Annotated in this window: 54 protein-coding genes (1 of these 54 cut by a window edge); 51 read left to right on the top strand and 3 right to left on the bottom strand. The window is 53.4% G+C overall.

Annotated features, from left to right (window positions below; all coding sequences use genetic code 11):
• Nucleotides 1-127: 127 nt before the first annotated feature.
• The 7 genes from KI215_RS09005 to KI215_RS08975 all read left to right on the top strand — a co-directional run bounded on the left by KI215_RS09005 (nucleotide 128) and on the right by KI215_RS08975 (nucleotide 8,472).
• Nucleotides 128-802: a ClpP family protease gene (locus tag KI215_RS09005; RefSeq protein ID WP_246512298.1), complete on the top strand. Its 675-nt coding sequence runs from the start codon at nucleotides 128-130 to the stop codon at nucleotides 800-802.
• A complete protein-coding gene (locus tag KI215_RS09000; RefSeq protein WP_212772427.1) occupies nucleotides 799-1,017 on the top strand; it encodes a YlzJ-like family protein in 219 nt (72 codons plus the stop codon). The genes KI215_RS09005 and KI215_RS09000 overlap by 4 nt, the downstream gene beginning before the upstream one ends.
• A 175-nt stretch (nucleotides 1,018-1,192) precedes the next feature.
• On the top strand, nucleotides 1,193-3,493 hold the full coding sequence (locus KI215_RS08995; RefSeq protein WP_212772426.1) for an FtsK/SpoIIIE family DNA translocase: 2,301 nt from the start codon (nucleotides 1,193-1,195) through the stop codon (nucleotides 3,491-3,493).
• 354 nt (nucleotides 3,494-3,847) lie between these two features.
• Nucleotides 3,848-4,852, top strand: a complete 1,005-nt coding sequence (locus tag KI215_RS08990; RefSeq protein WP_212772425.1) for a BMP family lipoprotein — start codon at nucleotides 3,848-3,850, stop codon at nucleotides 4,850-4,852.
• A 92-nt stretch (nucleotides 4,853-4,944) separates the two neighbouring features.
• On the top strand, nucleotides 4,945-6,468 hold the full coding sequence (locus KI215_RS08985; protein WP_212772424.1) for an ABC transporter ATP-binding protein: 1,524 nt from the start codon (nucleotides 4,945-4,947) through the stop codon (nucleotides 6,466-6,468).
• The gene (locus tag KI215_RS08980) at nucleotides 6,468-7,535 is read left to right on the top strand and encodes an ABC transporter permease (protein ID WP_212772423.1); all 1,068 of its coding nucleotides are present in this window, start codon (nucleotides 6,468-6,470) and stop codon (nucleotides 7,533-7,535) included. Before KI215_RS08985 ends, KI215_RS08980 begins: the two co-directional genes overlap by 1 nt.
• A gap of 1 nt (nucleotide 7,536) precedes the next feature.
• Nucleotides 7,537-8,472 carry an ABC transporter permease gene (locus KI215_RS08975; protein WP_212772422.1) on the top strand — a complete coding sequence of 312 codons (936 nt, stop codon included), beginning with the start codon at nucleotides 7,537-7,539 and terminating at the stop codon, nucleotides 8,470-8,472.
• 195 nt (nucleotides 8,473-8,667) lie between these two features.
• Here KI215_RS08975 and KI215_RS08970 read toward each other — a convergent pair whose 3' ends face one another.
• On the bottom strand, nucleotides 8,668-10,218 hold the full coding sequence (locus KI215_RS08970) for an alkaline phosphatase family protein (RefSeq protein ID WP_212772421.1): 1,551 nt from the start codon (nucleotides 10,216-10,218) through the stop codon (nucleotides 8,668-8,670).
• A gap of 193 nt (nucleotides 10,219-10,411) precedes the next feature.
• On the opposite strand from KI215_RS08970, the gene yfmF reads away from it, so the two are divergent.
• The 3 genes from yfmF to ymfI are packed head-to-tail and all read left to right on the top strand — an operon-like array spanning nucleotide 10,412 to nucleotide 13,790.
• A complete protein-coding gene (yfmF, locus tag KI215_RS08965; RefSeq protein WP_212772420.1) occupies nucleotides 10,412-11,710 on the top strand; it encodes an EF-P 5-aminopentanol modification-associated protein YfmF in 1,299 nt (432 codons plus the stop codon).
• The gene (gene yfmH / locus KI215_RS08960) at nucleotides 11,697-12,974 is read left to right on the top strand and encodes an EF-P 5-aminopentanol modification-associated protein YfmH (protein ID WP_212772419.1); all 1,278 of its coding nucleotides are present in this window, start codon (nucleotides 11,697-11,699) and stop codon (nucleotides 12,972-12,974) included. Before yfmF ends, yfmH begins: the two co-directional genes overlap by 14 nt.
• Nucleotides 12,975-13,034: 60 nt before the next feature.
• The gene (gene ymfI / locus KI215_RS08955; RefSeq protein ID WP_246512067.1) at nucleotides 13,035-13,790 is read left to right on the top strand and encodes an elongation factor P 5-aminopentanone reductase; all 756 of its coding nucleotides are present in this window, start codon (nucleotides 13,035-13,037) and stop codon (nucleotides 13,788-13,790) included.
• A gap of 6 nt (nucleotides 13,791-13,796) precedes the next feature.
• Here ymfI and KI215_RS08950 read toward each other — a convergent pair whose 3' ends face one another.
• Entirely contained in the window at nucleotides 13,797-14,129 is a 333-nt protein-coding gene (locus tag KI215_RS08950) for a hypothetical protein (RefSeq protein ID WP_212772417.1), read from the bottom strand.
• Between the two features lie 145 nt (nucleotides 14,130-14,274).
• Here KI215_RS08950 and KI215_RS08945 point away from each other — a divergent pair, with 145 nt between their 5' ends.
• The 10 genes from KI215_RS08945 (at nucleotide 14,275) to KI215_RS08905 (ending at nucleotide 23,656) form a co-directional block, all read left to right on the top strand.
• A complete protein-coding gene (locus KI215_RS08945; protein ID WP_212772416.1) occupies nucleotides 14,275-14,529 on the top strand; it encodes a DUF3243 domain-containing protein in 255 nt (84 codons plus the stop codon).
• 183 nt (nucleotides 14,530-14,712) lie between these two features.
• Nucleotides 14,713-15,477 carry a DUF3388 domain-containing protein gene (locus KI215_RS08940; protein WP_212772415.1) on the top strand — a complete coding sequence of 255 codons (765 nt, stop codon included), beginning with the start codon at nucleotides 14,713-14,715 and terminating at the stop codon, nucleotides 15,475-15,477.
• 35 nt (nucleotides 15,478-15,512) lie between these two features.
• On the top strand, nucleotides 15,513-16,655 hold the full coding sequence (locus KI215_RS08935; protein WP_212772414.1) for a helix-turn-helix domain-containing protein: 1,143 nt from the start codon (nucleotides 15,513-15,515) through the stop codon (nucleotides 16,653-16,655).
• Nucleotides 16,656-16,686: 31 nt separating this feature from the next.
• Nucleotides 16,687-17,883, top strand: coding sequence for a helix-turn-helix domain-containing protein (locus tag KI215_RS08930; protein WP_212772413.1), 1,197 nt, complete (start codon nucleotides 16,687-16,689; stop codon nucleotides 17,881-17,883).
• A gap of 98 nt (nucleotides 17,884-17,981) precedes the next feature.
• Entirely contained in the window at nucleotides 17,982-19,046 is a 1,065-nt protein-coding gene (locus KI215_RS08925) for a helix-turn-helix domain-containing protein (protein ID WP_212772412.1), read from the top strand.
• Between the two features lie 201 nt (nucleotides 19,047-19,247).
• Nucleotides 19,248-19,880, top strand: a complete 633-nt coding sequence (locus KI215_RS08920) for a hypothetical protein (RefSeq protein ID WP_212772411.1) — start codon at nucleotides 19,248-19,250, stop codon at nucleotides 19,878-19,880.
• A 160-nt stretch (nucleotides 19,881-20,040) separates the two neighbouring features.
• Nucleotides 20,041-20,172: a hypothetical protein gene (locus KI215_RS16115; RefSeq protein WP_275956693.1), complete on the top strand. Its 132-nt coding sequence runs from the start codon at nucleotides 20,041-20,043 to the stop codon at nucleotides 20,170-20,172.
• 42 nt (nucleotides 20,173-20,214) lie between these two features.
• Nucleotides 20,215-20,799, top strand: coding sequence for a CDP-diacylglycerol--glycerol-3-phosphate 3-phosphatidyltransferase (gene pgsA, locus KI215_RS08915; RefSeq protein ID WP_212772410.1), 585 nt, complete (start codon nucleotides 20,215-20,217; stop codon nucleotides 20,797-20,799).
• A gap of 23 nt (nucleotides 20,800-20,822) precedes the next feature.
• Nucleotides 20,823-22,076, top strand: coding sequence for a competence/damage-inducible protein A (locus KI215_RS08910; protein ID WP_212772409.1), 1,254 nt, complete (start codon nucleotides 20,823-20,825; stop codon nucleotides 22,074-22,076).
• On the top strand, nucleotides 22,073-23,656 hold the full coding sequence (locus tag KI215_RS08905; protein ID WP_212772408.1) for a DEAD/DEAH box helicase: 1,584 nt from the start codon (nucleotides 22,073-22,075) through the stop codon (nucleotides 23,654-23,656). Before KI215_RS08910 ends, KI215_RS08905 begins: the two co-directional genes overlap by 4 nt.
• A gap of 42 nt (nucleotides 23,657-23,698) precedes the next feature.
• Here KI215_RS08905 and KI215_RS08900 read toward each other — a convergent pair whose 3' ends face one another.
• On the bottom strand, nucleotides 23,699-23,995 hold the full coding sequence (locus KI215_RS08900) for a metal-sulfur cluster assembly factor (RefSeq protein WP_420830191.1): 297 nt from the start codon (nucleotides 23,993-23,995) through the stop codon (nucleotides 23,699-23,701).
• A gap of 189 nt (nucleotides 23,996-24,184) precedes the next feature.
• On the opposite strand from KI215_RS08900, the gene recA reads away from it, so the two are divergent.
• The 31 genes from recA to KI215_RS08745 form a co-directional block, all read left to right on the top strand.
• Entirely contained in the window at nucleotides 24,185-25,237 is a 1,053-nt protein-coding gene (gene recA / locus KI215_RS08895) for a recombinase RecA (protein ID WP_212772406.1), read from the top strand.
• Between the two features lie 40 nt (nucleotides 25,238-25,277).
• Nucleotides 25,278-25,928 carry a RecX family transcriptional regulator gene (locus tag KI215_RS08890; RefSeq protein WP_212772405.1) on the top strand — a complete coding sequence of 217 codons (651 nt, stop codon included), beginning with the start codon at nucleotides 25,278-25,280 and terminating at the stop codon, nucleotides 25,926-25,928.
• A gap of 16 nt (nucleotides 25,929-25,944) precedes the next feature.
• Nucleotides 25,945-26,937, top strand: a complete 993-nt coding sequence (locus KI215_RS08885; RefSeq protein ID WP_212772404.1) for a metallophosphoesterase family protein — start codon at nucleotides 25,945-25,947, stop codon at nucleotides 26,935-26,937.
• Nucleotides 26,934-28,421 carry an AAA family ATPase gene (locus KI215_RS08880; RefSeq protein ID WP_212772403.1) on the top strand — a complete coding sequence of 496 codons (1,488 nt, stop codon included), beginning with the start codon at nucleotides 26,934-26,936 and terminating at the stop codon, nucleotides 28,419-28,421. Before KI215_RS08885 ends, KI215_RS08880 begins: the two co-directional genes overlap by 4 nt.
• Nucleotides 28,387-28,638 carry a hypothetical protein gene (locus tag KI215_RS08875; RefSeq protein ID WP_212772402.1) on the top strand — a complete coding sequence of 84 codons (252 nt, stop codon included), beginning with the start codon at nucleotides 28,387-28,389 and terminating at the stop codon, nucleotides 28,636-28,638. Before KI215_RS08880 ends, KI215_RS08875 begins: the two co-directional genes overlap by 35 nt.
• Nucleotides 28,635-29,312 (top strand): ATP-binding protein, encoded by a 678-nt coding sequence (locus KI215_RS08870; RefSeq protein WP_212772401.1) that lies wholly within the window; start codon nucleotides 28,635-28,637, stop codon nucleotides 29,310-29,312. Before KI215_RS08875 ends, KI215_RS08870 begins: the two co-directional genes overlap by 4 nt.
• Before the next feature lie 300 nt (nucleotides 29,313-29,612).
• Nucleotides 29,613-31,163 (top strand): ribonuclease Y, encoded by a 1,551-nt coding sequence (gene rny / locus KI215_RS08865; protein ID WP_212772400.1) that lies wholly within the window; start codon nucleotides 29,613-29,615, stop codon nucleotides 31,161-31,163.
• Between the two features lie 48 nt (nucleotides 31,164-31,211).
• Entirely contained in the window at nucleotides 31,212-32,009 is a 798-nt protein-coding gene (locus KI215_RS08860; RefSeq protein ID WP_212772399.1) for a TIGR00282 family metallophosphoesterase, read from the top strand.
• Nucleotides 32,010-32,127: 118 nt separating this feature from the next.
• A complete protein-coding gene (gene spoVS / locus KI215_RS08855) occupies nucleotides 32,128-32,388 on the top strand; it encodes a stage V sporulation protein S (protein ID WP_205494502.1) in 261 nt (86 codons plus the stop codon).
• A 75-nt stretch (nucleotides 32,389-32,463) separates the two neighbouring features.
• The gene (locus tag KI215_RS08850; RefSeq protein ID WP_212772398.1) at nucleotides 32,464-33,411 is read left to right on the top strand and encodes a dipeptidase; all 948 of its coding nucleotides are present in this window, start codon (nucleotides 32,464-32,466) and stop codon (nucleotides 33,409-33,411) included.
• Nucleotides 33,412-33,655: 244 nt separating this feature from the next.
• Nucleotides 33,656-35,416 carry a 2-oxoacid:acceptor oxidoreductase subunit alpha gene (locus KI215_RS08845; protein WP_212772397.1) on the top strand — a complete coding sequence of 587 codons (1,761 nt, stop codon included), beginning with the start codon at nucleotides 33,656-33,658 and terminating at the stop codon, nucleotides 35,414-35,416.
• Complete coding sequence (locus tag KI215_RS08840) at nucleotides 35,403-36,269, top strand: 2-oxoacid:ferredoxin oxidoreductase subunit beta (RefSeq protein WP_212772396.1); 867 nt, start codon at nucleotides 35,403-35,405, stop codon at nucleotides 36,267-36,269. The genes KI215_RS08845 and KI215_RS08840 overlap by 14 nt, the downstream gene beginning before the upstream one ends.
• A gap of 165 nt (nucleotides 36,270-36,434) precedes the next feature.
• A complete protein-coding gene (locus KI215_RS08835; protein ID WP_212772395.1) occupies nucleotides 36,435-37,175 on the top strand; it encodes an MBL fold metallo-hydrolase in 741 nt (246 codons plus the stop codon).
• Between the two features lie 110 nt (nucleotides 37,176-37,285).
• Entirely contained in the window at nucleotides 37,286-38,326 is a 1,041-nt protein-coding gene (gene tdh / locus KI215_RS08830) for an L-threonine 3-dehydrogenase (RefSeq protein WP_212772394.1), read from the top strand.
• 42 nt (nucleotides 38,327-38,368) lie between these two features.
• The gene (locus KI215_RS08825; RefSeq protein ID WP_212772393.1) at nucleotides 38,369-39,544 is read left to right on the top strand and encodes a glycine C-acetyltransferase; all 1,176 of its coding nucleotides are present in this window, start codon (nucleotides 38,369-38,371) and stop codon (nucleotides 39,542-39,544) included.
• A gap of 154 nt (nucleotides 39,545-39,698) precedes the next feature.
• Nucleotides 39,699-40,787 (top strand): class II aldolase/adducin family protein, encoded by a 1,089-nt coding sequence (locus tag KI215_RS08820; RefSeq protein ID WP_212772392.1) that lies wholly within the window; start codon nucleotides 39,699-39,701, stop codon nucleotides 40,785-40,787.
• Between the two features lie 13 nt (nucleotides 40,788-40,800).
• Nucleotides 40,801-41,610, top strand: coding sequence for an SDR family NAD(P)-dependent oxidoreductase (locus KI215_RS08815; RefSeq protein WP_212772391.1), 810 nt, complete (start codon nucleotides 40,801-40,803; stop codon nucleotides 41,608-41,610).
• Nucleotides 41,611-41,627: 17 nt separating this feature from the next.
• Complete coding sequence (locus KI215_RS08810) at nucleotides 41,628-42,488, top strand: diacylglycerol/lipid kinase family protein (RefSeq protein WP_246512296.1); 861 nt, start codon at nucleotides 41,628-41,630, stop codon at nucleotides 42,486-42,488.
• Between the two features lie 282 nt (nucleotides 42,489-42,770).
• The gene (gene miaB, locus KI215_RS08805) at nucleotides 42,771-44,249 is read left to right on the top strand and encodes a tRNA (N6-isopentenyl adenosine(37)-C2)-methylthiotransferase MiaB (protein ID WP_212772389.1); all 1,479 of its coding nucleotides are present in this window, start codon (nucleotides 42,771-42,773) and stop codon (nucleotides 44,247-44,249) included.
• 1 nt (nucleotide 44,250) lies between these two features.
• Nucleotides 44,251-44,682 (top strand): YlbF/YmcA family competence regulator, encoded by a 432-nt coding sequence (locus tag KI215_RS08800; protein WP_212772388.1) that lies wholly within the window; start codon nucleotides 44,251-44,253, stop codon nucleotides 44,680-44,682.
• Between the two features lie 102 nt (nucleotides 44,683-44,784).
• Nucleotides 44,785-45,360, top strand: coding sequence for an outer spore coat protein CotE (gene cotE, locus KI215_RS08795; RefSeq protein ID WP_212772387.1), 576 nt, complete (start codon nucleotides 44,785-44,787; stop codon nucleotides 45,358-45,360).
• Between the two features lie 143 nt (nucleotides 45,361-45,503).
• Nucleotides 45,504-46,907: a putative amidoligase domain-containing protein gene (locus tag KI215_RS08790; RefSeq protein WP_212772386.1), complete on the top strand. Its 1,404-nt coding sequence runs from the start codon at nucleotides 45,504-45,506 to the stop codon at nucleotides 46,905-46,907.
• A gap of 127 nt (nucleotides 46,908-47,034) precedes the next feature.
• Nucleotides 47,035-49,659, top strand: a complete 2,625-nt coding sequence (gene mutS, locus KI215_RS08785; RefSeq protein WP_212772385.1) for a DNA mismatch repair protein MutS — start codon at nucleotides 47,035-47,037, stop codon at nucleotides 49,657-49,659.
• 12 nt (nucleotides 49,660-49,671) lie between these two features.
• On the top strand, nucleotides 49,672-51,537 hold the full coding sequence (mutL, locus tag KI215_RS08780) for a DNA mismatch repair endonuclease MutL (RefSeq protein WP_212772384.1): 1,866 nt from the start codon (nucleotides 49,672-49,674) through the stop codon (nucleotides 51,535-51,537).
• A 1-nt stretch (nucleotide 51,538) separates the two neighbouring features.
• A complete protein-coding gene (locus KI215_RS08775) occupies nucleotides 51,539-52,318 on the top strand; it encodes a class I SAM-dependent methyltransferase (protein WP_212772383.1) in 780 nt (259 codons plus the stop codon).
• The gene (miaA, locus tag KI215_RS08770; RefSeq protein WP_212772382.1) at nucleotides 52,315-53,250 is read left to right on the top strand and encodes a tRNA (adenosine(37)-N6)-dimethylallyltransferase MiaA; all 936 of its coding nucleotides are present in this window, start codon (nucleotides 52,315-52,317) and stop codon (nucleotides 53,248-53,250) included. The genes KI215_RS08775 and miaA overlap by 4 nt, the downstream gene beginning before the upstream one ends.
• A 39-nt stretch (nucleotides 53,251-53,289) precedes the next feature.
• Nucleotides 53,290-53,541 (top strand): RNA chaperone Hfq, encoded by a 252-nt coding sequence (gene hfq, locus KI215_RS08765; protein WP_212772381.1) that lies wholly within the window; start codon nucleotides 53,290-53,292, stop codon nucleotides 53,539-53,541.
• 122 nt (nucleotides 53,542-53,663) lie between these two features.
• Nucleotides 53,664-54,638, top strand: a complete 975-nt coding sequence (gene spoVK / locus KI215_RS08760) for a stage V sporulation protein K (RefSeq protein WP_212772380.1) — start codon at nucleotides 53,664-53,666, stop codon at nucleotides 54,636-54,638.
• An 81-nt stretch (nucleotides 54,639-54,719) separates the two neighbouring features.
• Nucleotides 54,720-55,955: a GTPase HflX gene (gene hflX / locus KI215_RS08755; protein ID WP_246512066.1), complete on the top strand. Its 1,236-nt coding sequence runs from the start codon at nucleotides 54,720-54,722 to the stop codon at nucleotides 55,953-55,955.
• A gap of 15 nt (nucleotides 55,956-55,970) precedes the next feature.
• Nucleotides 55,971-57,236, top strand: coding sequence for a methionine gamma-lyase family protein (locus KI215_RS08750; protein ID WP_212772379.1), 1,266 nt, complete (start codon nucleotides 55,971-55,973; stop codon nucleotides 57,234-57,236).
• Between the two features lies 1 nt (nucleotide 57,237).
• Nucleotides 57,238-57,671, top strand: partial view of a DUF456 domain-containing protein gene (locus KI215_RS08745; RefSeq protein WP_212772378.1) — the 5' portion only. The gene runs 67 nt beyond the window's last position; the window shows 434 of its 501 coding nt (coding positions 1-434); the start codon lies at nucleotides 57,238-57,240; the stop codon falls past the right edge of the window.

Raw genomic sequence — 57,671 nt, 5'->3', positions numbered from 1 at the left:
TCCTTTTTTTCTTTCCGACCCGATAACCCATGTGGCCATTGCGCATACTAACGAAAACTGTCGAGGAGGATGCGTGATGGAACAGGACCGGGAACAAACGACACCGGAAGCGGAACGGGCGGAGGAAATGAAACGGCGAAATGTGATGAATGCGATTCAACAATTGGGGCAATCCAATGTGCCGCAAATGGAGTCCAACATTTATTGTTTGTCCGTGATCGGCCAAATCGAGGGGCATTTGGTACTGCCCTCGCAAAACAAGACGACCAAGTACGAACATATCATCCCACAACTCGTGGCAGCCGAGCAAAATCCGCAAATTGAAGGTATCATCATCGTATTGAATACGGTGGGGGGCGATGTGGAAGCAGGATTGGCGATCGCCGAGATGATTTCCACCATGAGCAAACCGACCGTGTCGTTGGTGCTGGGGGGCGGTCACAGTATCGGTGTCCCGATCGCGGTGTCGGCCGATGTCAGCTTCATCGCGGAGACGGCCACGATGACGATTCATCCCGTGAGGTTGACGGGTTTAGTCATCGGAGTGCCCCAGACGTTTGAGTACCTGGAAAAAATGCAGGAGCGGGTAATCCGGTTCGTTGCGCGTCATTCCAATATATCCGAGGAACTGTTCCGGGATTTGATGTTCCGAACCGGTGAGTTGGCCAGGGATATCGGTACCAATGTAGTCGGTACCGACGCAGTGAAATTCGGTTTGATCGACCGGCTGGGCGGGTTGGGTGATGCCATGGCCGAGTTGAACCGGATGATCCGTGCGCGAAAGGAGCAACCCCTCCAATGATCCACTACTCTGTCATGCCATTGGAACTGGTTTTTGAGGACCCTGCAAATCAACCAAAATACCAAGAAACGAAGGTCAACGGGGTTCATATGCTAATCGAGTGGACCGGACCGTCCAAGGCACGTATCGTACGCCTGCTTTCCCCCAATCCCCAAGATTATTTGAATCCCAAGTTTCAACCGGGAAATCAGATTCCCCTGAAATGGGGTGACTGATTCCGAAGGAGTGTCCGTTCATTTGTCGAAGCAAGAGAAGGGTGACCTTTTCCGGGGAAAAGGATCACCCGACTCAGGATGCCCGGAAAAGGCGTAATTTTGCGCCCTTTCCGACTTGAATTTCAGTTCCATCGGAACGAATAAGCCTAAGCGTACAGATGAAAAGGGGATCTGCATGGCCAAAGGCAAAACCAAACGCAATGAACAGATTCAGCGGGCGATTCAGTTTGAACTCTATGGGATTCTCATTCTGACACTGTCGGTGGTGACGATCGCCGGACTTGGAGCGGTGGGACGTTCGCTCACGTACATTTGCCGGATGTTGATCGGTAACTGGAACTTCTTGATTCCGACCGCTACAGCCGTGTTGGGCGTCTATGTGATGATCAAGCGCCGCTGGCCGTCGGAATGGACACCGCGGTGGACGGGAACCGTTTTGTTTTTGGTCGCGTTCCTGGTATTTAACCATATGAGCATGTTTGATCAACTGCGCGAACATGGAAAAGAGGGGCCAATTTTGCTCACCACCTGGCAAGCGATTTTGAATGAGCGGAATTCCCGCTTGCCGACGGATATCGGGGGTGGCATGGTGGGCGCCCTGTTCTACGCATTATTTCATTATTTATTTGATGATTCGGGAACACCATTAGCTACTGTGGCGATGGCGGCGGCCGGTTTGATTTTGATGACAGGATTTTCCTTTATCCAATTGCTGCGACTGGGCAAATCACGATGGATGCAAAAATGGGCGATGTGGAAACAGTGGTTGAACAGCGTTTGGAGGTTGGGGAAAACGGAGAGAGTGAACAAAAAAGTCAAAGGGACCGAGCCTGAAGCAGTCATAAAGGAGAGCGAAGAGATTCCGGTGATTCATGATTTTACCGAGAAAGCCCAGGAAACCACAATGGCCGACTCGGACGGACCGGAAGCAGAAGCGGAAATCCCTCCTGTACCCAAGAAACAAGGAACAACTTCCACACGCAAGACAACCGACAAAAACGAGTCCATCGTTGTCCAGTTGAAAACAGAACCGGTGATTTCGCCTGAATCGTACCAATTGCCCGCCTATTCGTTGTTGGACAAGCCAAAAAAGACGGGGAAAGCGCGGGAACGACAGGATATGACCGCCAACGCCAAAAAGCTGGAAGCGACATTGGAAAGTTTCGGAGTCAAGGCCAAAGTGATGCAAATCCATCGAGGACCGTCAGTGACACGGTATGAGGTCCAGCCGGACATCGGTGTCAAAGTGAGCCGTATCGTCAATTTGGCGGACGATTTGGCATTGGCACTTGCGGCCAAGGATATTCGGATCGAGGCGCCCATCCCGGGAAAATCGGCAGTCGGGATCGAGGTTCCCAACCAGAAAGTGGCGATCGTCAGCCTGCGTGAAGTATTGGAAAGCGCGCAATATCACGAATCGACCTCCAAACTGAGCATTGCCCTGGGAAGGGACATTTCCGGTGAGCCGATTGTCGGTGATTTGGCCAAGATGCCGCATTTGTTGGTGGCTGGTGCGACCGGGTCGGGTAAAAGTGTATGCATCAACGGGATGATCACCAGTCTGTTGTACAAAGCCAAACCGAGCGAAGTCAAACTGATGATGATTGATCCCAAAATGGTGGAACTGAATGTATACAACGGGATCCCTCATCTGTTGGCTCCTGTGGTGACCGATCCCCGTAAGGCGGCGATTGCACTGAAAAAAGTGGTCGCGGAGATGGAAAAGCGTTACGAGCTATTCGCCAAATCGGGGGCACGGGATATCGTGCGGTTCAATCAGATGGTAATGGACGAAAAGTTGGGAGATGCCGCTCCATTGCCCTACATCGTCGTCATCGTGGACGAATTGGCTGATTTGATGATGGTGGCGCCCGCCGATGTGGAGGATGCGATCTGCCGTCTGGCGCAGATGGCGAGAGCCGCAGGCATTCATCTGATTTTGGCCACGCAGCGTCCGTCCGTCGATGTCATTACCGGTGTCATCAAAGCCAATATTCCCTCCCGGATCGCCTTCGGTGTTTCCTCCCAAGCCGATTCCCGCACGATCCTGGACATGGGGGGAGCGGAAAAGTTGTTGGGTCGTGGGGACATGCTTTATCTTCCGATGGGCGCCAACAAACCGATCCGCGTGCAAGGTGCATTGGTGACAGATCGGGAAGTGGAAGCGGTGGTTCAGTTCGTCAAAGGACAACAGCAGGCACGGTACCATGAGGCGATGATTCCGAAAGATCATGAGGTGACGGAACAGGAAGAAGTGGACGACGAGCTGTATCCGCAAGCGGTTCAAGTGGTGGTGGAAGCCAAGACCGCTTCAGTTTCTCTTCTTCAGCGCCGCTTGCGCATCGGCTATACACGGGCTGCCCGTTTGATCGACATGATGGAAAGTCACGGTATCGTCGGGCCGTATGAAGGGAGCAAACCGCGAGAGGTAAAGATGACTCCGGAACAGTGGAAAGCGCAAAATCGTTCAGGTTGATACCGGGATTGTCTAAAAGTGGCAGAAAACAAAAGAGTAGAAAATTGGATACACACATGGTATAACAATGAAGGAACCACCCGGCGGCAATACGGGTGGTTTTCAAGGGAAGGTCGTATCGCCTGACGGAAGTTCTCGTTTCGGATACATAAGCCGACTTCTTCTTTTTTTTCGGCGATATGCCCTTCCCCGCTCATCCAGGATGGCTTGTAAACGGTTTCAACCATCCGGGTGGTTTAGCTCAAGGGGGCGCATGTTTGAAGTGGTGATGGGTCAGTACTAATAGGGACGAAATCGCACTGCTTGGTTGGTTGTAAGTTACAAGCCCGATCATGGAAATAAGGAGGAGCAAGAATGAAAAAGAAAGTGTGGATCTCTCTTTTGCTCTGTGCAGCATTGGTGTTGACATCCGTAGGCTGCGCACCGGGTAAAGCTCCGGGCGGCAAAGGTGGCTTGTCTGCCGGACTGGTAACAGACACCGGCGGTATCAACGACGAATCCTTCAACCAGACCGCTTGGGCTGGGATGGAAAAAGCCAAAAAGGAATTGGGCGCTGATATCCGTTACGTGGAATCCAAGCGGGATGATGATTATGTTCCCAACCTGACCAAGTTCGCCCGGGAGGGACGCAGCATCACGTGGGGAATCGGGTTCAAGTTTGACAAGGCGATTCCGCAAGTGGCCAACCAATTTCCCAATCAAAAGTTTGGCATTGTCGACCACAACCTGAACGGAAAAATCCCAAAAAATGTAGTGGCCGTCACCTTCAAAGAAAATGAGGGATCGTTCCTGATGGGCGTGATCGCCGGATTGATGACCAAAACCAATAAGGTCGGATTCATCGGCGGCATCTCTTCGCCGTTGATCAAGAAATTTGAAGCCGGTTATCGTGCAGGCGTCAAAGCCGTCAATCCAAAAGCAACCGTGCAGGTGGCTTACGCGGAAACCTTCGCGGATGCGGCAAAAGGACGCTCCTTGGCAGCTAACATGTTTGACGGCGGGGTGGATGTTATCTACCATGCGGCCGGTGCGACAGGAAAAGGCTTGTTCGATGAGGTAAAAACCCGTCCGAAAGGGAAATTCTGGGCGATCGGCGTCGATATGGATCAATCCCGACTCGCACCAGATCATACGCTGAGTTCGATGGTAAAACGCGTCGATGTAGCAGTGTTCAACGAGATTAAAAACATCAAAGAAAACAAGTTTGACGGTGGTAAGGAAGTGCAGCTAGGCCTAAAGGAAAACGGTGTGGGTATCGCGCCGACCACCAGCAAGAACGTTCCAAAACAAGTGCTGGACAAGGTTGAGGAGTTCAAACAAAAAATCATCAAAGGCGAAATTAAGGTTCCCACCCAGTAATACAACCAATCGGGTACGAAGGGATATCAACAATCCGGGGCTAGCGACCGCTAGCCCTTTTTACCCTTATGCCGAAGGAAGGGGGAAGCGTCATGAATGTCGTGGAAATGCGCGGAATCACGAAGCGCTTTCCGGGAATTGTGGCCAACGATCACGTCGATTTGACCATCAAGCAGGGAGAGATTCATGCTCTGTTGGGAGAAAACGGGGCAGGCAAGTCGACGCTGATGAATATTTTATTCGGGCTGTATCAGCCCGACGAAGGCGAGATTCTTATCAAAGGAAAGCCCGTTCGCATTACCAGTCCGACAGTAGCCAACGAACTTGGGATCGGCATGGTGCACCAACATTTCATGCTGGTGGAACCGTTCACTGTAACGGATAACATTATTCTCGGAGCTGAGCCGACCAAGGGCGGCGTGGTTCAACGACGTCAGGCGGAACAAAAAGTAAAGGAGCTATCCGATCGATATGGACTTCGCGTCGATCCCAAAGCGAAGATCCGCGATATCTCGGTAGGGATGCAACAACGCGTGGAGATTTTGAAAACATTGTACCGTGGTGCAGACATCCTGATTTTTGACGAACCGACAGCTGTGTTGGCACCCCAGGAAATCGACGAGCTGATCGAGATCATGCATCATCTGGTGCGTGAAGGAAAAACAATCATTTTCATCACGCACAAACTCAAAGAAATCATGCGCATTTGCGATACAGTCACGGTAATTCGCCGCGGCAAAGTAATCCGGACCCTTCCGGTGAAAGAAACGAACGAAAAGGAATTGGCCGCACTCATGGTGGGGCGCGAAGTTTCGTTTGACATTGACAAAAAACCTGCCCAAGCAAAAGAACCGGTGCTGGAAATCGAAAACCTAACAGTGAAGGACGCGCGAGGTGTGGAAGTGGTTCACGGGTTGGACCTGACGGTGCACGCGGGCGAAATCATCGGGATTGCCGGTGTGGATGGGAATGGTCAAACCGAACTGATCGAAGCGATTACTGGATTGCGTCGGGCTCAATCAGGCACGATCAAGCTAAAGGGGCAAAACATCACCAACGAGCGGCCGCGAAAAATTACGGAATCGGGTGTGGGTCACATTCCCGAAGACCGTCACAAACGCGGTTTGGTGCTGGACTTCGATATGGGAGAAAACATCGTGTTGCAGACTTATTACCAATCTCCGTTTTCCAAAGGATTGGCTTTGCAATATCCGGAGATTTACCAATACGCCAACCGACTGATCGAGGAATTCGATGTGCGGACTCCTGACGTGTACACACCAGCTCGGGCATTGTCCGGTGGGAACCAACAAAAGGCGATCATCGCCAGGGAAGTGGATCGCGACCCGGATCTGTTGATCGCCGCGCAACCCACACGGGGGCTGGATGTCGGAGCGATTGAATTCATTCACCGCAAATTGGTGGAACAGCGGGACAAGGGGAAAGCTGTTTTATTGATTTCGTTGGAGTTGGATGAAGTGTTGAAGTTAAGCGATCGCATCGCGGTGATCTATGAAGGAAAAATCGTAGGATGGGTGGACCCGAAAACGGCCACCGAGGAACAGTTGGGACTTCTGATGGCGGGAAGTACCACGGAAGCGGAGGTGTTGGCCTGATGCAAGTGATGTCCAAAATCAATCGACGATCGTCCTTCTGGGTATCGCTGATCTCCGTGGTGCTGGGCTTGTTGGTCGGTGCCATCGCCATGATCGCCGCCGGATACAGTCCGATCCTGGCCTACGGTGCGTTGTTTCAAAACGCGTTGTTCCAACCGTATGATTTGGGAGAGACAATCCGAACCATCTCTCCGCTGATTTTGACCGGATTAGCCGTAGCGCTGGCGTTCCGTACCGGCTTGTTCAACATCGGAGTGGAAGGTCAATTCATTATGGGTCAATTGGCGGCGGTGATTGTGGGATTGAAACTGCATCTCCCGCCGATCGTGCACGCGTTGGTTGCTGTGATCGCTGGTGGATTGGCGGGTGCGATCTGGGCATACTTGCCTGGGCTGTTGAAGGCCAAGCGCGGCGTGCATGAAGTAATCACCACAATCATGCTGAACTTTATCGCGTTGTATTTGTCCAATGTGCTGGTGCGAACGTGGCTGACGTCTGGTGCCGACTCCACGGACCGGATTGCCGATACGGCCTCCCTGCAATGGAGTGTGTTGTCCGCTATGTTCGGGGGAGCGCGCATTCATTTTGGCATCATCATCGCTCTTTTGATGGCCTTTGTAATGTACTACCTGCTTTGGCGGACCAAGCTGGGCTTCGAACTCCGCGCTGTCGGTTACAACCCGCACGCATCCGAATATGCAGGCATGCGTGTGGATCGTAACATCATCCTCTCTATGATGATCAGTGGATTTTTCGCTGGTTTGGCGGGGGCAAGCGAGCTGTTGGGCACGCAAGGATATTTGGCCATTCAAGGGGGATTCACCGGCATCGGTTTTGACGGCATCGCCGTGGCACTCTTGGGAGGCAACACGCCGATCGGTGTCGTTTTGTCGGCAGTATTGTTCGGGGTATTGACGTACGGAGGAACCAACATGCAGTTTGCCGCGCAGGTTCCATTTGAAGTGATTCGGATCGTGTTTGCGGCGATCATCCTCTTCGTGGCGGCCAATGTGTCCGGGTGGATACTGGGTTGGTTTCGGTCGCTGAAAAAAGGGAGGGGAGCATAGCATGCTTAACACATTGACCAACGTCTTGCAAACAACTGTATTGTATTCGACCCCACTTATCTTGGCTGCTATGGGTGGGCTGTATTCGGAGCGCTCCGGTGTGGTCAACATCGCGTTGGAAGGCTTAATGACGATCGGAGCGTTCGCCGCCGCGGTGACGACGATCTTTACCGGCAATCCGTGGCTGGGGTTATTGGCAGCGATGGTGGCCGGCATATTATTTGCTCTGCCGCATGCTGTGGCCTCAATCACGTTTAAAGCGGATCAGGTGGTCAGCGGTGTGGCAATCAACTTTCTGGCATTCGGTTTGTCTGTTTACCTGGTGAAACACCTGTACAACGGGGAGGCACAAACGCCCGTGGTGCAGGAAACGTTGTCCCGTATGCCGATTCCGGGGCTGAACAGCATTCCGGTGATTGGTCCCGCGTTGTTTAACGCGTTTCCCACGACGTATCTGGCTTTTGTCATCGTGGCTGCTTCCTACTTTATCCTGTATTACACGCCATTCGGGATGCGCCTGCGTGCGGTGGGGGAACATCCCAAAGCGGCGGAAACGGCTGGTGTTTCCGTGATCCGGATGCGTTATGTGGCGGTAATGATCAGTGGTGCGCTCGCCGGTCTGGGCGGTGCGGGGTTGTCTATCGCTATCGGCAGTGAGTTCAACCAATCCACTGTGGCTGGACAAGGGTTCATCGCATTAGCCGCGTTGATCTTCGGCAAATGGCATCCGCTTGGCGCCTTTTTCGCCGCACTTTTCTTCGGATTCGCAGTCTCATTGGCTTTGATAGGTCAATTGTTCGGATGGACACAGTATGTACCGAGCGAAGTGCTCAATATGCTGCCTTACGTGCTGACGATTCTCGCATTGGCCGGTTTCGTCGGAAGAGCGGAAGCCCCGGCTGCGATCGGGAAACCATATGAAAAAGACAGCCGGTAACACAACAAACCCCGTCCTCAATGGACGGGGTTTGTTGACTTGCTCGGCTGTACAACCTCCTCTAAGCGAATGCCTGCGTCCTTTGCTCCGGGTAGGAGCCATGAACTGCTTCCTTGCAGGGCGCAGGTGGACCGAGCGGGGAAAGTCACCACCAGACACGCCTCCAAAGAGATGGATAAAGGACGGGTTTGTTCGTCAGCGTGAGCCGTCAGGACGGTGTTGCACTTCCACTAACCGGATCAGCCACTGTTTCAAATCCACCACCCTTAGCGTACGCGGCAGGGGCAAAGAAGTGTCGCTCACCAGAATAGGGGCAAGCAATTCCTGGCTGCTGGCACCGCCGTGGCTGCCGCGGTTGGGCAGGGATGAAGTGCCCCATTCAAATTCGTATCCCGGAAGGGAGGTCAACATGACACATGGTCCACGTTGGGCACCAATGCCCCCTTTCACTAGCCGCAGGGCATCGGGATATCGACCGAATTGAACCAGATGGCGCCGAGGGTCCAATCGAAGATCCAGCACGCGGGGATCCCCTTCCAAGTGCCAAGTTTGCCCGTAGGAATCCCTCCATGGCCCCTTCGAACGGAAACGCAGTTGGTGAGCCCCGTGCCACACCAGGATATCCCGTCCTTTTCGCCTGATCACCCAATCAATTCCAGGCATGTGCCGGTATTTCTCGATCAAACGGTCCAACGAAACACCCGCCCGCAAGGGGTGAACAACGGCCATCCGCTCGTTGGAGGCGATGGCCACATCGGCGTTCCGCTCACGTGTCGAGACACCATACGGCAGTAACCGGTAGGGTGATGCCAGTTTGTTTAAGGTTATTAGGTACTTGGCATTCTGTTTTCCGGCAATGACTCCGCTATCCCCCATCAGGACGAAAACATGATCACGCAGAACCGAATCCCAAGAACCCAAGGACGTGATGAACGCCTGTAGTTCCCTGTCCAATGTCGCCACCTGTTTCCATCCGTTTGGACCCATTTTATGTGCCGTTTTGTCCGTGTCCGGCAGATACACCATAATCAGGTCGGGATGGTTGGGATCCCGCAGCCAGCGGGACAGCAATCGCAGTCCATCTTTGTTTCGATATAGTGTCGGTGACAAGGTCGTCATTTCATCCCCGTCAGGACGCGTACGGGAAACATAAGGTCCCAGTGCCAACCAAGCGGGTCCCTGGGTGGTTTGTCCGGTGAACGGGATGGGGTGAACAAATGGTCCACGATACGCGGTCATGTTGATGGTACCGGAAAGGTATCCTTTACGTAGAAGCGCTTCATGAACAGTCTCTGTCTGGGGATTGAGGTGGCGTCGATTGTAGTCCAGAAACCAACGTGCGGTACGCAAGATCCCTTGCTGACGCATGTGGGAAAACGTATCGCCGTAGTTGATGACCCGTCCTTCCTGAGGATCGTACCATTGCAAAGCCGGAACGCGGTGCTGGTCGGGATAGGTACCGGTGATCAGGGATTGGTCAATTACCACGCTCATCGTGGGAAACACGCTGACCATATCTTTTTTGTATTGCCCTTGACGGATCAAACGCGACAGGGTCGGAAGGCGTTTGAGACGAATCCCTTCATCAATCGCGTGTGCTGTGAGCGAATCCGCCAACAAAACCACGACGGTTCGTTTCGGATGTGATGACCGTTCGGGCGAGGGTGCCGGTTTCGGGATCACCGCCGGAACCACAATGGCGACGATCATTAGCATGACGAGTAGCAAAAGCGCTCGTTTGCTCATTTCCCCCATCCTCTCTTCAACATGTTGGTCCGTCATAGTATGGCCCCAATCGAGTGGATTCGTTCATCTGTGTAAAGGATGGAATTTCTTGACCACGGTCATAATAAAGATAGCAACACCTAGAGGAACGAATGTTTGTTACGCTATAATGAAAAAAGTGATTGTTTGAATCAACAGAAGGAGAGGTGTACGTGTGAGCTACGCTCAATTTCAATCAATTCCGGTCGGCAATTTGCGCGTTCATGTATGTGCGACGGATAAATTTAAAACCAACACCCTATCCGCGATGATCCAACAGGAACTGTCACCGCAAAACGTCACAAAAACGGCGCTGTTGCCCCAAGTGTTGCAACGAGGAACGGAAACCTACCCCACGACGTTGCAGTTGAAACAACGATTGGAAGAACTGTACGGTGCCAATCTGTTCGCCGATGTATACAAACGCGGGGAGCGTCATGTGCTGCAAGTGGGATTGGAGATCGCCAACGAACAATATTTACGTGCTTCAGCTTCTCTGTTGGAAGAGGGCGTCGCGTTTCTGAGCGAGGTACTGTTGCGTCCCGTTACGGAAAACGGCGGATTTAAGGAATCTTACGTGGCAGCGGAGAAAAAGAACCTCAAACAAAAAATCGAGAGTCTGAAGGACGACAAAATTCGCTATGCCGCCCAACGATGCATCGAAGAAATGTGCGCGGGCGAGCCGTACAGTTTGTTTACCTACGGCAGGTCGGAGGATCTGGATCACATCGATGCCCAATCGTTGTATACATATTATCGTGATCTGATCCGCCATCGTCCCATTGATCTATTCTTTGTCGGCAATGTGTCGGTCGATGAGGTGGTTCGGCTGGTCGAGCGACATTTTCCGACCGATCAGACGGAGCGTGTACCCGTGGAAACGGGTGAAGTGCGGCATACTGTGCGTGAGGTCAAAGAAGTGGTGGACCGTTTGGATGTCAAGCAGGGCAAGCTGAACTTGGGTTGCCGCACGCAGGTTTCCATCCACGACGAAGATTACGTCGCGCTGATGATGTACAACGGAATTCTGGGAGGATTTCCGCATTCCAAGCTGTTTGTAAATGTGCGTGAAAAAGCGAGCTTGGCTTATTACGCATCCTCACGGCTGGAGAGTCACAAGGGTATTATGACGATTCAGTCGGGGATCGAAATCGCCAACTACCAACAGGCGGTCGACATCATCCGCAAGCAATTGGACGCGATGCGGCAAGGCGACATCAATGATGTGGAATTGGAGCAAACCAGAGCCACGTTGATCAACCAATTGCGGGAGCGGCAGGATCGCTCTTATGACTTGATCGACGCGGAATACCATTCGATCTTGAGCGGCAAGCCACGCCCGTTGGAACAATTGGTGGAAGACCTGAAACAAGTCACCAAGGCGGATGTGCAACGCGTGGCGGAAAAAGTACAGTTGGACACCATCTATTTCCTGCGCGATAAAGGGGAGGTAACGGCAGATGCAGCAAATTGAACATCCCCAATTGAAAGAGACGCTCTATTATGAACAGCTGCCCAACGGCTTGGAAGTGTATCTCCTGCCGAAGCAGGGCTTTTTCAAAACGTATGCCACTTTTACCACCCGCTATGGGTCGATCGACAATCATTTTCAACCTCCGGGTGAAGAGGAGATCCAGGTTCCGGACGGGATCGCTCACTTTTTGGAGCACAAGATGTTTGAGGAAGAGGACGGGGACGTCTTTACCCGGTTTTCCAAGCAGGGGGCTTCGGCCAACGCATTTACCAGCTTCGACCGAACAGCTTATCTGTTTTCGGCGACCGATCAGATCAAGGAAAATTTGATGACCCTGATCGATTTTGTACAACGGCCGTATTTCACTGATGAGAATGTGGAGAAGGAAAAAGGGATCATCGGACAGGAAATCCGTATGTATGATGATAATCCCGAATGGCGGTCGTACTTTGGTCTGATCGAGGCGATGTACCATCGTCATCCGGTACGGATCGACATCGCGGGAACGGTCGAGTCGATCGCCAAAATCGACAAAGAGACGTTGTACAAGTGTTACGAGACGTTTTACCATCCCAGCAACATGGTGTTGTTTGTGGTCGGTTCGATTGACCCCGAGACCACCATGCAGTGGATTCGGGAAAATCAAGCCGCCAAACCGTTCGGCAAGCAAGCTGAAATCAAGCGTTTCTATCCCGAGGAGCCGGAGACGGTGGCTGAAAAGCGGAAGGAGATCCGGTTGACGGTTGGGATTCCCAAATGCTTGTTCGGTTTCAAGGAACACCGGCTCGGTTTGACGGGGGATGATTTCCTCAAACAGGAGTTGGCGACGCAATTGGTTCTCGAAGCGCTGTTCGGCCCTGGTTCCGATCTGTATCAATCGCTGTATGACGATGGCTTAATTGACGACAATTTCGGATTCGACTATACGTTGGAACAGGGTTACGGCTTTTCCATTGTCGGCGGCGATACGCCGGATCCGGACAAACTGACGCAACGAGTAGAAAATGAGTTGCCCCAACGCGTGCAAACCGGGATTCAAGCGGATACCTTTGAACGAATCCGCAAGAAAAAAATTGGCCAATATCTTCGCTATCTCAACTCACCTGAGTGGATCGCCAATCAGTTCACCCGGTATCGTTTTAACGGCGCGGATTTGTTCCGCCTCATTCCGCTTCTGGAATCGTTGACACCGGAGGAAGTAAATGAACGGATGCGCGAGCATGTCAATTGGGACCGGTTTGCGGTATCGATAGTTCGGTCGTAATCCGTTTCACTCCATCGATTACGCGCCCGATCGGGCGCTTTTTGCATGGGAGGATGTAGGATGTGCGCAACGCCGTTGAAAGATCGAGTGGCTGTTGTGACGGGGGCCAGTCGGGGGATCGGAGCTGCCATCGCTGAACGTTTGGCTCAAGAAGGTGCATTCGTGGCGGTCGGTTATCGGACAGAGGAAACCAAAGCGCAGGAGGTCGTGGAACGGTGTCGGCGCCATGGGGTATACGCATATGCGTATCGGGCTGATGTGCGCTCCCGATCTGACGTGGAGGAGATGGTGCGACGGGTCAAACGCGAATTGGGTCCACCGTTGATTCTGGTACACAATGCAGGGGTGGCCGGGATCGGATTGATTCAGGATGTGACGGATGATCAATACGCCACCGTGTTTGATACACATATCAAGGGAGCGATTCATCTCATTCAAGCTTGTCTGCCCAACATGTTGTCTCGAAATTTCGGTCGAATCGTGTTGCTTTCCTCGATTTGGGGTGAGTCCGGCGGTGCGGGGGAAGCATTGTACTCGGCCGCCAAAGGCGCGGTCAACGGGATGGCTCGCGCGTTGGCCAAAGAGTTGGGACCTTCCGGTATCACGGTGAATGCGGTGGCCCCCGGCGCCATTGAGACAGATATGCTTAGGGCGCAACTGGCAGAGGAGGAACGTTCGGCCCTGGTCGGGGAAATTCCGGTGGGGCGTTTGGGACGGCCTGCCGACGTCGCTGCTTTGACCGCTTTTCTTTGCAGGGAGGAAGCCGGTTATCTCACCGGACAGGTTCTGCATGTCAACGGGGGATGGTATCCGTAATATGATTTAATCCGGCAATGGACGCAGTCCCAGCAGATAACGGACGGTTTCTTCCACTTCGACAGGACCGGCGTTCACCAAACGAAGACAGCGGCATCTAGAAATATGTGGAATGTCGGCAACCGACAATTGTTCCAATGTCAATACGAATCGTACAGATGCCCACATATCCCTGGGGAGAGTCTCATCCAAGGACATGACGGTAATGGCATAACGTTGAGTCAATGTCTTGTAGGCATTCCGGCTATCGTGAGATAACTTGGCAGGGTAAAGGAGCAGAATTTCGTGCGGCTGAAGGTGCAGGGAAAGGGGAAATCGTCGTTTCAAATCGATTGGCACGTTGATCACATCCCCATTTCAACTGTTTGTTTTCCTATTTTATCCTGCGCCATTCGCCACCTTCTTATTCACTGTTGCATAAAAAACACCGGGAACGCTCATATTATGCGTAAACCCGAGAGGGATGACAAAGGAGGGAATCCCGGTGTCCATTTTGAGTGATTTTCAGGAATGGAAAAATTTCCTGTCCCAACGTGTCAACCAGGCGGAAGGCATGGGCATGAACCAGGAAACAATCAATGAGTTGGCTTATCAGATCGGCGATTATTTGGCCCAAGGGGTAAATCCCGAAAATCAGCAGGAGAAATTGCTCAAGGAGTTGTGGAGTGTAGCCAACGAAGAGGAACAGCGCACCATTGCCGGATTGATGGTAAAAATGGTGAATGATGGAAAAAAGTAAAATAAAAGACTTAAATAAATGAAACGCCCAGATTTAATCGGGCGTTTCATTTATGTTACAAAAGGATTTCTTTGTTAAAAAGGATACGCGAACGGTGAAACATGTGATATACTATTAAACAAATTTGGTAGACTCATCTGTTTGTGTACAGATGCGTGAAGATTTCATGAAAGGTGTGCCGCGATGAGTGACCACGACTGGTATCTCGAGTATCAAATACATAAAAACAGACCAGGATTGCTGGGAGATATCGCTTCGTTGCTGGGGATGCTTTCCATTAACATTTTGACAATTAATGGTGTGGAAAACCGGCGCAGGGGTATGTTGCTTCGGACAGAAGACAGGGAGAAGATTCAGGCTCTCGAACATATTCTGTCCAAAGTGGACAACATCACGATAACGGCGCTTCGCCCCCCCACCCTGATGGATCGGATGGCGGTTCGTCACGGCCGCTACCTGGATCGTTGCCTGGAGGACAAGCGCACGTTTCGATTCACGCGCGACGAGCTGGGGCTGTTGGTGGATTTCATGGCTGAACTTTTCAAAAAGGAAGGTCATCAGCTGATCGGCGTGCGTGGCATGCCCCGCGTAGGGAAAACGGAATCCATTGTCGCTTCCAGTGTGTGCGCCAACAAGCGCTGGATTTTTGTCTCCTCCACATTGTTGAGACAAACGATCCGCAATCAGCTTGCCCACGACGAAATGACCTCCCAGAACGTGTACATCATCGACGGCATCGTTTCCACCATGCGCTCCACCGAGCGCCATGCGATGTTGGTACGCGAAATTATCCGGATGCCAGCAACCAAAGTGATCGAACATCCGGACATTTTCGTGCGGGAAACTGAATTCACACTGGATGATTTTGATTACATCATCGAGCTGCGCAACCATCCTGAAGAAGTCATCGACTATAAGGTGCTGGAGACGGACTACAGCAGCTTCTGATAACCGTGAGTTCCAGGACAGGAGGTGCGGGATCCATGTCGGGTATCGGCTTGCATTTTCGGCAGGCACGCGAGGCAATGGGTCTGAGTTTACAAGAGGTGCAACAGCAAACCAAAATTCATGCAGAGTATTTGCGGGCGTTGGAGGAGGATCGGTTTGATCAGCTACCGAGTCCCATCTACGTCCGGGCGTTCATCCGTACCTATGCGAACAGTCTCGGTTTGGACGCCCAAAAGTTGTTGGGTCTGTACGATCAAACGGTGCGTGGAGGTGTAACTGATCCGACGGAGAATACTGCCCGGCGGGGACGGATCGGCACACGGCCTGTCAGCCAACAGACGGGGCGTTTCCGTCGCCCACGTACTGATCAGCTGGGTCATACCCAGCGGATCCGACTGGGCAACACAGCTCCGATGAGGGGAGTGTCCCAAAGCGTTCGATTCCAGCAAACGGGGCGCTATCCGCAAGTGACGGGTCCACAACAAGCCGTTAATGCGGATTTGCAGTCCACCGGCCGAATTCCACGCGTATCGCAAAATACCCAACGGCTGAAAACGGCCAACCTCCCCGTATTGCCCTCCAATTCGGGAGCCAGTACAACTGACGCTGGTCAACCCGATTCGGGTAGCATCGTTCCCTCGCGCCGGGGAACCAATGCCAATCACAGTCCCAAAAAGGGAGGCGCGCCGAATTGGGTGATTCGGGTAGCGGCAGTTGGAGCGATCCTGTTGGTTTCGGCCGCGGCGTTGACCTTCGTTTTGAAGGACGACAACCAAGAGGCGTCCAACAATAGCTCGTCCTTCACCAAACTGATTGATCAGGGCAATGGTACGGTCAATGCCAACCAGGCCGTTCAGCCGCAGCTGACCCGGGTGCAGACCGATACCAGTGAAGAAAACTACGATGGGGATCTGTACGAATTGAAAAATGCGGATAAAATCAAGGTGGAAATCAAAGCATCCCAAGGCGAAACCCAGCTGATTTACGGCAATGATGTCGGGCAGCGCGAAGCGGTTGTTTCCATGAGAACGGGAGACATCCAGCCCATTGAAAAAGACAAGTTTGTATGGTTCCGACTGACCATTCCTTCCAATGCTGAAATCAAAGTCAACGGTGTCGATATTGACACGACTGCACAGAATCTACCCAAAAGCTATCGGATTGAATTGAAAAAATAGCAAATGAAACATGGGGTGGGAGGTGGGCCGGATGTCGGCCGAGGCGGGTCGCCGGCTCAAGCGAGCTAGGGAATCCAGAGAGTTGACTTTGGAAGATGTCGCGATAATAACGGGCATCGAACCGCAATACTTGCAGGCGATCGAATCGGGGCAGTTGGAGGCATTGCCGGGTCCATACGTCCGTTCTTATTTGCGTTCCTATGCCCTATGCGTTGGGGAGGATCCTCAGGCACTCATTCGCATGTACATGACCGGCAAGACGACTGCGGGAAATCACTACACCGACGTACGTACAAGAACCCGAGATGCCCGCACAGGCAGTATCCGTAGACGTCGCACCAGCCGTACGGAGGCGGCTGCCTCATCGGAAGAGGCGTTGCTTCAAAAAGACAGGAGAGGGAACACCGGAAAGCACCGATCCTTGTCACGTGCAGAACAACGGGGCTCTCACAGGCGATTTGGAACGTATTCCAGAACTCGATCGACGAGCGGTGAACTGGAATCTTCCCTCCCGCCTCAGAAGTGGGAGGAGGAAGCCTCTGTCGGGGTACGAATGGATGGACAAGCTTCCGCACCGCGAATCGAGGTTCCAGCTGACTGGCCTGATCCGGCCGAGTTGGGAATCCGGTCCGAGGAACCGGATACGGGAGCGAACGAAGAGAAGCCGATGCCAGTAGTGCCACCAGAAGAGGAGGAGACGACAGGTTCCCGGCTGTCGCGCAGATCCAAAAAACAATCTGCGTCTCATCGTTCTTCTTTCAGCAAGTGGTATACCCGGTTTTTGATCGCGGGGGCGATATTGTTCGTGATCGCCGCGATCGCGCTTGGCATCACCCTGTATATGGACAACGAATCTGCGCCCGTGAAGCAGAAGTCTTCCGCAAGTGCCAGTGCGGAAGGGGCGACATCGGAGCAGAAACCGATACTCAACCCCACGGTTACCAGTGCGGTTGCACCGGATCATTATGAGCTGGTTCATGCCAAGGAGATCCAACTGAACATCGTTGCCGTCGGTGATGCCACAGTCACCATCCGCAATCAGGAGATCGGGACTCCTATCAAATCGTGGCAATTGAAAAGCGGGGATCAGCAGACTTTCTCCTATGCGAACGATCTGTGGATCACAGTGGACATACCGCGCAATGTAAAAATCACGGTTTATGGACAGCCGGTCAATACCGATTATTCCAATGAGAAAAAGATTGAGATAAAATTGATTAAGGAGTAGGGATCTCGATGGGGCTCTCGGTGTTTCCGAGAGTCTTTTGCCATGAACAACCGATGACGGCAAACAGTTATTTGTTCGTTTTTTGGAGGTGGAGGAAGGTGTCGGCAGATATCGGTCGCCAATTGAAGGAGACACGCGAATCGCTCGGTTTGACTTTGGATGATATTCAGGCAAAAACCCGTATCTTGAAGGGTTACTTAATCGCGATTGAAAACGGCCAATTCGACAAATTGCCCAGTCCGTACTACGCACGTAAATACTTGCGTCAATACGCCGAAGCTGTCGGTTTGGAACCCCAACATATCTTGCGCAAATTCCGTACCAATGAAATGACACAGGAAAAATTGCTGGAATGGACGACGCAATCGATGTCCGCGGTCAACCCAGATGAACACAAGCCGTCGTCCCAGACAACGGGCCGTTTCGCAACAGAAAGACTGGAACAAACTTCCGTACATAGACCTAGCACAACTGCCAGCCAAGTTTATCAGAACGATTCACAGTCGGTACATAGCACTCAACGTTTACCTGCATTGCTGTCTGATCCCGGAGAAACAGAACCGGCTTCACCGACAGAGGACAGTCCGTCGGAATCGATGTCATTGTCGCGTACCAACCCCCCGGTTTCCGTTCGAGGGCGTGGACGACGCAAAGTAACGCGCACAAGGAAAAAGAACGGATTGTTAGGAAAACAGAGGATTTGGTTGTGGGCATTATCAGGTGTATTGTTGGTTTCCATTACCGCCGGTGGCGTGTATTCCTTCCTCAACAAGGAAGACGGGGGAGCCGGACAAGTCGCGGCTGGAAAAAATCAGGTAACATTGTCCAATGCCGGAAAAACGGATCCGAGCAAAGAGGATCCCAGCGCGAAATTGACATTCGTGAACGAGGACGAAGATACGAACAAGTATGAACTGCAATCCCAAAAACAGCTTCATTTAATGATCCAAGCGATCGATGTATCCCGGGTGGTCATCACCGAACAAAAATACGGAGCACCGATTAAGGATGTGACTTTGCATCCCGGTGAGGAGTTTGAATACGAGGGAGCTCACGCCGAATTGTGGGTGCGATTTCAGTTCCCGCAAAACATCCGGATGTTGGTGAACGGAAAGCCAGTGGATCCCAGTTTCTATGTTCATATTGTGAAAAAATTGACATAACGATAAATACCTGGTTTTTTGACAGCGTTTGGGTGGTAGGTTATACTGACGGTGACAGATTACCAAGGTTTGGACGAAGCCTTCGCTAAAGCGAGAAGCCCACTCGCAACCGAAGGGAGTGTTTCTGGTGCTTTCGCCGTGTGGGATCTAGTCACACGGCATGTAGTGTCGATGTCAATTCGACCGTATTGTTGTGCCAGTATGAAGAAACAATGGGAGTTGACGGGTAAAGTGGAAGATTCGTCTCGACAGGAAGAACGGGTGAGGCTCAGCCGTACCCAGCGGTATGCTGAACAAAAACGAAAAAGAAAGAGGTTTGTGTGGAATCCGGAAAAGTGGAAGCCGAAAGCGTTGATGTCCAAATGGTATGTGTGGGTGATTCTGGGTGTAATCTTGTTGGGAATTCCGACGATGATCTGGTATCTTCAGAGCGAAGACGGGAGCCAAGCAACAACCCGGGGATTTACCACCCATTCCATCGACAGCGTCAAACGGCCTGACACCGGCGGTTCTCAGGCCGTGGTACAGCTGGTGAAACCATCGGAGTCCAACTATTATGGGGATGTGTATCGAATTGAAAAAGCTTCTGAAGTGATCGTCACCATCAAGGCGAAAAAAGCAACCAAATTCCGCGCACGAGGCGGAGGCCCCACCAAACCGGTCATGTCCCAAATGGTGTTGCAGGAAGGGGAAACCAAAGTGCTGAAACATCCCAATTGGATTTCCCTCAAAGTATGGATCCCCAAAAATGTGGATATCAATGTCAACGGCTACACGGTTGACACGCAAGGTGTCAAAACGGAACACACGTACCAATTTCAGCTTGCTCGATGAGTACCTGTCGGAGCAAAAGGGGATTTCCCCTTTTGCTCTTTTTTGACAGGCTCGAATTTGATCGTTTATACTTACGAAAGGATGAACGAGACGCTGGGGAGAACAAGGCAACCGATCGCGCTTTTCTTAAAATAGACACCATCATGGAGGAGCTCACTTCATGGCGGAATCGTCGGAACCGGTGATCCCACTTCGGTTTATCCGCAATTGTTCCCGTGCGCGAACAAATGTGACGTTGGATTTCCCGGAGATCGGCGATACTGCATACAAAGGAATCTATTTCCTCAATTAACCCGTATTTGCGACCTAGATCTCGCGGGGGAGGTTCGCTGACGTGAATTTGGCAAATAAAATTACCCTGGCGCGGATATTTCTGGTTCCGGTTGTAATGATTTTCTTATTGGTCCGGCTGAATTTGGGCGTGATTCGATTCGGCGGCGGGGAGATCACGATTAGTGAAATCATTGCAGCCGTCATTTTTATCTTGGCGGCGATCACCGACGGCTTGGATGGATATATCGCACGAAAAAAGAAACTGGTGACCAATTTGGGGAAATTCTTGGATCCATTGGCGGATAAACTGCTGATTTCCGCGGCTTTGATTTCCTTGGTGGAAATGCAGCGTTTAGAGGCATGGATCGCGATTGTCATCATCAGTCGGGAATTTGCCGTAACAGGGCTTCGGATGGTGGCGGCGGCGGAAGGCCAGGTTATTGCGGCCAGTGTGCTGGGGAAATTGAAAACTATCGTACAGATTATTGCGATCGTGGTATTGATCGTCAACAATTTCCCATTTTCCACCATTGCGTTCCCTTTTGATGAGATTATTACATGGGTGGCGGTGATCATCACCCTGTTGTCGGGGATTGATTATTTCTCCAAAAACTATCAGGTGATTCGCTTCTCCAAAAGCCGCTGACAAAAGAGAAAGGAAGAGGAGTATTGCGCGCCGAAATCATCGCAGTGGGAACGGAGCTGTTACTAGGACATACCCTTAATACCCATGCCTCGTTTTTGTCTCGAGAGTGTTCGGAACTGGGGATCGGCGTTTATTACCATATTACCGTGGGAGATAATCGTGACCGGTTGAAAGAGGTGATCCGGACTGCGCGTGAGCGTTCGGACCTCGTGATCTTGACGGGTGGATTGGGTCCGACCGAAGACGACCTCACCAAGGAAACGGTGGCGGAAGTGTTGGGGATTGAATTGGTGGAACACCCGCCTACCAGACGGTGGATTGAAGACCTGTTTCGCCAAAGAGGGATGCCTGTACCATCCGGCAACTACAAACAAGCGCTCGTTTTTCCGCAAGGCACGGTTTTCCCCAATGATCGCGGAACTGCGCCCGGGTTGGCCGTTACACATGAAGGAGTTACATATGTGATGTTGCCGGGGCCGCCGCATGAGTTGATTCCGATGTTTGAAAAGCAGGTGAAACCGTTTTTGATCTCTTTGTTGCCTGAAAAAGAGGTGATCCACTCGCAGGTGCTCCGGTTTTTTGGCATCGGGGAGTCTTACTTGGAAGAACGGATCAAGGATCTGATCGACAGGCAGAACAACCCGACCATTGCCCCTTATGCGAAACGAGGGGAAGTTACTATTCGCCTCACCGCTAAAGCGTCGAATGTACAGGAAGCGGAGGAACGGATCGCGCCCGTCCGACAGGCGATATTGGAAAGAGTGGGAGCGTATTGTTACAGCGAGCGGGACGAAACGCTTGAGCAGGTGACAGTAAATCAGTTGCGCGACCGCGGTCAGACGCTGGCACTGGCGGAAAGTTGTACGGGCGGACTGGTGGCACAGATGATCACATCAGTTCCGGGGGCAAGTGAAGTGTTCAAAGGCGGTGTGGTCTGCTATACTAACGAAGCGAAAGAATGGCTGTTGCAGGTACCGCGGAATATTATCGACGTTCACGGGGCGATCAGTATGGAAACGGCTTGCACATTGGCAGAGCAGGCTGCACAACGGATGGACGCTGATTGGGGATTGAGTGTAACGGGTGTCGCCGGCCCGTCACCCGCCGAGGGGAAACCGGTTGGTCTGGTCTATGTTGGTCTTGCGGAGAGAGGACGTCCTGTCCGCGCTTACCGGTTTACGTTCCGCGGATCCCGGGAGGATATTCGAGTTCGTGCTGCCAAGCAAATGCTGTTTCTCCTTCAGGAACGAATAAAGAAAGGTGAATTGACAACATGAAGTCATTTGAACGATTTGATTTGGATCCCGCCATTCTCAAGGGGATCCGTGAAATGGGATTTGAAGAGCCCTCTCCAATTCAAGCCGCTTGTATCCCGGCTGTTTTGCGGGGAGAAGATGTGATCGGACAAGCGCAGACGGGAACGGGAAAGACGGCAGCGTTCGGGATTCCCGTATTGGAGCGGATCGACTCGCGACGTCGAGTGGTGCAAAGTCTGATTTTGGCGCCCACCCGCGAGCTGGCTATACAAGTGTCTGAGGAATTGAGGAAAATCGGCCGACCGAAACGGGTTCGCACGCTGCCCATTTATGGGGGACAACCGATCGGACGGCAGATCAAAGCGCTGCAGCAAGGCGTTCACGTTGTGATCGGAACACCGGGACGGGTGTTGGATCATTTGCGACGCGGCACGCTGAGCTTGGAACACGTCGAAATCATGGTGTTGGATGAAGCGGACGAAATGCTGGATATGGGCTTTATTGATGACATTGAAGCGGTGATGGAATTTTTACCGCAGCACCGGCAGTTGCTTCTTTTCTCCGCCACCATGCCGCCTGGCATTCGCAGCTTGTCGCAAAAATATATGCGTAAGCCTCGCTATATCACCGTCAATCGGGGCGAAGTAACAGTGCCGGCGATTGAGCAAGCCTACTATCGTGTGCTGGAAAGCGCGAAGCTGGACGCGTTGTGCCGGATTCTGGACAGTGAGGATGTGGATCTGGCCATTATATTCTGCCGTACCAAAAAGAACGTCGATGAACTGGCAGAAAATCTGCAGGCCAGGGGCTATATGGCCGGAGGCCTTCACGGCGACCTGGCTCAATCCCAGCGTGACCGGGTGATGAGCGCTTTCCGCAAAGGGGAGATTGAGCTGCTGGTGGCTACTGATGTCGCTGCACGCGGGATCGACGTCGGCAGTGTTTCCCACGTGATCAACTACGACATCCCGCAGGACGTAGAAAGTTACGTTCACCGCATCGGCCGGACGGGCCGTGCGGGCAGGACCGGTATGGCGCTGACGCTCGTCACGCCGCGGGAGATGAAGCAGTTGCGCGCCATCGAAGAGGAGATCGGTCGGCAGCTGGAATCTCGCGAACTGCCCACCTTAGAAGAAGTGGCGCAAAAACAGCAACGAGCCTGGATGGCCGAGGTGGAGGCGGTGATCGAATCCGAAGACGACCGTTCGTTGTTTGAGGAGCTGTACCGCAAGCTGGAAACGCGGCACTCCCCGGAGACAATCGCTGTGGCCGCTTTGCAGCTGGCATTTGCTGACCGCTTCGCTACCGGCAACGATGCGGCCTACGACTTCGGTGAAACGGGTGCGTCACCGGGGATGGTGCGATTTTTCATCAACGTGGGCAAAAACGTCAACATCCGTCCGCATGAACTAGTCAAAGTGATCTCGGAATATGCGGGTATTTCCAGTAAGGACGTGGGGCGGATCAATATCTACGATCGCTTCTCCTTTGTGGAAGTGCCGGAAGAAGCGGCGCCGTTCGTGTTTGAGGCGTTACGTCAGTCCAAAATCAACGGCGCACGAGTCAATCTGGAACCGGCCCGCCCTCGTAACCGTTCATAACCCCGAAAAACAAAAACCCCGTCTCTGCGGACGGGGTTTTTGTTACTGGATACCCAGTGCGATTTTGGCGTACCGGGACATGCGATCTTTTGTCCATGGTGGATTCCACACGATGTTGACCTCCACGTCCCGGACACCGTCCACTTTTTTGACCGCCTCCGTCACCTGGCTGTTGATCGTGCCGGCCAACGGACAACCCATGGCGGTCAGCGTCATCGTGATTTTGACATTGCCGTCATCATCGATATCCACACCGTATACGAGGCCCAGGTTGACGATGTCGATGCCCAGTTCCGGGTCCTCGACTTCTCCCAGGCGTTCCATGATCTCCTCTTTCATCCGTTCTTTATCCAATGATGATCACTCCCGATCGTTGTAGTTGTTTCTTCCATTACTGTACCACGACAGTGTATGCATCAAACCTGGTCGAAAGTGGCGAATAAATGTTCGTAAAATCTCTTGGCAAAGAATCCAAAACAATGTATGATGAGGATACGAGGCGAAACGAGACAAGGAGTGATACGATACATGTCCGACCGTCGTCAAGCGTTGGAAATGGCATTGAGACAGATCGAAAAGCAGTTTGGTAAAGGCTCGATCATGCGGATGGGAGAAGCGGCCGCGACCCAGGTAGAAACGATTTCCAGCGGATCGATTGCGTTGGATATTGCGCTGGGAGTGGGCGGATATCCCCGCGGCCGGATCATTGAGGTATACGGGCCGGAGTCTTCGGGGAAAACGACCGTGGCACTCCATGCGATCGCCGAAGTACAGCGTGTCGGGGGGCAAGCCGCATTCATCGACGCGGAGCATGCACTGGACCCGGTGTACGCCCAAAAGCTGGGTGTCAACATCGATGAGTTGTTGCTGTCCCAGCCAGACACGGGAGAGCAGGCATTGGAGATCGCCGAGGCACTGGTGCGCAGCGGGGCGATCGATATCATCGTCATCGACTCGGTGGCCGCATTGGTTCCCAAAGCGGAAATTGAAGGAGAGATGGGGGATTCCCATGTCGGCTTACAAGCCCGCCTGATGTCGCAAGCGCTGCGGAAGCTGTCCGGCGCGATCAGCAAATCCAAGACGATCGCGATTTTCATCAACCAAATTCGGGAAAAAGTGGGGGTCATGTTCGGTAACCCGGAAACCACTCCCGGCGGTCGGGCATTGAAATTCTACTCCAGCATCCGCCTGGAAGTGCGTCGTGCGGAGACGATCAAGCAAGGAAACGAGATGGTGGGCAGCCGCACCAAGATCAAAGTGGTGAAAAACAAAGTGGCTCCGCCGTTCAAGCAAGCCGACGTGGACATCATGTACGGTGAAGGCATCTCCAAAGAGGGCAGCATTCTGGACATCGCCACCGAGTTGGACATCATCAGCAAGAGCGGCGCTTGGTATTCATTTGAGGGTGAGCGTCTGGGACAGGGCCGTGAAAACGCGAAACAGTTCCTCAAAGAAAACGCGGAGTTGTGCGCCAGGATCGAAGCCAGTATCCGTGCCCACTACGGCTTGGCTGAACCGAAAAAATCCGAAGCGGCCCAAGAGTCCGGAGAAAAAGCCGAGCAACTGGAGCTCGAAGCCTGACCGTGTCTTGGTCTGACCTTATACAAAGGCGGGAAAAGTCATGAACCAGGAGCCGGGCACCATCATTCGGATTGAGCGGCAACCGGGAACAACGGCCCGATACCGTGTGTTCATCGAGGGTTGCGAGCCGGTTTCCGTACATGAGGACGTTTTGGTCAAAATGCGGTTGACCAAGGGGCGTCGGGTGGACCCGGTTGAGATCGATGCCGTTTTGGAAGAGGAAGAACGCAACAAAGTGTGGCAGGCCGCGCTCAAGTATTTGCAATACAAACCGCGAACGGCTTGGGAAGTGGAGCGTTATCTCGTCGGAAAGGGGTTTGCTGCCCCGCATGTGCGGGCGGCGATGGACAAGCTCAACCGTTACGGTTATATCGACGACCGCCGGTTTGCAGCCGCCTGGGTGGAACAACGACGCGGAAATGGTCGTGGCCGTTTGCTGTTGCGAAAAGAATTGGAGCAAAAGGGGATTGCCGCCGACATCATCAACGAGGTGTTGGCGGAGGTTCCCGAAGAAGCGGATCAGGAGTTGGCGAGATCGCTGGCGGAAAAACGATATGAACGGCTGCGCCGGTATCCGTGGCCGACCGTGGAACGACGGTTGGGCCATTATTTGTTGCGCCGGGGTTTTCCGCAATCGCTCGTCTGCTCCATCCTGCAACACTATCGCGAACGTCATCGGGATTCACAATGAGAGGGGATGAGATCGGATGCGGCTGTTGTATTTGACCGACACGCATATCAGGGGAACGTCACCCCGCAGCCGCACGGACGACTTTCCGACAGCCATGCGTCGCAAGCTGGAAGAGGTGATCCAGCTGGCGCATGACCGCCAAGTGGATGCGGTCTTACACGGCGGCGACTTTTTTGATCGTCCCGATCTATCCCCGGCGGTCGTTCGTGAATTTGCCTCCCTGTTGCGTCGATTGAAGGTGCCGCTGTATACGATCGCTGGTAATCACGACATTTACGGGCATAACCCGGATACGGTCGATCGATCGATGCTTGGGCTGTTGGATGCATTCGGTGTCATCCGCCTGCTTCGACCGGGGGAAACGGTCAAGTTGGAAAGAGGCGGCGTGACCGTCCAGCTCAGCGGTCAACCGTTTCACCACGAGTTGGACAAACGGGATCCTGGATTGGATTATGCGGTGAGCAACGTAACGGGTGCCGATTTTTGCGTACATATGGTACACGGCATGGCGGTGGATCGCCACCTGCCCGAAGGCGTGCCGCATACATTATTGGATCATCTGTGGTTTGACTCGGTGGATGTCCTGCTTACCGGGCATTACCATGCCGGGTTCCCTGTTCAGCGTCGGGAGGGACGGTACATTGTCAATCCTGGCGCCTTGGCTCGCATCAACAACCATCCTTCGGAGATGCGGCGGCAACCACAAGTCGCTTTGCTCACGTTTGCCGAATCGGTGCAGGTGGAACTTATCGCCTTGCAATGTGCGGCAAAGGGAACGGATGTGCTGGACCGTTCCTATCTGGAACAAGCCGCCTACCGGGAGGAGAAATTGGCCGCCTTTGTTCGTCAGGTACGTGCCACCGGCGAATTTCAGGGGATCGATGCGATCGACATCATTGAGGAAATCGCCCGGTTGGAAGGAATTGAACCGGATGTCAAATATGAGGCGATGCGGCGCATCGCCATCGTGCAGGAACGGTTGGGGACGGAAGGGGGACGGGAGCGTTGAAGCGGCTGAAGCGTCTCTACATCGAAAATTTCCAGTCGCACGAACGGACGGAGATTCAATTTGCCGATGGGCTCAATGTGCTGATCGGTCCGTCGGACAGCGGCAAAAGCGCCATCTTGCGCGCGTTGCGCTGGGTGTTGTTCAATCAGCCGCGAGGGACGGATTATATTCGGATCGGAGCGGACAAATGCCGTGTCGTTCTGACGATGTCCGACGGAACGGAAATCGCCCGGGAACGTTCCGCTTCCGTCAACCGTTACATTATCCGGACCCCGGACGGACAGGAACAGGTATTTGAAGGATTCGGGAGCGGTGTACCGCAAGAGGTACTGGATGCACACAACATGCATCCGGTCCGATTGGACAAGGACTGGGAACTGTCCGCCCAATTCGGCAGCCAATTGGAAAGCCCGTTTTTGTTGGCTGAGACAGGCAGTATACGCGCCAAATCCATCGGACGGATCAGCGGTGCCCACATTATGGACATCGCCTTGCGGGATACGATGCGGGACCGGCAATCGCTGGCTACCGAGATCAAACACGTGGAGCAGGAAGCGACCCGCCTGGCGGAAGCTTTGAAGCCGTACGAAGACCTTCCCCGACTGGGACGGGAATTGGAGGAGTCGGAAGCGCATTTCCAAGCGGCAGTGAAAAAGGAGGAGCGTCTGTCCCGCCTCAGGATCCTGCTGCAAAAATGGCGGGATTGCCGGGAGCAAATCGCGACCCAGCGAAGCATCCTCCAACGGTTGCGACAGTTGCCGGAGGCAGAGGCGAAAATCTCTTCCCTGCAGGCGGACGGTCAACGTCTGGTATGGTTGCGACGCCGTCTGGAGGAGTATCAAAAAGGACAACGGGAGCAGCAGGCATGCCGCCGTACGCTCACGATGACCGAGAAGCTGGGGGAGGCAGCGGAAGCCCTCAACAATTTGGAACACCAACGAGTTCATCTGCACACCTTGAGACGATTGCACGCGTTGTACAATGCCTGTAAAAACGAACAAGCGCGATATCAGCAACGTCTTCGGTTGACCGATGGTGTCGATATGGTGGCCACAGTCGTCTCCCAGCTGGATGCCAAACGGGCGATTCGTGATCGCATGTTGCGCCTGAAGCCGCGTCTGCACCGGCTTCGCCAGGATCGCGAGCGCATGGTTCGGACATTAGAACGGACACGCACCTTGGCTGAAGCGATGCGGGCGGTGTCTGCCGCCGAGGAAGCGTATGGGCGGTGGTGTGCCCTGACGCAGTCTGCACAACGGCTCGGCGATTGCCGCAAACGGCTGGAGGATGGGCGGAAGTACCTGAAGGCCAATGCCGAGATGATCGAAGCCAACACCTCGCAAATGCTGCGTTTGTTTCAACAGCTTGGCCGCTGTCCGACATGTGGTTCCCCCGTCGACGGTTCCGTGCTTCAACACATTTTGGCCGAAGTACGAGGAGGAGTTTCCCATGCAGCAGTTGGAAGAGAAAATCAAAGAGATTAAAACCGCCTTGGAAAAAGCGAAAGATCTTCGCTATAAAGCGGAAGCCCGCTTGGAGCAACTGGAGAAGCAGGAGGAGGAAATCCTACAGGAATTGCAGGAACTGGGAGTGGAACCATCCCGTTTGGAAGAAGAGATTGCCCGTTTGGAAGAGGAGATTGAGCGCCACTTGCAGGAAGCATGGGAGAAACTGCCCCAGGAGCTGATTCAAGGATCATGACTCGTTCTGAGAAGTTGGCGTGTTTGCGGGAGGCCATCGCATCCGCGCGCTCCGAGTGGTTGAAACGCGAAGCCAAGCGGGAGGAGCTGGATCGGCTCCGTCAACAGGCGCATGCCCGTTTGGAAGAGTTGAAAAAGCAACTGGATCTGTTCGACAAGGTGCGCGTTTTGTTGCAAACCTCTTCTGAATATGCACGTGAACAGGCCAAGCAACAGATGGAGAGTCTGGTCACCAATGCGTTGCAATATGTGTTCGGTTCCGCTTTCCGCTTTGAAATCGAGTTGTCCGAACACGGAGGAAAACCGACTGCCGAATTTTATGTTGTCACCGAATGGGAGGGCCGTACCATCCGCACCAAACCTCAAGACGCCCGTGGCGGCGGCGTGGTGGACATCACTTCCCTGGCATTGCGCGTAGCCATGATTGAAACGTTCAGGCCGCGATTGGATGGACCGCTGATTCTGGATGAACCCGGCAAGCATGTAAGTGCCGAATATGTGATGCCGATGGTGGAGTTTTTGAAGTCTGCAGGTGAAATGTTTGATCGGCAGATCATTTTGGTCACGCATAATCCCCATTTAATTGAAGGAGCAGACCAAGCCTTCCATGTCCGCCTCCAATCCGGAAAAACGGAAGTAATTCCCATTTCCCGCCTTGACAATGGTACAGGCTAAATAATACAATTGATATGCATCTTTGTTTTTTAAATCCTTTCTTCGATTTTCTCCCGAATGAGAGGATTTTCTCAATCTAAACAGCAACAAAGATGTAACGGCTTTTCTCTGAAAAGAAAATGATGGAATGTGGCTTTTAGCTGGAATCCGATCCGCCCGGTTGAGTCGAAACCGAAACAGGCGTCACAGACGCCGCGCAATCCGTTTGACCTCTTGCTGAGCCGAACGAATGTCGCTGGAAGACCGAAGTCCATCGGTCTTGTTTTGTAGGCGGGAACAGAAGGAGGTGGATTGCGAAAGATGCTCGACCTAGACGTGGCAGGCTTGTTGTTGCTGTTCCTTTTTGCGTTGTTGATCGGTACCGGGATTGGTTACTGGCTACGCAAATCAACGGCCGAAGCCCGAATTGGCAGCGCGGAAAAAGAGGCCGATCATATACTCGAAACAGCTCGCAAAGAGGCAGAAGCAATCAAACGCGAAAAACTGGTGGAAGCGCGAGATGAAGTCCACCGGATGCGAACGGAAGCGGAACGCGAAATTCGCGAACAGCGGAATGAACTGCAACGTTTCGAGCGGCGTCTCATGCAGAAGGAAGAGACGCTCGATCGCAAACAGGAAGCGCTGGAAAAGCGCGAGGAAGCTATCGGTAAGAAAGAGCAGGAAATCGAGGAACGCCATCGGGAAACCGAAACGCTCTACCAAAAACAACTCCAAGAATTGGAGCGCATTTCCGGTTTGACCACCGAGGAAGCGAAGCAAATCATCTTCCAGCGCGTGGAAAACGAGATGCGTCACGAAACCGCCCAAATGATCAAAGAGATGGAACAGCAGGCAAAAGAAGAGGCGGAAAAGCGGGCACGTAACATCATTTCACTGGCGATCCAGCGTTGTGCCGCTGATCACGTGGCCGAGTCGACCGTCTCGGTGGTCACACTGCCCAATGACGAAATGAAGGGCCGGATTATCGGACGTGAAGGCCGTAACATCCGTACCTTGGAAACGTTGACGGGGATCGATCTGATCATTGACGATACTCCTGAAGCGGTTATATTGTCCGGGTTCGATCCGATTCGGCGCGAAGTGGCGAGAGTGGCACTGGAGAAACTGGTCGCCGACGGCCGGATTCATCCGGCCCGCATTGAGGAAATGGTAGAAAAAGCCCGACGTGAAGTGGATGAGCGCATTCGGGAATACGGTGAGCAAGCGACTTTTGAAACGGGCGTTCACGGGTTGCACCCGGATTTGATCAAAATACTGGGTCGGTTGAAGTTTCGGACCAGCTATGGCCAAAATGTGCTGAAACATTCAATGGAAGTGGCTCATTTGGCAGGCCTTTTGGCCGCTGAATTGGGAGAAGACGTCGTCCTCGCCAAACGGGCGGGACTGTTACACGATATCGGGAAGGCGATCGATCACGAAGTGGAAGGATCGCATGTCGAAATAGGGATCGAATTGGCTAAAAAGTATAATGAACACCCCGCAGTGATCAACGGCATCGCTTCCCATCACGGCGACGTCGAGGCGACCAGCGTGATTGCGGTGTTGGTCGGAGCGGCGGATGCTTTGTCTGCAGCACGTCCCGGTGCCCGACGCGAGACGCTTGAAGCCTACATCAAACGGTTGGAGAAGCTGGAGGAAATCTGCGATTCGTTTGATGGGGTGGAAAAATCGTATGCGATTCAAGCTGGACGGGAAGTGCGCATCATCGTTCGACCGGAAGAGGTATCGGATGCGGAGGCGGTTGTGTTGGCCCGTCAAATAACCAAAGAGATCGAAAACCGGTTGGATTATCCGGGACATATAAAAGTAACGGTGATTCGGGAAACACGGGCCGTGGAGTATGCAAAATAAAAGTGGCATTTTTTGCCGCTTTCTTTTTTTCTATACGGAGGCAGGAACATGCGTGTGTTGATGATCGGCGACATTGTTGGCTCATTGGGAAGAACAGCGATTCAAACCCATCTGAACCGGTTGAAGCGGGCGTACAAACCGGATGTGACCGTGGCCAACGGCGAAAACGCGGCGGGAGGACGGGGCATCACCCGCGAGATTGTCCGTTCGCTGTTGAAACAAGGGGTCGATTGCATCACGTTGGGCAATCACGCCTGGGATCGAAGGGAGATTTTCGATTTCATCGACGAGGAACCGAGATTGGTTCGTCCGGCAAATTATCCGGAAGGTACACCGGGTCAAGGGTATACCGTCATTCCCGTCGGCAAAGAATCGCTGACCGTCATCAACTTGATGGGCCGGACTTTCATGCCTCCTGTGGAATGTCCATTCCGTACCGCCGACGCACTGCTCGCCAATCTTAGCGGGAAAACGCATATTGTCGTCGATTTCCACGCAGAAACCACCTCGGAGAAACAAGCGATGGGATGGTATCTAGATGGGCGGGTGTCGGCGGTGATCGGTACGCACACACATGTGCAGACGGCGGATGAACGCATTCTGCCAGGAGGAACAGCCTATTTGAGCGATGTGGGCATGACTGGGGCGTATGACGGAGTTCTGGGCATGTCCCGTGACTTGGTGTTGAAAAAGTTCCTTACGCAATTGCCCGTGCGACTGGAAGTGGAAAAAACAGGCGGGATGCAGGTGAATGCCGTCGTCATCGATCTGGACCGCACCAACGGAAAAGCGCGCAAAATCCGGCGTGTCCGCATCGATGATGACCAACCTTTGCTAGATGGATAAGCAACCAAATTTAGGTTTTCAATTTTTTGAATCTTTATTTGGGCTAGGAGGAATTTCTTTAGAACTGGCGAATATATATAGCAATGGACTCACTCAAACCATCGAGGAGGTACCGAACATGGAAGTATTAAAAGTTTCAGCAAAGTCCAGTCCGAACTCTGTCGCTGGTGCACTTGCGGGGGTCCTGCGTGAACGCGGGGCGGCCGAAATTCAGGCGATTGGTGCCGGTGCACTCAATCAAGCTGTGAAAGCGGTAGCAATTGCACGAGGGTTTGTGGCACCGAGCGGAATCGATCTGATCTGCATTCCCGCATTTACGGACATTATCATCGATGGGGAAGAGCGAACAGCGATTAAGTTGATCGTAGAACCCCGTTGACACGGGATCCACATAAGTGAAAGAAACCTGTTTATCTCGTATAGACAGGTTTTTCTTTTGAAGAGGGGAATTACCATGTTTTGGATCGATGGGCATTGCGATGTGTTATATAAAATGTGGAAATCCGGGGGCAATCTTTCCTTTTACGCCCCCGATTCTTCTTTGGATGTCACATTCTGTTCCGCTCAGCGCTCGCGCCTGTTGATGCAAGTGTTCGCCATTTGGGTACCAAAAGAGGTGCCACGTCATCACGCGTGGGATGTGGCTCTCCGGCAGGTGGATCTGTTCTATGAGCGCATCGTGGACGACAGCGCTCGTACATTTGTCATCACGGAAAGTTCCCATTTGGATCAACTTCGGGAAGGAAAACTGGGGGCATTTTTATTGTTGGAAGGAGTGGATGCCCTGCAGGGAGAGCTTACCTATCTGCGTACGCTGTATCGTTTGGGTGTTCGGCAGGTGGGTTTGACCTGGAACCATGCCAACGAAGCGGCAGATGGGATCGAAGAGCCACGCGGAGGGGGGTTAACCCGGTTCGGTCAACAGTTGATGAAAGAAATGGCCCGATTGGGAATGATTGTAGATGTATCCCATTTATCGGTCAGAGGATTTTGGGACGTGATGGAGTACACGGATGTACCCGTAGTCGCGTCCCATTCCAATTGCTATGCCGTTTGTCCGCATCCGCGTAATTTGGGAGATGATCAAATTCGGGCATTGATCGAGCGTGGTGGTTTGATCGGCATCACATTCGTACCCAAATTCGTTCACCTTCAGGAGAAGGAGGCACGATGGGATCATTTGTTCCGGCATATTGATCATATCTGTCATTTGGGCGGAGCAGGGTCGATCGCCTTCGGATCTGACTTTGACGGGACAGAGGAGAAAATTCCTGATTTGGCCCATGCTGATGACTTTGCCCATTTTGCGGAAAAACTAATGACAAGGTATCCAAAGGAATGGGTGCGAAAGTGGACCGGTGAAAATTGGCTGACATTTTATCGGACATACCTGAGAAAATGAGTGGTTATGAATAATTGCCAGAAAATCATCTGACGAGATGCATAAGAGGGTAAATCCACCCAAAAAACGTCGGATAAGAGGGGAATTCGTCGGATGAGCAGTTGCTTTTTATTATACAAGGGAATAGAATTGATTAGTGATGAACCGTTACCGTCCTTTCAATTTACACAAGGACAAAGGTACGGTATCTTTCACCATTTTTTGTTTTTCAGATAGTCGCAGGGCATCTAAAGGAGATGAGTTCATGGTCAAGCAGCTTTCGTGGAAGGTGGGCGGACAACAAGGAGAAGGGATTGACAGTACAGGTGAGATATTTGCCACCGCGTTGAATCGGTTGGGCTATTACCTGTACGGATATCGTCACTTTTCTTCTCGGATCAAGGGAGGGCACTCCAATACCAAGATTCGTATCAGTATCCGCCCGATCCGCGCCATTTCCGACGAGCTGGATATTTTGGTCGCTTTTGATCAGGAAACGATTGATCTGAACGCGTACGAGTTGCATGAAGGCGGCGTGATTTTAGCAGACGCCAAGTTTAATCCGCAAATCCCGGAAGGGGTAACTGCGCGGCTGTTTACTGTTCCGTTTACTAAAATCGCAGAAGAAGTGGGCTTAGCCCAGATGAAAAACATGGTGGCCGTGGGTGCTTCCAGTGCGCTTCTGGGATTGCCGGTGAACGCGTTCAAAAGTGTCATCGAAGAGAGGTTTTCCCGAAAAGGCCAGACGGTCGTGGATAAAAACATGGACGCGATCGAACGGGGAGCCCGATTTATCATAGAGCAGACGGGAGGGCCTCTGCCGGAACTGCAATTGGAAAAATCGGACGGTAAAAAACGTTTATACATGATCGGCAACGATGCGATCGCGTTGGGCGCCATTGCTGCCGGTTGCCGGATCATGGCGGCTTATCCGATTACTCCATCGTCTGAAATCATGGAATATCTTATCAAAAAACTGCCGGAATTCGGCGGGACGGTTGTGCAAACCGAAGATGAAATCGCTGCCATTTCCATGGTGATCGGTGCGAATTACGGCGGCGTGCGTGCGATGACGGCTTCTGCAGGCCCAGGCTTGTCCCTTATGACTGAAGCGATCGGTTTGGCGGGTATGACCGAAACCCCTGCCGTGATTGTGAACACGCAACGCGGGGGTCCCAGCACCGGGTTGCCGACCAAACAGGAGCAAAGTGACATTTTGGCAATGCTCTACAGCACGCACGGGGAAATCCCGAAAATCGTGATTGCACCGAGCACGGCGGAAGAATGCTTCTATGATACGATTCAGGCATTCAACCTGGCGGAAAAATATCAATGCCCGGTCATCATCTTGGCCGACTTGGCTCTCGCGCTCGGGAAGCAAACCGTGGAACCGCTGGATTACAACCGAATTCAAATCGACCGTGGACAACTGTTGCCGTTGGATGCGGAATTACCCGCTCTGGAAGACTCGCAGTTGTTCAAGCGCTATCAATTCACAGAAAGCGGCGTTTCTCCGCGGGTGCTGCCGGGTACAAAACATGGTTTGCATCACGTGACCGGTGTGGAACACGACGAAACGGGTCGTCCGTCGGAAAACCCAGTCAACCGCAAGAAAATGATGGAAAAACGGCTCAAAAAGCTGGCAAACGGTATCGAGTTCGAAAATCCGATCATTGCCGACGCGCCGCATGAGGAACCGGATCTGTTGCTTGTCGGTTTGTGCTCCACCCGCGGCACCATCCATGAGGCGATGGAGCGGCTTGAAGAAGACGGCATCAAGGTGAACCACGTTCATATTCGCCAAGTACTGCCGTTCCCGTCCGATATTGTCCGGCCGTATATGGAGCGGGCGAAAAAAATCGTCGTGGTGGAAAACAACGCGACCGGACAACTGGCTTCGCTGTTGAAACTGTACGTCGGCATGGCCGAGAAAATCATCCATTTCGGCAAATACGACGGCAATCCGTTCCTGCCCTCGGAAATTTACAATCAATGCAAGGAGCTGATGGTCCATGGCCACATTTAAAGACTTCCGCAACAAAGTGAAGCCGAACTGGTGCCCGGGTTGCGGAGACTTCTCCGTGTTGGCTGCCATGCAGCGTGCATTTGCCAATTTGGGGCTGGAACCGGAAGACGTGGCCATCGTGTCTGGAATCGGTTGTTCCGGACGGATTTCGGGATATGTTAACGCTTACGGTTTCCATGGCATTCACGGACGTGCCTTGCCGATCGCGCAAGGGCTCAAACTGGCCAACCGTGAGCTGACAGTGGTGGCTGCCGGCGGTGACGGGGATGGATTCGCGATCGGGATGGGGCATACCATTCACGCCATCCGGCGCAATGTCGATATCACATACATTGTGATGGATAACCAAGTGTACGGTTTGACCAAAGGCCAAACATCTCCGCGAAGTGAGATGGGCTTCAAAACGAAGAGCACGCCGAAAGGCTCGATTGAAGCACCGCTCGCACCGATGGAAATGGCTCTCACCGCAGGAGCCGGCTTTGTGGCGCAGGCGGTGTCCAGCGACCTGAAACAGTTGACGCACATCATCGAAGAAGGGATCAAGCACAAAGGCTTCTCCCTCATCAACGTTTACAGCCCGTGCGTCACTTACAACAAGGTGAACACCTACGACTGGTTCAAAGAACATCTGGTGAACTTGGATAAAGATGAATCATACGATCCGTCGGACCGGCAGGCAGCCATGCAAAAGCTGATGGAGCACAACGGACTGGTAACCGGGATCATTTATCAGAACAAGGAGCGTAAATCGTATGAGGATCTGATTCCGGGCTTCCGTGAAACAGCGTTGTGCAAGCAAGATCTGAAAATCACTCAGGAGCAATTCGACAAGTTGGTCGCTGAGTTCGCTTAAGAACCTGATTTAAGCCGCTTTCCATTGGGAAAGCGGCTTTTTTCGGCAATCATGAGTATCATGCAAAGATCGGTGAAAAGATGTGCTTGAGCGCGTCTGAAAATGCGAGTATTGTGGGAACCTTTTCTTCAAGACTTCCCCACGTTCAAAAAAGGATGTGAGAGTGTGCGGTGGACGGTATTAGGTTACCAATCTCCCTATCCGGGAGCAGGGGGAGCAACACCTGGATACTTGCTGGAATCAGAGGACAGGCGCATTTTAATCGATTGCGGAAGCGGTGTATTGTCCCAGCTGGATCGGTATTGCCGTCCGTATGAACTGGATGCGGTCGTGTTGTCTCATTTGCATCATGACCACATCGCCGACTTTTTCGTGCTTCAGTATGCGGTCCGATTGGCGAGGCAAATGGGGCACCGCACGAGGCCGCTCACCGTGTATGCACCGGCAGCCCCGGAAAAATGGGCCCGGCTCCTGACGTATCATGATGCAATCGATTGGCGTCCCATCGAGGAACATCGGGAAACGTTTGTGGGGAGTTTGCATTTGTCGTTTCATCCGACGGATCATCCCATTCCCTGTTATGCAGTGTTGACCGACAACGGGAGAAGTCGGATTCTGTACGGTGCGGATGCCGGCCCGCGAACGGATTGGAGACGGATGGTACGGTCTCCCGATCTGTTTGTGTGCGAAGCAACCTATTTGAAACGAAATGCCCCTTCACATCCGACCGGACACCTTTCGGCGGAGCAAGCAGCGGTGGCGGCCGAACAAATCGGCGCCAAAAGGTTACTCTTGACGCATTTGTTTCCGGAGTACACCTCGGCGGAGGTGGAGCATGAAGCGCGGCCGCATTTTTCGGGTACACTGTACGTAGCTGGGATCGGCCTTTCTATTCGGTTGGGATAATGTCCGCCTTAAATGGACATTTTCCCTTCCCGAGTTTTGTGTAATGGTGGTATAATCGTTGTGAAATCATGATATCACAGTTATTTCAGGACGGGGAAGGAGTGTCCATTGTGGGCGGAACAATGCGCGCCTTGGTGAAACATCATGCCGGATTCGGCGCGGAGTTGCGGGAGGTGCCCATTCCGGATTACGGTCCCGATGAGGTACTGATCCGCGTCAAAGCGACGAGCCTTTGCGGAACCGATGTTCATATCTATGTTTACGACGATTGGGCCAAAAGCCGAGTGAAACCGCCGTATGTATTCGGTCACGAGTTTTCGGGAGAAGTGGTGGCCGTCGGTGATCAGGTGACTTCCTTTCAGGTAGGGGATCACGTATCGGCGGAAACCCATATCGTGTGTTACGAATGTCCGCAGTGTCGGCGGGGTGAATATCACGTCTGCCAAAACACACAGATTATCGGTGTGGACCGGCAGGGTTGCTTTGCAGAATATGTGGTGATGCCGGCAAAAAACTTGTGGAAAAACAGCAAAAGCCTGCCGTTTGAAGTGGCCACATTGATGGAGCCGATGGGCAACGCCGTACACACCGTGCTTTCTGGGCCGATTGCCGGTAAGACGGTGGCGGTAATCGGTTGCGGTCCGATCGGTTTGATGGCCGTTTCGGTGGCCCGGGCGAGTGGAGCGGCCAAAGTGCTGGCACTGGACGTGAACGAATACCGTTTGGATATGGCTGTGCAAATGGGAGCGACCCACATTGTACATTCACAAAATGAAGACCCTGTCAAAAAAGTGTTGTCGCTGACAGGGGATCAAGGAGTGGACGTCGTATTGGAAATGTCGGGTCATCCCGTCGCCATTCAACAGGGACTCAAAATGTTGACCATGGGCGGCCGGATCTCGATGTTGGGTCTCCCGACGCGACCGGTGGAATTGGACATCACCAACGATATCGTGTTCAAAGGGATTCAGGTCCATGGCATTACCGGCCGGAAAATGTTTGAAACATGGGAGCAAACGGCAGGATTGCTCGAGTCCGAACAAGTGATCCTGGAGCCGTTGATTACCCACAAGTTCCCGCTGGAAGAATTCGAACAAGCATTTGAACTGATGATGAGCGGCAAATCCGGCAAAGTGATTTTGTTGCCTTAAGCTCAGGGGTCATGAAGATCATCAATTCGAGGAGGAGACTTCGTGAAAGGGTTTGAACACCTGGAGCAGGAAATTGCGAAATGGAAGGAAGAAGGGGTATTTCGTCCGCTGACGGAGCTGGAATCGGATCAGGGTTCCAGGGTGATCATCCGCGGAAAAGAAGTGATTCAGCTCTCTTCCAACAACTATCTCGGTCTGACCACGCACCCCCGTTTGAAACAGGCGGCACTCGAAGGAGTGGAACGCTTTGGTGCGGGGACCGGTTCGGTTCGGACCATCGCCGGCACATTTTCCATGCACGAAGACTTTGAGAAGCGACTGGCTGAATTCAAACACACGGAAGCGGCATTGGTGTTCCAATCCGGCTTCACGGCCAACGTCGGGGTGATTTCGTCCATCCTGACCGAAGAAGACGTGGTCATCAGTGATGCGCTCAACCATGCCAGCATCATCGACGGCATTCGTCTGACCAAGGCGCAGCGTAGGATTTATCGTCACGCTGACTTGGATGATCTGGAAGCGGCGCTGAAGGAAACGCAATCGGCCCGTAAACGGCTGATTGTTACCGACGGGGTATTCAGCATGGATGGCGATATCGCACCGCTCCCGGACATCGTTGAGCTGGCCGAAAAGTATGATGCGCTGGTCATGGTGGACGATGCACACGCCAGCGGTGTGTTGGGTAAAAACGGTCGCGGCACGGTGGATCATTTCGGTCTGCACGGACGGGTTCATATTCAAGTGGGAACGCTGTCCAAAGCGATCGGGGTGTTGGGCGGTTATGTGGCCGGTCCGAAAGTATTGCGCGACTACCTCATTCACCGGGCACGCCCGTTCCTGTTCAGCACCTCCCACCCGCCGGCTGTCACCGCGGCATGTCAGGCAGCGTTGGATGTCCTGCTGGAAGAACCGGAATTGATCGACAGACTGTGGGACAACACCCGTTTCTTCAAACAAGGGTTGGAATCGCTCGGATTTAACACTGGCAAGAGCAAGACACCGATCACACCGGTCATCGTCGGTGAAGGGGCGAAAGCGATGGCGTTGTCTGACGCGTTATTCGAAGAGGGCGTATATGCTCAAGGCATTGCCTATCCGACTGTCCCCAAAGGTGAGGCACGTGTTCGGACGATCGTGACCGCACAACATACCAAAGAAGATCTGGAACAAGCGTTGCATGCATTTGAAAAAGCGGGCAAAAAACTGGGGATTATCTAACGGCCACCCGTGGGTCCGATTTGCCTGCATCCTGAGTTGTCAAGCACTTTAGCGCCTTCCGATTGATTCACGGAAGGCGCTTTTGTTTTTGAACTCATGAAAATACCCCTGGTTGGAAACGATAACAGAAAATACCATATAGAGGTGTGAGAACATGAAGGCATTTTGCATGGTGGGAGATTGGCGAAAAACCCCCTCATTGGAACGGTTTGCGGATGGACTTCGCCGCGTGATGACAGCTAATGGCTATGCATATATTGTAGAACCACGGTCGGATGTGCAATTGGTGTTCAACTTCGTTGACCCGCTCCAGCCGCGTCATTTTCACCGGGAAGGAAAGGGCACCTTCGTGGTGACGGTGGTGGAGAACGACCAACCGGCATCCGACATTCTCAAAGCAGGCTACCCGATATTGGTCCGCTCACTGGGCAACATGATGATTTACTTGGATGCCTCCAGTGTAATACCACAAACGTATTTCATCACGTTGGAACAAGGATGTTATCTCGTAAGAGCGGAAGATAACGAAGAACGATTTTACCAACGCGTGTTTGAACGATTGCGGCCGCTGGCGACGGCCAAGTTGGTAATTGACAACCGGTTTGATCCGGATTTGCCGGAAGCGTTGTGGCAGGGTGACCAGCTGACGAAAGGGATCAATCGGGCCGGAAAATGGTTGGACGGCATGAACCTGCTTCCCACACCGTTTCCGCTCGAAGAACTGGTGTCTCCTCGTGAGCTGCGGCACATCAAGCGTTTGTACGGCATCGGCGGTCTCAGCTACGGCAACCTCAGCGCGCGGAAGGATCAAAACCGCTTCTGGATGAGCGCCAGTGGGGTCAATAAGGCGAATCTGGAGAGAGTGGGAGAAGATATCCTGCTCATCAAAGGGTATGATGACAAAAACCAGGCCATGGAAATTAGCGTGCCGCCTCATGTGAAACCGCGTCGGGCATCCGTTGATGCGATCGAACATTGGATGATTTATACGGAACATCCTCAAGTCGGAGCGATCGTGCACATTCATGCATGGATGGACGGTGTTCCCTCTACCGAAATCAACTATCCCTGTGGAACGCTGGAGCTGGCCGAGGCGGTGGCGGAACACATCCGTCGTGCAGATGATCCTTCCCGGGCGGTAGTGGGTCTGAAGAATCACGGGTTAACGATCACAGGAAGGGATTTGGAAGACATTTTCGAACGGATCGACGGTAAGATCATTCCACAGGTGCCGATGTCGTGAGGAGGAGATGAGCATGAACGGGCGAATCGTGTTGGTCACGGGCGCCACCGGCGGCATCGGACGAGAGATCGTCCACCGATTGGCGGCACGGGGTGATCGACCCCTGTTGGTGGGCAGAAATGAAGCGTCATTGCAAACGTTGGCACAGGAGGTGCCGGGCGGGGAAGCGATGGTTTGCGATGTGACGAAGCGGCATCACGTAGAGCAACTCGTCGAGGATGTCATCAATCGTTACGGCCGATTAGACGTCTTGATCAACAACGCGGGTTACGGGCGCTTCGGTGGTGCTTTGGAGGTACCCATCGAAGAGTACGCCGGTATGATGGAGGCCAACTATCTGGGAGCGGTTCATATGAGCTTGGCTTTCCTGCCGCACATGTTGCAAAGGGGGTCAGGTCGTATCGTCAACATCGCTTCCATCGCAGGCTTGACGGGTGCTCCCAATCTGGCAGGATATTGTGCCTCCAAGTTTGCACTGCTCGGTTTTTCGGAATCGCTTCAAATGGAATTTGCGCCGCGGATTCAAGTGGGTGTACTTTGTCCGGGACCGGTGGATACGCCGTTTTTCCGAGGCGTGTCTCCGTTCCGGTATTTTCCGTCCCCGATTGCCCGCCGGACGTTGCCGCCATCCGTGGTGGCCGAGCATGCGCTTCGGTTGATTGATCGTCCCGGAATCAAAGTAATCCCCTGGACGCTGGGCATGGCCATCCGTCTGCGTCGCTGGTTCCCTCGGATGGCCGTACGCGTGACGGGGCACTTGTACAATACGCTTCTGAGACAAAAGTCCGCATCCGCCGTCTCCCCCCTCACCGGGAAGGAGTGAATCCTGACGTGTACATCATGATCGTCAACCCCGTCTCGGGCAACGGGAAAGGAAGGAAAGTATGGGAACGTGTACGCCCGTTGCTGAAGCAGGCGGGGCTCCCGTATCGAGTATACTTTACCACCGGGCGTGGTCACGCGACCGAGCTGTCCCGTCAAGCGGTGGATTCTCCTCAAGTAAAAGCGGTGGTGGCCATCGGCGGCGACGGAACGGTTCACGAGGTGGGCAACGCATTGGTAGGTACGAATGTCCCGCTCGGCTATCTTCCGGCCGGTTCGGGAAATGACTTTGCCGTCGCCCATCGCATTCCCCTCGATCCACTGAAAGCGTGGGATCGCGTATTGCGCGGTAAGAGCCGTGCGGTGGACACGGCGCGGATCGGGGAGCGTTTCATGATCGGTTTCATGGGGATCGGTTTTGATGCCGCGGTGGCCAAACGCGTAAATGAATCGCGCTGGAAACGCCTCGGAAAGTTTGTCTATGCGGGCGGTGTGTTGAGAGAATGGTCGCGATTTCATCCTGTAAATGTACAAGTCACGATGGACGGCATTTTGTACGATCTGGATCGGGTATGGTTGATTGCGGCGACCCATATTCCCAACTATGCGGGAGGAATGCAGATTTGTCCGGGTGCGAAAGATGACGACGGTCAGTTGGACATCTGTTGCGTAAGGGATATCTCTCGTCGCAACTTTTTGCGTCTGTTCCCCTCAGTATATCGGGGAACCCATGTGGATCATCCGTTTATTGAGATTCAACGCGCCAGGCAGTTCACGGTATCCTCTGAAACACCGCTCCTGGTTCACGCAGACGGTGAGGTCATCGGCCAAACCCCGATTACGGTAACTGTGTTGCCGCGGTCGTTGCAAGTACTGTAGGCGCGTTCGACGGCTTCACGTTTGTGACGGTATTCATCCCCATTTGCGATTGTCCAGTTTTTCGTTGCTGGCTTCCTCCCACTCCGCACTCGACGGAATTAATAGCCGCTACACTAAGAATGTGGCCGTTATTCGACGAGTAAGTCAACGATCTTCCGCCCCTTCAGGGCGTTTTTCTTTTGCCACATTTCTCCCTGCATTGCAGGGGTTTGCCGGTTCGGGTATAATTAATAAATTGCAAAGGTATGTCATTTCCACCTGTAGAAAGGTGTTGAATAAATCATGACCCAAAAAGTGAAGGATTGGGAGCGTTACTTCGTTCCGCCGGATCTGAAGGCGGCGAAGAAACGCGGCAAGCAGGACGTGGAAGTGCTTCAGTTTGGTGAGATACCGGAAGATATGCGCCGTATCGGCGAAGGAAAATATTATCTGATTCGCACTTACGGCTGTCAAATGAACGTGCATGACAGCGAGACGATCGCGGGTATCCTGGAAATGATGGGATATCGTCCCACGGAGTCGGAAGAACAGGCTTCCGTCATTTTGCTCAATACCTGTGCCATCCGCGAAAATGCGGAGGACAAAGTCTTCGGCGAGATCGGCCGGCTGAAACCGCTGAAGATGGAAAATCCCGACCTGGTATTGGGCATGTGCGGATGCATGTCCCAGGAAGAAGGTGTCGTCAACCGCATTTTGCGCCAGCATCCCTATGTGGACCTGATCTTCGGGACGCACAATATTCACCGCCTGCCCTTCTTGTTGAAAGAATCGCTCTTCAGCAAGGAGATGGTGGTGGAAGTTTGGTCCAAAGAAGGGGACATCGTCGAAAACCTGCCCAAGGTGCGCGAAGACGGTCTCAAGGCTTGGGTCAATATCATGTACGGTTGCGACAAGTTCTGTACGTATTGTATCGTACCTTACACGCGCGGAAAGGAACGCAGCCGTCGGCCGGAGGACGTATTGGCCGAGATTCGGGAACTGGCGCGGAAAGGATATCAGGAAGTCACCCTGCTGGGGCAAAATGTCAACGCGTACGGGAAGGATTTCAAAGATCGTCATTACACGTTCGCCCACCTGATGGACGACGTGCGCAAGATCGGCATTCCGCGCGTTCGTTTCACGACCAGCCATCCGCGTGATTTTGATGATCACCTGATTGAGGTGCTGGCCAAAGGCGGCAACCTGGTGGAGCACATTCATCTGCCGGTGCAGTCAGGCAGCAGTGAGATCCTCAAGATGATGGCGCGGAAATACACACGGGAACAATATCTGGAGTTGGTTCGCAAAATCAAGGCGGCCATTCCGAATGTGTCGTTGACGACTGACATTATCGTCGGTTTCCCGGGCGAAACGGACGAACAGTTCGAAGAAACGCTGTCACTGGTGCGTGAAGTGGAATTCGATTCGGCGTTTACGTTCATCTACTCTCCCCGGGAAGGAACCCCGGCGGCCAAGATGAAAGATGATGTGCCGATGGAAGTGAAGAAAGAGCGCCTGATGCGGCTCAACCAGTTGCAGGACGAGATCAGCCGCAGGAAAAACGAAGCACTCCGCGGCCAAGTGGTTGAGGTGCTGGTCGAAGGAGAAAGTAAAAAAGATCCCAATGTGCTGTCGGGACGGACACGGACCAACAAGTTGGTCAACTTCACCGGTCCGAAACACCTGATCGGCCGATTTGCCCATGTTCGGATCGATGAGCCGAAAACGCACACGCTGAAAGGAGTATGGGTGGAAGAAGCCTATTCTCAGGTGGGGATGTGACATGGATCGCATATTGAACAATGTCCATCCCATTTTGCAAACGGCGGCCCAGCTGGGGCGCCGCTTGCAGCAGACTGAAGAAATCAGCCGGTTTCGACAAGCGGAGAAACAAATCCAAAACAGCGCCCGTGTCAATGGATTAATTGCGGAGATCAAAAGAAAACAAAAAGAGTTGGTTCATGCCAAGCACTATCAAAAAACAGAATATGTCCGCCGTCTTGAACAGGAATTGAAAGCCTTGCAGGAAGAGATGGAAAATTTGCCGATTGTCCGGGAATATCAACAGAGCCAAGTGGAAGTGAATGATCTCCTGCAAACCATTCAGCAAGTGTTGGCCGATGCGGTCTCTCGTAAAATCGACGTGGAAGTGGGCGGAGATGTTTCCCGGAGTGGTTGTGGTAGCGGAGGCCCATGCGGATGTAAAGGCAATTGAACGGCGATTCCCCACGGATTTTTCCGTGGGCTTTTTTTTGCACCCTAGACTTCTGCCCTGCATACACATGGTACTGAACGATTGTTTGGAGGAGGGAGCAACATGGCAAAAACAGATAGAGACGTGCAATATCGCCAAATCATCACCAAAGCTATCTGCGGCAGGGGTCGTAAGTTCTCCCAGGCAACGCACGCCATCCGCCCGCCGGACAATATCTCCAACATTTTGGGTGCTTGGATTATCAATCATTCATATGAAGCGCACCGTGTGGGTGAGGTTGTCGAGGTCATGGGAAACTACGACATTAACATCTGGTATGCCACCAAAGGCAATACCAAAACGGATGTGGCCAAGGAGACGGTTCGGTATGTCGATCAGGTGCCGCTTAACTTCTACGACCGTAATCTGCGGGAAGATACGATCAGCGTGAATGCGGTTGCCACGCAATCTCCCAATTGCATCGAGGCAACGATCGCTTCCAGCGAAGATTCCGTCTTGGTACGGGTGGAACGGGAGTTTCTCGTAGAAGTGACGGGGGAGACCAAAATTTGCGTCGCCTGCTATCCCCACGATTATGAAGACCTGGAAGACAAGGAGTATGGACCATCCTCGCTGGAAGCGGATGTGCAGGACTTTGACGATTTGGATCCCGATTTGGTCATCGACGATCTGGATTGAACCGATCCGGAGGGGGAAAGTCCCCCTCTTTGTTGTTGAGGGGGCTTTTGCCCCTTTTTTGTTTTTTTCCACTGACCTGTCACCCAGGTGCTTCATACCATATCAGTGTATGCGAAGTTGGAAAAAGCGAAAGGGGAAAGGCGATGAGTTCCCTCACTCTTCCATGTAGACAATGTGATGATAAGCAGTGGATTCGGAGTGAAGCGATTTCCGCAGAACGGGTTCTTTCCCCATCGATTCGATTTGAACTTTCGAATGAACCGATTGCGTTTTCCGAATCGATGTTGGTACTGAATGACGAGAATGTAGTGGAACGCATCCGCAAAAGGGAAATCAAAACAGGGGTTTTGAAGTTACACGGTATCTCCTTCGCCACTGCCCGTATGCGGCTGCTCAGGCAATATATAGTGGTCGTCTTTCAAACGGAAACACCGTTGATGTATCGATCCAAAGGCAGCTCGGTCTGGTTGGCGCAGGAAAAAAATCCCCAACGCGTTACATACGAACGCGTGCCCTTGGGAGAAAAAAATCGGGAAGTCAAGAAGGTTCAGCAATTGGCTGTGCGTTCCTTGTATGCGCTGGGATTGGATTACGGTGTCGTCAAAGTGGGGACGCTGCCGGGCAGAAAATTGGTTGTGGTGGACGTGATTCCCGATCCGAGGTTAAATACCCAAATGGAGGATGTGTTTGTTCACGAGATTTACAGATACGTCCAAAAATTAGGAGAAACCGCGGTCAAGCCCGAATCCGTCATGTTGGGAGCAGACCCCGAGTTTATCATGAAACATGCCAGTGGGCAACTGGCGTTGGCGTCTCAATATTTCCCCCGTTTCGGCAAGGTGGGATGCGATGAGATCTGGCACGGGCAGAATCGTGCCAATAAACCGTTGGTGGAGATTCGTCCACAACCCACACCCGAGCCGCGCACACTGGTGGTGCGGATTTACCAGGGGTTGATTACGGCTGCCAAAAAAGTGAAGACGGCCAATGTCGTGTGGTTGGCCGGTGGATTGCCGTGTGCCGGTTATCCGTTGGGCGGTCATATCCATTTCAGCGGCATTGTGCTCAATTTCAAACTGCTCAGAGCGTTGGACAACTATTTGGCGTTGCCGTTGGTGTTGGTGGAGGACCCCAATGGTGTCAAAAGACGGCCGAAATATGGTTATCTGGGAGATTTTCGTCATCAATTCCACGGTGGTTTCGAATACCGGACATTGCCCAGTTGGCTGATTTCACCCACCGTGACCAAAGGGGTGATTGCGGCTGCGCAACTGATTGCTTCCCGCTATCCCTATCTGCAGTCAGAACCGCTCAAAAGATTGTCCGTGCAACGGGCGTATTATCAAGGTATCAAAACCGACATCCAACCGCTGGTGAAAACATTGTGGGAGGATTTGCGCGGATTAAGTGAATACCCTGGTTATGCGAAGTTTTTGGATCCATTTTACGAGTATCTGATGTCTGGAAAAACATGGGATGAACAAAAAGACATTCGCAAGGTTTGGAACATCCCTCCCTACCGGGGCCCCCGGAAGACCGCCAGGTGATGAGGTGTTTCCGGTTATCCGACGTTTTTGATCAGGACGAAACAGGCACGGTTGTTCGGTCCGTTGGGGAGTGTTACAATAGACCGTACGAAACAAACGACTTTTACGGTTCGGAGGGTGTCCTGTTTTGGCCAAATATACGCCGATGATGGAACAGTACTTATCGATTAAGGCAGAGTATCCGGATGCCTTTTTATTTTTCCGTTTGGGCGATTTTTACGAGATGTTTTTTGAGGATGCGATAAAAGCAGCCGAGGAGCTGGAAATTACGCTGACCTCACGCGACGGCGGGAAAGAACGGGTGCCGATGTGCGGTGTACCGTATCATTCCGCTGAGGCGTATATCGAGCGTTTGATCGAAAAAGGATACAAAGTCGCTATCTGTGAACAGGTGGAAGACCCCAAAGCGGCCAAAGGCGTGGTCAAGCGCGAAGTGGTTCGAGTGATCACGCCGGGCACTGTCATTGAGGAAAAAATGCTGGCCGACAAAGAAAACAACTTTTTGGTGGCACTCGCTACCGACGGCCGTGCGCATGCGTTGGCGGCCGGGGATCTTTCGACCGGCGAATGGTACGTGACCCAGCTGGAAGGGACGCTGGACCGGTTGATGGATGAAACCAGCGCGTACCGCCCCAAGGAAGTGCTGCTCGACCCCGCATTGGCGGGGAACCGTCATTTTCAAAAGCGGCTTAGCATGCGGCTGGGATGTTTGTTCACCCCGATGAGTGAGGAGAAACTGGGAGCCACTGGTGAACTGGAGGCGGCATTAGCCCAACAATTTCCTTCAGCAAAAGAGGTCTTCACAACAGCGCTCCTGGTCCGGGCGGGCGGCATGCTGCTTCGCTATCTACAGGATACGCAGAAACGATCACTGCGCCACCTCAATCGGGTTCGACGATATGATGCCCGTCAGTTCATGATTCTGGACGAAGCGGCCCGGCGCAATCTGGAGCTGACCGCTACGTTGAAAGACGGTCGGCGTCAAGGATCGTTGCTCTGGTTGTTGGACCAGACGGCGACCGCGATGGGGAGTCGGATGTTGCGCCAATGGTTGGACAAGCCTTTGGTGAACAAAGAGGCGATCGAGGAACGGCAGGATGCGGTACAAGCGTTTCTGGACGATCTGTTGTTGTTGGAGGAAGTCCGGGAACGATTGAAGGAAGTGTATGATCTGGAGCGGTTAGCCGCCCGGATCGCGTACGGTTCGGCCAATGCCCGGGATTTACAAGCGCTTCGCCGTTCACTGGAGGCGCTTCCCGCACTGCAGCAGGTGTTGGCTCGGATGGATTGCCCACCGCTTCGGATGATGGGGGAACACATGGATGTGTGCCCCGATGTGGCGGAGCTGATCGCCAAGGCGATTGAGGATGATCCCCCGGTTTCGGTCAAAGAGGGCGGCTTGATCCGGGAAGGTTACCATCCCTATTTGGATCGGTTGCGGACGGCGCAAAGGGAAGGGAAGAATTGGATCACCCAGTTGGAGCGTCGCGAGCGGGAAGCGACGGGCATCAAGTCGCTCAAAGTGGGTTACAACAAGGTATTTGGTTACTATATCGAGGTGACCAAGGCCAATCTCCGCCATTTGCCGGAAGGTCGATATGTACGGAAGCAGACCTTGGCCAACGCCGAGCGGTTCATCACGCCGGAGCTGAAGGAAAAGGAACAGCTAATCCTGGAAGCGGAAGAAAAATCGGTCGAACTGGAGTACCAGCTGTTCACCGAGGTCCGCGAACAGGTGGCCCGGCAAATTCCGCGGCTGCAAACGCTCGCCGAACAAGTGGCGCGGTTGGATGCGTTGCAGTCACTTGCCGCCGTGGCTGACCGTTATCGGTATGTCCGTCCGGTCATCCGTACAGACGGCCGCTTGCGGATCGAAGCGGGGCGGCACCCGGTGGTGGAAGCGGCCAACCGGGAAGAGCCGTTCGTGGCCAACGATACGGAGATGAATCCGGAAGACCGGCAGATCTTGCTGATCACCGGTCCCAACATGGCCGGAAAGAGCACCTATATGCGCCAGGTGGCCCTGATCACGGTGATGGCGCAAATCGGCAGTTTCGTTCCTGCGAAGCGGGCGGAAATCCCCATCGTAGACCGGATCTTCACGCGGATTGGTGCAGCGGACGATCTGGTCGGGGGCAGGAGCACGTTTATGGTGGAGATGGCGGAGACGTGTCAGGCGCTGACCCAGGCGACAAAACAAAGTTTGATCCTGCTGGACGAAGTGGGACGCGGTACCTCTACATATGACGGCATGTCCCTTGCACATGCGATCGTGGAATACATTCATGATCATGTGGGGGCAAAAACCCTGTTCTCCACGCACTATCATGAGTTGACCCGGTTGGAGGAAACGCTTCCCCGGGTGGTGAATGTGCACGCCCGATGCGTGGAAAAGGACGGAAAAGTGGTCTTCCTCCACCGGATCGAACCGGGACGTGCTGACCGCAGTTACGGGATCCAGGTGGCTGAGTTGGCCGGATTACCGAAGGAAGTGATCCAACGGGCCAAAGTGATTTTGGACGAGCTGGAAGGACAGGCGGAAACAGCCGCCGCGGTTCAGCAGTTAGAGTTGTTTCCTGCGGTGCCCGAACCGGAGGCGCAAACGGAAAAGGCCCCCGAACCGGCCTTGGGAGAAACGGAGCGGGAAGTGCTGAAGGAGCTTGCCGAGTGGGATCTGATGGGCTCCACCCCCTTGGATGCGATGCAGTTGATTCACCGTCTGCAACAACGACTGAAATCCAGTCGGGTTTAGGGAGGGCCGAGGATGGGAAAAATCCGCATTTTGGACGATCATTTGGCCAACCAGATCGCAGCGGGAGAAGTGGTGGAGCGGCCGGCTTCCGTGGTGAAAGAGTTGGTGGAAAACGCCATCGATGCGGATGCGGATCGGATCGCGGTTCAGTTGGAGGAAGGTGGTATCCGCTCGATCCGCGTTTCCGACAACGGTTGCGGTATGGACCGGGAGGACGCGCAACTGGCTTTCGCCCGGCATGCCACAAGCAAGATTCGCCGAGAGCGGGATCTGTTTGCCATCCGCACATTGGGTTTTCGCGGAGAGGCACTGCCCAGTATTGCCTCCGTATCCCGACTGACACTGACCACCCAGGATGGGTCGGACCAACCCGCCATCCGGCTCAAGCTGGAAGGGGGCGAAACGGTCTCGATTGAGGAAACGTCCCGTTCCCGTGGAACGGATGTGTGGGTGGAAGATCTGTTTTACAATACGCCGGCTCGTTTGAAATACCTGAAAACCGTCAACACTGAGGTTAGTCACGTAGCCGATGTGATTGGCCGGTTGGCGTTGGCACATCCGAATCGGGCATTTTCGCTTCGCCATAACCAACGCGAATTGTTCCGGACACCCGGTGACGGGAAACTGATACACGTCATCCATGCCTTGTATGGCAAGCAAGTGGCATCCCACATGGTGCCGCTCGAAGCGGAAGATCCGGATTTCCGCCTGACGGGGTTGGTGGCCCGTCCCGAGGTGACCCGGTCCAATCGCTCATATTTGTCCATCATTCTGAACGGACGCTATATCCGCAGTGTTCCATTGGTACAGGCGGTATTACAAGCGTATGACACGCTGTTGCCGGTAGGGCGTTATCCGATCGGTGTGCTGTGCGTGGAGACGGATCCCAAACTGGTGGATGTCAATGTACATCCCGCCAAGCTGGAAGTACGCATCAGCAAGGAAAAAACGCTGTACGACCTGATCGTGCAGTCGGTTCACCAGGCATTGCACCGGCAGGTACTTGTCCCCAAAGTGGAGAAGAAACCGAATGGACCGACGGTGAAAAAAACACAAGTAGTGCAGGAACGGTTGTCCTTTGACCGCCCCGCTGGACGGTCCGAATCGGAAGGGTATCCGTCATTGTCGCGCCCGGTGAGGGAAGACCGGGTATACGAACCGTCTTCCGTCCGGCAGGAGAAGACGGAACCCGTTTCCCACGTTTTGCCTGAGCAAGCGACAGCCCCGGATCCGATCCCATCACAGGAAACACCACAGAAGTCGCCTGTCCCTGTGCAGGAGCCGGAGGAGAAATCCCGTTTTCCGATGATGGAACCATTGACGCAAGTGCACGGCACCTATATTGTGGCGCAGTCGGAAGACGGTTTCTATCTGATCGATCAACATGCGGCGCATGAACGGATTTACTATGAGCGCTTTCTTCGCCGCATGAAAGAAACCGATCCCGAACAACAGCCCCTGTTGGTGCCGATGACGGTGGAATGTACGCTGTCCGAGGCGGAAACGATCCGAAGCAAGCTGGACGATTTACGCGCGCTCGGATTGGAAGTGGAACCTTTCGGAGGAACCACGTTTCTCGTACGTTCCCATCCGCGTTGGTTTCCAGAAGGACAGGAGGAGTCGATCATCCGTGAGATCGTGGATTGGCTCAAGGAACACGGTCGAGTGGATACGGTTCGCCTCCGGGACGCCAGTGCCAAGCTGATGGCGTGCAAAGCGGCGATCAAGGCCAACCGCCACCTGCGTCGGGAGGAGATGGAACACTTGCTCGAGGAGTTGGGGGCATGCGACAATCCGTTCACCTGTCCGCATGGCCGACCGATTCTTGTGCATTTTTCCACCTATGAAATCGAAAAGATGTTTAAGCGGGTGATGTGAGATGCTGGTGACCACGTCTTTTCATCCGCATGCCGGACAAAGGGAGGAGGCGCGTCATCTGGCCCGTCGGCTGGGTATGCCCTATGTTGACCGGGAGCGTTTTCCTCTGGTGGAGTTGATGGAGCGAAACGGCGCCGATTCGGCAGTGGTGGTGACGCGGGAGGGATGGCACTGGGAAGATCGCGAAGGGCGGCAGTTCTTTTTTCACCCCAATATGTCCGTCCCGCGGATCAAACAACTGCGACAAGGAAACTCCGACCCGTTGGTAACTGTCAGCGGGATGCAACCCGGAGATCGGGTGCTGGATTGCACCTTGGGGATGGGGGCGGACGCCGTCGTCTCCGCCTTTGTCACCGGGCAAACCGTGACCGGCTTGGAAAGCCAGCCGGTCATCGCCGAACTGGTGGCCCACGGCCTGAAGACATATCCGGCGAAAAATGAGGAATTGAAAAAGGCGATGCGTTCCATTGAAGTGATTTGTACCGATTATCGGAAGTTTTTGCCGCAATGTGCGGATCGCTCCTACGATATCATTCTTTTTGATCCCATGTTTCGTGAAACGGTACGCGCATCCAGCGGGGTTCAGCCGCTCCGTCTGTTGGCCAATATGGACCCGCTGGACCCGGAGACGGTACGTCACGCGGTTCGGGTGGCCCGCAAGACGGTCGTGCTGAAAGAGCGGCCACAAAGCGGCGAGTTTGAACGATTGGGCTTTGAAATCGTGAAACAATCCGCTCGTTTCGCACTGGGCGTGATCCGGGTTGAAGGAGGGAGGGAATGAAAGAAAAGGAGGATTTGCTCGTCATCGTGGGGCCGACGGCGGTGGGTAAAACAGCGCTTAGCCTGCAGCTGGCCGAATCGTTTCGCGGAGAGATCATCTCCGGAGATTCGATGCAGGTGTACCGGTACATGGACATCGGTACCGCCAAGGCGACGCCGGCTGAACGGGCGCGTGTCCCTCATCACATGATCGATATCGTCGATCCGGACTATCCGTTTTCCGTGGATCAATTCCAGCGGATGGTGAAAGAGAAGATCCATGAGATCCAGTCACGTGGTAACCTGCCGATGTTGGTCGGAGGGACGGGATTGTATGTGCAATCCGTCACGCATGGGTATCAGCTGCCCGGTGTAAAGGAAGACCCGGCCTTTCGAGAGGAGATGCATCGTTTGGCGGATGAACAGGGCAACGAAGCCCTGCACCGGCGATTGGCGAAGGTGGACCCGGAAACGGCGAGCCGATTGCATCCCAATGACAGACGCCGCATCATCCGTGCGTTGGAGGTATTTCATGCCAAAGGGGTTCCATTTTCCCATTTGCAAAAGCAGGAAGGTTCCCTGTACAATACATTGTGGATTGGCCTGACGATGCCACGGGAGCAGTTGTATGAGCGCATCAACCGACGCGTGGATCAAATGATGGCCGATGGTTTGGTGGAAGAGGTAAAACGGTTGCGGGCGCTCGGTTACCGGGGTAACCTGACCTCCATGCAGGCGTTGGGTTACAAAGAAATTCAGCAGTATCTCGACGGATATTGGACACTGGAGGAGGCGGTCGAGGCAATCAAGCGGGGGACGCGCAAGTTTGCCAAACGACAACTCTCCTGGTTCCGGCGTTTGAAGGAAATCCATTGGTTCGACGTGACCCGCCCGGGCTTCACGGAAGAAATTCATCAGGTTGTAGCAGGAAAGTTCCCTGGTTACAGCGAATAGAGTAAACTAATGCCAAAACGTACATAGGAGGTACGGACTTTGAAACAATCCATCAACATTCAAGATACGTTTCTCAACCAAATCCGCAAAGAAGCGGTCCCTGTTACCATCTATCTCATAAACGGTTTCCAGCTTCGCGGAGTCGTACGGGGCTTCGATAATTTCACAATCGTGATTGACAGCGATGGAAAACAACAAATGGTGTATAAACACGCGATTTCCACCTTTACACCGGCACGTCCGGTCTCTTTGCAACAACAGCAAGCCGAAGAGGCTGGGAAAGAAGCATAATACCACCTCCGACCGAAACAACCGAGCGGGTACCCCGCTTGGTTGTTTCTTTTTTGTCCTTCACCAAATACTGGGCTCTTGCGTATTATATGGAGCCGAATCGACCATAAGAGGTGACAAACATGAGCAGGCGGGTCATCACAAGAGAAACCAACCGGATTCAGGTGGTACTGGACTATGACTCGGATCGGGAAGGATCGTCAGCGGCAACCGTCACTGATGGGATTGCGGATACGATCGATCAACCGGAACATCTTCCCCTGCGTCGGTGCCTCGATGATTTGGATCGACTGGTAGGCCTCAAGCGGGTCAAAGCATTCATCCATGAGATCTACGCGTGGCTGGAAGTGGGACGTCGTCGGATGGCGGCGGGATTGTCGGCGGAACAACAAGTGTTGCACATGATTTTTACCGGCAATCCCGGGACCGGAAAGACCACCGTGGCCCGTATCATGAGCCAACTGTTCAAGGAAATGGGTGTATTGGCCAAAGGGCATTTAATTGAAGTGGAACGGGCGGATTTGGTGGGGGAGTATATCGGTCACACGGCACAAAAAACGCGGGAGCACGTCAAGCAAGCGCTGGGAGGGATTTTATTCATCGACGAGGCATATTCTCTGGCGCGCGGAGGGGAAAAAGATTTCGGCAAAGAGGCGATCGATACGCTGGTGAAAGCGATGGAGGATCACAAGAACGAATTTGTTCTCATTTTAGCCGGTTATTCAAATGAGATGGACCGGTTCCTCCATTCCAACCCCGGTTTGCCGTCCCGATTCCCGATTCATTTGGATTTCCCCGATTTCACCATCGATGAGCTGATTGACATCGCGGACCGAATGGTTCGACAGCGGCAATACCGGCTTTCCAATCCCGCCAAAGAAAAGTTGCGACGTCATTTGCTTAAGGAGATCGACCGTTCGGCGCACCCGTTCGGCAATGCCCGCTATGTTCGCAATCTGGTGGAGCAAGCGGTCCGATTGCAGGCGGTTCGCCTGTTGAACACACGCTATCCCACCCGGGATGATCTGATGTCCATCCGTGCGGAGGATCTCCAGTTTACGCAAACATCTTCCCCCGCTTTTTCGTGGTATACTTAACATGGTTACGACATTGCTGAAAGCAAGCTGGAGAGAGGATGAGCGACGATCGGAACGGTCGTATCAAAAGAAAAAGCCATATTGGTTGGTTGCGGGTCCAAACGGGACGAATGGGAGGTCCGCTCCTCTCTGGAGGAGTTGTCCCGTTTGGCCGATACGGCCCGCGCAGAAGTAGTGGCCACTTTTGTCCAATTTCGGGACAAGATCGATCCGGCCTGGTTCATCGGGCGCGGGAAAGCCGAAGAGATTGCGCGGGAAGCGGAGCAGCAAGCGGTCGATCTGGTCGTATTCGACCGGGAATTGACGCCGGCGCAATTGCACAACCTGGAACGGTTGATCCCCTGCAAGGTGATTGACCGCACCCAGCTGATTCTCGATATATTCGCCATGCGAGCCCAGACAAAAGAAGGGCGTCTGCAGGTGGAACTGGCACAACTGCAATACTTGCTGCCGCGTCTTTCGGGGCGGGGCAGGGAACTGTCCCGTTTGGGAGGCGGGATCGGCACGCGAGGTCCGGGGGAGACCCAACTGGAAACAGACCGGCGCCACATCCGGCGACGCATACGGGACATCCGGCGCGAATTGGAACAGGTGAAAAAACACCGGGCGTTGCACCAGACCCGACGCCGAAAAAACGAAATTCTGCAGGTTGCGCTTGTCGGGTATACCAATGCGGGGAAATCCACGTTGCTTAACCGGCTGACCGATTCGGACGTGTTGGCTGAAGACCGTCTGTTTGCCACGTTGGACCCGACTTCCCGGGCGTTGTCTTTGCCTTCGGGGGAGACGGTGCTGCTGACGGACACGGTCGGTTTTATCCGGCATCTGCCGCACCAATTGATAGCGGCATTTCGCTCCACATTGGAGCAGGTGAAAGAGGCTGATTTGCTGTTGCATGTAGTGGATATGAGTCACCCGGAAGCACAGGATCAAATTGAGGTGGTAGAAGCGGTCCTGGAGGAGTTGGGGGCGTCTCACCTGCCGGTGTTGTTGGTGTTCAACAAAGCGGACCAGGTGACGGAAGTGCCATTGTTGGCACCTGGTCGGGATGCAATCACCATCAGCGCATTTTCCGACAGAGACTTGGAACGCTTGGTGCATGCCATCGATGAAAGGTTGCATGAGACGGCCATCATCGGGCGGGCGGAGATCCCTGCGGAGAAAGGAGATTGGCTGGCTTTGCTTCACAGGCGGGCACAAGTACACGAAACGGAAATGGACGGTTCGTGCCTCAGGATTTCCTTTCGCATGCCCAAGCGGCACTTTGAGCGACTTCCCTCTGATTTACGGTCTCAAATTCATATTCTGTCAATGTAGAAGTGGTGTGGTAGAGTGGACAAGTATTTGAAGCATGCAGAGATCATCCAAAACTGGGCACGTCGCGCAGAGAAGAAAATCGCGCGGCGTCTCTCGGAAATTGAACGCGTGGTGGAAGAAAACCAATGGCGTGTTTTGACTGCTTTCCGTGAGGAAGGGATCGCCGAACATCATTTGCACGATTCCACCGGATACGGTTACGACGATCTGGGGCGTACCGCACTGGAATCGATCTTTGCCAAGGTGTTCGGAGCGGAGGCGGCACTCGTCCGCCCGCATATCGTTTCTGGCACGCATGCGATTGCCGCATGCCTGTTTGGTGTGCTCCGGCCGGGTGATGAATTGTTGTACATCACCGGCGAACCGTACGATACGCTGCATCAGGTGATCGGCACGGAACGGGACGGTTCCGGTTCGTTGGCCGACTACGACATCCGTTACCGTTTTGTACCGCTGTTACCGGACGGCGAAGTGGATACGGAAGGTGTACGGCGGGCGATCAACGAGCGGACACGTATGATCGGTATCCAACGATCTCGCGGATATACGGATCGCCCCTCATTTACCGTGGGGCAAATTGCCGAGATGGTTCGGTTGGTCCGGTCCCTTGTCCCCGATGCCGTGATTTTTGTGGACAACTGTTACGGCGAGTTTGTGGAAACAATGGAGCCGACGCATGTCGGGGCGGATTTGATTGCCGGGTCACTCATCAAAAACCCGGGTGGCGGTCTGGCCAAGTCAGGCGGTTACATCGCCGGAAAAAAAGTATGGGTGGAACGTGCCGCCGCCAGACTGGTGGCACCTGGTATTCGTGCGGAAGGCGGTGCCACACACGGGTATTTGCGCGATTACTTCCAGGGGTTGTTTTTGGCGCCGCACGTGGTGGGGGAAGCATTGAAAGGAGCGGTATTCGCGGCGGCCGTACTGGAGGAGGCGGGTTTTTCGACAGACCCCGGATGGGATTCACCAAGGACGGACATCATCCAGCAGATCCGGTTCGGCAACCCGGAGGCGTTGATCGCGTTTTGCCGGGGCATCCAAGCGGCGTCCCCGATTGATGCCCATTTGCGACCCGAGCCGGCACCTATGCCCGGTTATGATGATCCTGTGATCATGGCTGCGGGCACGTTTGTTCAGGGGGCGAGTATCGAGTTGTCCGCTGACGGGCCGCTCCGTCCGCCCTATGTGGGATTCATGCAGGGCGGGTTGACGTATGCGCATGTGAAAATCGGAATATTGACGGCCTTGGATCACATATTGGATGTCAGGAATGGAGGATAACATGGAAACAGTGGGATACGTGTTGGTGTGGGTGTTGGTTGTCGCTTGTTTTCTGGTCGGCTTCGTTGGACTGTTCATCTCGGTCTTGCCGGAGACCTTGGCGGTGTTGGCCGGGTTTGTCCTGTATCATTTTCTGATTGATCCCCATGTCCTGGGTTGGCCGTTTTGGACAGGTGTCATTCTCCTCACCGCCTTCAGTATGTTGATCGATTATATCGCGGGAGGGATTGCCGCTCGTAAATACGGAGCGTCCAAATGGGCTACTTGGGCGGCGATCATCGGAACGATTGTGTTTCCCATTCTGCTTGGTCCACTGGGGCTGATCGGATTGATTATCGGCCCGTTTGTGGCGGTGGTGCTGGTCGAACTTTTGCAACGCAAGCCGTTTGGCCAAGCGGTACGCGCCGGATTTGGCACATGGGTGGGGATGATCAG

Source organism: Polycladomyces abyssicola, from assembly GCF_018326425.1.
Classification (GTDB): Bacteria; Bacillota; Bacilli; order Thermoactinomycetales; family JIR-001; genus Polycladomyces; species Polycladomyces abyssicola.
The sequence above is the reverse complement of the archived record's forward strand: the minus strand, read 5'-3'. Positions and strand labels throughout refer to the sequence as shown.

What these genes read in the sequence shown, in the direction of transcription:
- KI215_RS09005 (WP_246512298.1), top strand. Translation starts at nt 128, where the DNA reads ATGAAACGGCGAAATGTGATGAATGCGATTCAACAATTGGGGCAATCC.
- KI215_RS09000 (WP_212772427.1), top strand. Translation starts at nt 799, where the DNA reads ATGATCCACTACTCTGTCATGCCATTGGAACTGGTTTTTGAGGACCCT.
- KI215_RS08995 (WP_212772426.1), top strand. Translation starts at nt 1,193, where the DNA reads ATGGCCAAAGGCAAAACCAAACGCAATGAACAGATTCAGCGGGCGATT.
- KI215_RS08990 (WP_212772425.1), top strand. Translation starts at nt 3,848, where the DNA reads ATGAAAAAGAAAGTGTGGATCTCTCTTTTGCTCTGTGCAGCATTGGTG.
- KI215_RS08985 (WP_212772424.1), top strand. Translation starts at nt 4,945, where the DNA reads ATGAATGTCGTGGAAATGCGCGGAATCACGAAGCGCTTTCCGGGAATT.
- KI215_RS08980 (WP_212772423.1), top strand. Translation starts at nt 6,468, where the DNA reads ATGCAAGTGATGTCCAAAATCAATCGACGATCGTCCTTCTGGGTATCG.
- KI215_RS08975 (WP_212772422.1), top strand. Translation starts at nt 7,537, where the DNA reads ATGCTTAACACATTGACCAACGTCTTGCAAACAACTGTATTGTATTCG.
- KI215_RS08970 (WP_212772421.1), bottom strand. Translation starts at nt 10,218, where the DNA reads ATGAGCAAACGAGCGCTTTTGCTACTCGTCATGCTAATGATCGTCGCC.
- yfmH (WP_212772419.1), top strand. Translation starts at nt 11,697, where the DNA reads ATGCAGCAAATTGAACATCCCCAATTGAAAGAGACGCTCTATTATGAA.
- ymfI (WP_246512067.1), top strand. Translation starts at nt 13,035, where the DNA reads ATGTGCGCAACGCCGTTGAAAGATCGAGTGGCTGTTGTGACGGGGGCC.
- KI215_RS08940 (WP_212772415.1), top strand. Translation starts at nt 14,713, where the DNA reads ATGAGTGACCACGACTGGTATCTCGAGTATCAAATACATAAAAACAGA.
- KI215_RS08935 (WP_212772414.1), top strand. Translation starts at nt 15,513, where the DNA reads ATGTCGGGTATCGGCTTGCATTTTCGGCAGGCACGCGAGGCAATGGGT.
- KI215_RS08930 (WP_212772413.1), top strand. Translation starts at nt 16,687, where the DNA reads ATGTCGGCCGAGGCGGGTCGCCGGCTCAAGCGAGCTAGGGAATCCAGA.
- KI215_RS08920 (WP_212772411.1), top strand. Translation starts at nt 19,248, where the DNA reads ATGAAGAAACAATGGGAGTTGACGGGTAAAGTGGAAGATTCGTCTCGA.
- KI215_RS16115 (WP_275956693.1), top strand. Translation starts at nt 20,041, where the DNA reads ATGGCGGAATCGTCGGAACCGGTGATCCCACTTCGGTTTATCCGCAAT.
- KI215_RS08905 (WP_212772408.1), top strand. Translation starts at nt 22,073, where the DNA reads ATGAAGTCATTTGAACGATTTGATTTGGATCCCGCCATTCTCAAGGGG.
- KI215_RS08900 (WP_420830191.1), bottom strand. Translation starts at nt 23,995, where the DNA reads ATGAAAGAGGAGATCATGGAACGCCTGGGAGAAGTCGAGGACCCGGAA.
- recA (WP_212772406.1), top strand. Translation starts at nt 24,185, where the DNA reads ATGTCCGACCGTCGTCAAGCGTTGGAAATGGCATTGAGACAGATCGAA.
- KI215_RS08890 (WP_212772405.1), top strand. Translation starts at nt 25,278, where the DNA reads ATGAACCAGGAGCCGGGCACCATCATTCGGATTGAGCGGCAACCGGGA.
- KI215_RS08885 (WP_212772404.1), top strand. Translation starts at nt 25,945, where the DNA reads ATGCGGCTGTTGTATTTGACCGACACGCATATCAGGGGAACGTCACCC.
- KI215_RS08875 (WP_212772402.1), top strand. Translation starts at nt 28,387, where the DNA reads ATGCAGCAGTTGGAAGAGAAAATCAAAGAGATTAAAACCGCCTTGGAA.
- KI215_RS08870 (WP_212772401.1), top strand. Translation starts at nt 28,635, where the DNA reads ATGACTCGTTCTGAGAAGTTGGCGTGTTTGCGGGAGGCCATCGCATCC.
- rny (WP_212772400.1), top strand. Translation starts at nt 29,613, where the DNA reads ATGCTCGACCTAGACGTGGCAGGCTTGTTGTTGCTGTTCCTTTTTGCG.
- KI215_RS08860 (WP_212772399.1), top strand. Translation starts at nt 31,212, where the DNA reads ATGCGTGTGTTGATGATCGGCGACATTGTTGGCTCATTGGGAAGAACA.
- spoVS (WP_205494502.1), top strand. Translation starts at nt 32,128, where the DNA reads ATGGAAGTATTAAAAGTTTCAGCAAAGTCCAGTCCGAACTCTGTCGCT.
- KI215_RS08850 (WP_212772398.1), top strand. Translation starts at nt 32,464, where the DNA reads ATGTTTTGGATCGATGGGCATTGCGATGTGTTATATAAAATGTGGAAA.
- KI215_RS08845 (WP_212772397.1), top strand. Translation starts at nt 33,656, where the DNA reads ATGGTCAAGCAGCTTTCGTGGAAGGTGGGCGGACAACAAGGAGAAGGG.
- KI215_RS08840 (WP_212772396.1), top strand. Translation starts at nt 35,403, where the DNA reads ATGGCCACATTTAAAGACTTCCGCAACAAAGTGAAGCCGAACTGGTGC.
- KI215_RS08820 (WP_212772392.1), top strand. Translation starts at nt 39,699, where the DNA reads ATGAAGGCATTTTGCATGGTGGGAGATTGGCGAAAAACCCCCTCATTG.
- KI215_RS08815 (WP_212772391.1), top strand. Translation starts at nt 40,801, where the DNA reads ATGAACGGGCGAATCGTGTTGGTCACGGGCGCCACCGGCGGCATCGGA.
- KI215_RS08810 (WP_246512296.1), top strand. Translation starts at nt 41,628, where the DNA reads ATGATCGTCAACCCCGTCTCGGGCAACGGGAAAGGAAGGAAAGTATGG.
- miaB (WP_212772389.1), top strand. Translation starts at nt 42,771, where the DNA reads ATGACCCAAAAAGTGAAGGATTGGGAGCGTTACTTCGTTCCGCCGGAT.
- KI215_RS08800 (WP_212772388.1), top strand. Translation starts at nt 44,251, where the DNA reads ATGGATCGCATATTGAACAATGTCCATCCCATTTTGCAAACGGCGGCC.
- cotE (WP_212772387.1), top strand. Translation starts at nt 44,785, where the DNA reads ATGGCAAAAACAGATAGAGACGTGCAATATCGCCAAATCATCACCAAA.
- KI215_RS08790 (WP_212772386.1), top strand. Translation starts at nt 45,504, where the DNA reads ATGAGTTCCCTCACTCTTCCATGTAGACAATGTGATGATAAGCAGTGG.
- mutL (WP_212772384.1), top strand. Translation starts at nt 49,672, where the DNA reads ATGGGAAAAATCCGCATTTTGGACGATCATTTGGCCAACCAGATCGCA.
- KI215_RS08775 (WP_212772383.1), top strand. Translation starts at nt 51,539, where the DNA reads ATGCTGGTGACCACGTCTTTTCATCCGCATGCCGGACAAAGGGAGGAG.
- miaA (WP_212772382.1), top strand. Translation starts at nt 52,315, where the DNA reads ATGAAAGAAAAGGAGGATTTGCTCGTCATCGTGGGGCCGACGGCGGTG.
- spoVK (WP_212772380.1), top strand. Translation starts at nt 53,664, where the DNA reads ATGAGCAGGCGGGTCATCACAAGAGAAACCAACCGGATTCAGGTGGTA.